General features: G+C 68.8%; 51 protein-coding genes and 3 pseudogenes (1 of these 54 running past the window's edge). 25 read left to right on the forward strand and 29 right to left on the reverse strand.

The genetic code is table 11. The features are described 5' to 3' along the window. Positions 1-173: 173 nt before the first annotated feature. Positions 174-428, reverse strand: coding sequence for a WhiB family transcriptional regulator (locus tag AB0H49_RS30290; RefSeq protein ID WP_011211115.1), 255 nt, complete (start codon positions 426-428; stop codon positions 174-176). 248 nt (positions 429-676) lie between these two features. Beyond that, the gene (locus AB0H49_RS30295; RefSeq protein WP_357256244.1) at positions 677-1,624 is read right to left on the reverse strand and encodes a diacylglycerol kinase family protein; all 948 of its coding nucleotides are present in this window, start codon (positions 1,622-1,624) and stop codon (positions 677-679) included. Positions 1,625-1,709: 85 nt separating this feature from the next. Between AB0H49_RS30295 and AB0H49_RS30300 the strand changes: the two genes are divergently transcribed. Further along, positions 1,710-2,138: a hypothetical protein gene (locus tag AB0H49_RS30300; RefSeq protein ID WP_355003952.1), complete on the forward strand. Its 429-nt coding sequence runs from the start codon at positions 1,710-1,712 to the stop codon at positions 2,136-2,138. Positions 2,139-2,258: 120 nt separating this feature from the next. Here the strand turns inward: AB0H49_RS30300 and AB0H49_RS30305 are convergent, their stop codons facing one another. The 6 genes and pseudogenes from AB0H49_RS30305 to AB0H49_RS30330 form a co-directional block, all read right to left on the reverse strand. Further along, complete coding sequence (locus AB0H49_RS30305; RefSeq protein ID WP_357256245.1) at positions 2,259-2,948, reverse strand: endonuclease V; 690 nt, start codon at positions 2,946-2,948, stop codon at positions 2,259-2,261. A gap of 15 nt (positions 2,949-2,963) precedes the next feature. Then, positions 2,964-3,449, reverse strand: coding sequence for a GNAT family N-acetyltransferase (locus AB0H49_RS30310; RefSeq protein ID WP_355003950.1), 486 nt, complete (start codon positions 3,447-3,449; stop codon positions 2,964-2,966). After that, on the reverse strand, positions 3,446-4,054 hold the full coding sequence (locus tag AB0H49_RS30315) for an acid phosphatase (protein ID WP_355003949.1): 609 nt from the start codon (positions 4,052-4,054) through the stop codon (positions 3,446-3,448). The genes AB0H49_RS30310 and AB0H49_RS30315 overlap by 4 nt, the downstream gene beginning before the upstream one ends. 55 nt (positions 4,055-4,109) lie before the next feature. Next, positions 4,110-4,616 carry a nitroreductase/quinone reductase family protein gene (locus AB0H49_RS30320; protein ID WP_357256246.1) on the reverse strand — a complete coding sequence of 169 codons (507 nt, stop codon included), beginning with the start codon at positions 4,614-4,616 and terminating at the stop codon, positions 4,110-4,112. Positions 4,617-4,673: 57 nt separating this feature from the next. Beyond that, positions 4,674-5,909: a PQQ-binding-like beta-propeller repeat protein gene (locus tag AB0H49_RS30325; protein ID WP_357256247.1), complete on the reverse strand. Its 1,236-nt coding sequence runs from the start codon at positions 5,907-5,909 to the stop codon at positions 4,674-4,676. 870 nt (positions 5,910-6,779) lie between these two features. Continuing rightward, positions 6,780-8,147 (reverse strand): annotated as a pseudogene (locus AB0H49_RS30330) (DEAD/DEAH box helicase); the annotation flags it as partial. Positions 8,148-8,728: 581 nt separating this feature from the next. On the opposite strand from AB0H49_RS30330, the gene AB0H49_RS30335 reads away from it, so the two are divergent. After that, positions 8,729-9,775, forward strand: a complete 1,047-nt coding sequence (locus AB0H49_RS30335; protein ID WP_357256248.1) for an alpha/beta fold hydrolase — start codon at positions 8,729-8,731, stop codon at positions 9,773-9,775. A 180-nt stretch (positions 9,776-9,955) separates the two neighbouring features. Then, positions 9,956-10,648 (forward strand): ferritin-like fold-containing protein, encoded by a 693-nt coding sequence (locus AB0H49_RS30340; RefSeq protein ID WP_355003945.1) that lies wholly within the window; start codon positions 9,956-9,958, stop codon positions 10,646-10,648. Between the two features lie 102 nt (positions 10,649-10,750). On the opposite strand, the gene AB0H49_RS30345 is transcribed toward AB0H49_RS30340, so the two are convergent. Beyond that, positions 10,751-11,590: a helix-turn-helix transcriptional regulator gene (locus AB0H49_RS30345; RefSeq protein WP_357256249.1), complete on the reverse strand. Its 840-nt coding sequence runs from the start codon at positions 11,588-11,590 to the stop codon at positions 10,751-10,753. A 102-nt stretch (positions 11,591-11,692) separates the two neighbouring features. Between AB0H49_RS30345 and AB0H49_RS30350 the strand changes: the two genes are divergently transcribed. Further along, positions 11,693-12,241 carry a YceI family protein gene (locus AB0H49_RS30350; protein ID WP_357256250.1) on the forward strand — a complete coding sequence of 183 codons (549 nt, stop codon included), beginning with the start codon at positions 11,693-11,695 and terminating at the stop codon, positions 12,239-12,241. A gap of 153 nt (positions 12,242-12,394) precedes the next feature. After that, positions 12,395-12,622 carry a DUF3107 domain-containing protein gene (locus AB0H49_RS30355; protein WP_141809126.1) on the forward strand — a complete coding sequence of 76 codons (228 nt, stop codon included), beginning with the start codon at positions 12,395-12,397 and terminating at the stop codon, positions 12,620-12,622. A gap of 94 nt (positions 12,623-12,716) precedes the next feature. On the opposite strand, the gene AB0H49_RS30360 is transcribed toward AB0H49_RS30355, so the two are convergent. Next, the gene (locus AB0H49_RS30360; RefSeq protein ID WP_355003942.1) at positions 12,717-13,394 is read right to left on the reverse strand and encodes a TetR/AcrR family transcriptional regulator; all 678 of its coding nucleotides are present in this window, start codon (positions 13,392-13,394) and stop codon (positions 12,717-12,719) included. Between the two features lie 306 nt (positions 13,395-13,700). On the opposite strand from AB0H49_RS30360, the pseudogene AB0H49_RS30365 reads away from it, so the two are divergent. From AB0H49_RS30365 to AB0H49_RS30395, 7 genes and pseudogenes are all read left to right on the forward strand, one after another. Continuing rightward, positions 13,701-14,769 (forward strand): annotated as a pseudogene (locus AB0H49_RS30365) (DUF3152 domain-containing protein). 97 nt (positions 14,770-14,866) lie between these two features. Then, positions 14,867-16,051, forward strand: a complete 1,185-nt coding sequence (moeZ, locus tag AB0H49_RS30370) for an adenylyltransferase/sulfurtransferase MoeZ (RefSeq protein ID WP_357256251.1) — start codon at positions 14,867-14,869, stop codon at positions 16,049-16,051. Between the two features lie 174 nt (positions 16,052-16,225). After that, complete coding sequence (locus AB0H49_RS30375) at positions 16,226-17,077, forward strand: TIGR02569 family protein (protein WP_357256252.1); 852 nt, start codon at positions 16,226-16,228, stop codon at positions 17,075-17,077. A gap of 298 nt (positions 17,078-17,375) precedes the next feature. Further along, complete coding sequence (locus AB0H49_RS30380) at positions 17,376-19,220, forward strand: SCO2524 family protein (protein ID WP_355003939.1); 1,845 nt, start codon at positions 17,376-17,378, stop codon at positions 19,218-19,220. 4 nt (positions 19,221-19,224) lie between these two features. Further along, positions 19,225-20,145, forward strand: coding sequence for an SCO2523 family variant P-loop protein (locus AB0H49_RS30385; RefSeq protein ID WP_355003938.1), 921 nt, complete (start codon positions 19,225-19,227; stop codon positions 20,143-20,145). A 44-nt stretch (positions 20,146-20,189) separates the two neighbouring features. Next, positions 20,190-21,203, forward strand: a complete 1,014-nt coding sequence (locus AB0H49_RS30390; protein WP_357256253.1) for an SCO2522 family protein — start codon at positions 20,190-20,192, stop codon at positions 21,201-21,203. Positions 21,204-21,360: 157 nt separating this feature from the next. After that, positions 21,361-22,311, forward strand: a complete 951-nt coding sequence (locus tag AB0H49_RS30395; protein ID WP_355003936.1) for an SCO2521 family protein — start codon at positions 21,361-21,363, stop codon at positions 22,309-22,311. 13 nt (positions 22,312-22,324) lie between these two features. On the opposite strand, the gene AB0H49_RS30400 is transcribed toward AB0H49_RS30395, so the two are convergent. The 4 genes from AB0H49_RS30400 to AB0H49_RS30415 form a co-directional block, all read right to left on the reverse strand. Next, positions 22,325-23,191 (reverse strand): hypothetical protein, encoded by an 867-nt coding sequence (locus AB0H49_RS30400; RefSeq protein ID WP_355003935.1) that lies wholly within the window; start codon positions 23,189-23,191, stop codon positions 22,325-22,327. 68 nt (positions 23,192-23,259) lie between these two features. Next, positions 23,260-23,793 (reverse strand): GNAT family N-acetyltransferase, encoded by a 534-nt coding sequence (locus AB0H49_RS30405; RefSeq protein WP_355003934.1) that lies wholly within the window; start codon positions 23,791-23,793, stop codon positions 23,260-23,262. A 262-nt stretch (positions 23,794-24,055) separates the two neighbouring features. Next, the gene (locus AB0H49_RS30410) at positions 24,056-25,534 is read right to left on the reverse strand and encodes an MFS transporter (RefSeq protein WP_355003933.1); all 1,479 of its coding nucleotides are present in this window, start codon (positions 25,532-25,534) and stop codon (positions 24,056-24,058) included. A gap of 260 nt (positions 25,535-25,794) precedes the next feature. Then, positions 25,795-26,466, reverse strand: a complete 672-nt coding sequence (locus tag AB0H49_RS30415) for an FCD domain-containing protein (RefSeq protein ID WP_355003932.1) — start codon at positions 26,464-26,466, stop codon at positions 25,795-25,797. Between the two features lie 173 nt (positions 26,467-26,639). Between AB0H49_RS30415 and AB0H49_RS30420 the strand changes: the two genes are divergently transcribed. The 6 genes from AB0H49_RS30420 (at position 26,640) to AB0H49_RS30445 (ending at position 34,566) form a co-directional block, all read left to right on the forward strand. After that, entirely contained in the window at positions 26,640-27,791 is a 1,152-nt protein-coding gene (locus AB0H49_RS30420; protein ID WP_357256300.1) for an MFS transporter, read from the forward strand. Positions 27,792-28,052: 261 nt separating this feature from the next. Continuing rightward, complete coding sequence (locus AB0H49_RS30425) at positions 28,053-29,510, forward strand: nitrate/nitrite transporter (RefSeq protein WP_355003931.1); 1,458 nt, start codon at positions 28,053-28,055, stop codon at positions 29,508-29,510. 28 nt (positions 29,511-29,538) lie between these two features. Further along, positions 29,539-32,079, forward strand: a complete 2,541-nt coding sequence (gene nirB / locus AB0H49_RS30430) for a nitrite reductase large subunit NirB (protein ID WP_357256254.1) — start codon at positions 29,539-29,541, stop codon at positions 32,077-32,079. 64 nt (positions 32,080-32,143) lie between these two features. Next, positions 32,144-32,539 carry a nitrite reductase small subunit NirD gene (gene nirD, locus AB0H49_RS30435; RefSeq protein WP_357256255.1) on the forward strand — a complete coding sequence of 132 codons (396 nt, stop codon included), beginning with the start codon at positions 32,144-32,146 and terminating at the stop codon, positions 32,537-32,539. Between the two features lie 6 nt (positions 32,540-32,545). Further along, entirely contained in the window at positions 32,546-33,790 is a 1,245-nt protein-coding gene (locus tag AB0H49_RS30440) for a uroporphyrinogen-III synthase (RefSeq protein ID WP_355003929.1), read from the forward strand. Then, the gene (locus tag AB0H49_RS30445) at positions 33,787-34,566 is read left to right on the forward strand and encodes a sirohydrochlorin chelatase (RefSeq protein ID WP_357256256.1); all 780 of its coding nucleotides are present in this window, start codon (positions 33,787-33,789) and stop codon (positions 34,564-34,566) included. Before AB0H49_RS30440 ends, AB0H49_RS30445 begins: the two co-directional genes overlap by 4 nt. Before the next feature lie 82 nt (positions 34,567-34,648). Here AB0H49_RS30445 and AB0H49_RS30450 read toward each other — a convergent pair whose 3' ends face one another. Further along, positions 34,649-35,278, reverse strand: a complete 630-nt coding sequence (locus tag AB0H49_RS30450) for a TetR/AcrR family transcriptional regulator (protein WP_355003927.1) — start codon at positions 35,276-35,278, stop codon at positions 34,649-34,651. A 201-nt stretch (positions 35,279-35,479) separates the two neighbouring features. Between AB0H49_RS30450 and AB0H49_RS30455 the strand changes: the two genes are divergently transcribed. The 3 genes from AB0H49_RS30455 (at position 35,480) to AB0H49_RS30465 (ending at position 38,358) form a co-directional block, all read left to right on the forward strand. Continuing rightward, positions 35,480-37,219, forward strand: coding sequence for an amidohydrolase family protein (locus tag AB0H49_RS30455; RefSeq protein WP_357256257.1), 1,740 nt, complete (start codon positions 35,480-35,482; stop codon positions 37,217-37,219). A 132-nt stretch (positions 37,220-37,351) separates the two neighbouring features. Then, entirely contained in the window at positions 37,352-37,687 is a 336-nt protein-coding gene (locus AB0H49_RS30460; protein ID WP_357256258.1) for a TfoX/Sxy family protein, read from the forward strand. Positions 37,688-37,911: 224 nt separating this feature from the next. Further along, the gene (locus AB0H49_RS30465) at positions 37,912-38,358 is read left to right on the forward strand and encodes a cupin domain-containing protein (protein ID WP_357256259.1); all 447 of its coding nucleotides are present in this window, start codon (positions 37,912-37,914) and stop codon (positions 38,356-38,358) included. Between the two features lie 47 nt (positions 38,359-38,405). Here AB0H49_RS30465 and AB0H49_RS30470 read toward each other — a convergent pair whose 3' ends face one another. From AB0H49_RS30470 to AB0H49_RS30495, 6 genes are all read right to left on the reverse strand, one after another. After that, complete coding sequence (locus tag AB0H49_RS30470) at positions 38,406-38,804, reverse strand: hypothetical protein (RefSeq protein ID WP_357256260.1); 399 nt, start codon at positions 38,802-38,804, stop codon at positions 38,406-38,408. Next, a complete protein-coding gene (locus tag AB0H49_RS30475) occupies positions 38,801-39,025 on the reverse strand; it encodes a type II toxin-antitoxin system HicA family toxin (protein WP_355003920.1) in 225 nt (74 codons plus the stop codon). Before AB0H49_RS30475 ends, AB0H49_RS30470 begins: the two co-directional genes overlap by 4 nt. Before the next feature lie 130 nt (positions 39,026-39,155). Beyond that, entirely contained in the window at positions 39,156-39,914 is a 759-nt protein-coding gene (gene narI / locus AB0H49_RS30480) for a respiratory nitrate reductase subunit gamma (protein ID WP_355003919.1), read from the reverse strand. Beyond that, positions 39,911-40,591, reverse strand: a complete 681-nt coding sequence (gene narJ, locus AB0H49_RS30485; protein WP_355003918.1) for a nitrate reductase molybdenum cofactor assembly chaperone — start codon at positions 40,589-40,591, stop codon at positions 39,911-39,913. The genes narI and narJ overlap by 4 nt, the downstream gene beginning before the upstream one ends. Continuing rightward, positions 40,588-42,375 carry a nitrate reductase subunit beta gene (gene narH / locus AB0H49_RS30490; RefSeq protein WP_357256301.1) on the reverse strand — a complete coding sequence of 596 codons (1,788 nt, stop codon included), beginning with the start codon at positions 42,373-42,375 and terminating at the stop codon, positions 40,588-40,590. The genes narJ and narH overlap by 4 nt, the downstream gene beginning before the upstream one ends. A 71-nt stretch (positions 42,376-42,446) precedes the next feature. Next, the gene (locus AB0H49_RS30495; RefSeq protein ID WP_355003964.1) at positions 42,447-46,127 is read right to left on the reverse strand and encodes a nitrate reductase subunit alpha; all 3,681 of its coding nucleotides are present in this window, start codon (positions 46,125-46,127) and stop codon (positions 42,447-42,449) included. A 554-nt stretch (positions 46,128-46,681) separates the two neighbouring features. Between AB0H49_RS30495 and AB0H49_RS30500 the strand changes: the two are divergent. The 4 genes and pseudogenes from AB0H49_RS30500 to AB0H49_RS30515 form a co-directional block, all read left to right on the forward strand. After that, positions 46,682-46,780 (forward strand): annotated as a pseudogene (locus tag AB0H49_RS30500) (DUF1905 domain-containing protein); the annotation flags it as partial. 110 nt (positions 46,781-46,890) lie between these two features. Next, the gene (locus tag AB0H49_RS30505; protein ID WP_357256302.1) at positions 46,891-47,043 is read left to right on the forward strand and encodes a YdeI/OmpD-associated family protein; all 153 of its coding nucleotides are present in this window, start codon (positions 46,891-46,893) and stop codon (positions 47,041-47,043) included. 427 nt (positions 47,044-47,470) lie between these two features. Continuing rightward, complete coding sequence (locus tag AB0H49_RS30510) at positions 47,471-48,316, forward strand: helix-turn-helix transcriptional regulator (protein ID WP_355003916.1); 846 nt, start codon at positions 47,471-47,473, stop codon at positions 48,314-48,316. A gap of 429 nt (positions 48,317-48,745) precedes the next feature. Beyond that, positions 48,746-49,687 carry a hypothetical protein gene (locus AB0H49_RS30515; RefSeq protein WP_355003915.1) on the forward strand — a complete coding sequence of 314 codons (942 nt, stop codon included), beginning with the start codon at positions 48,746-48,748 and terminating at the stop codon, positions 49,685-49,687. A gap of 60 nt (positions 49,688-49,747) precedes the next feature. Here the strand turns inward: AB0H49_RS30515 and mtnC are convergent, their stop codons facing one another. From mtnC to AB0H49_RS30555, 8 genes are all read right to left on the reverse strand, one after another. Next, positions 49,748-50,431 carry an acireductone synthase gene (gene mtnC, locus AB0H49_RS30520; RefSeq protein ID WP_355003914.1) on the reverse strand — a complete coding sequence of 228 codons (684 nt, stop codon included), beginning with the start codon at positions 50,429-50,431 and terminating at the stop codon, positions 49,748-49,750. After that, complete coding sequence (locus tag AB0H49_RS30525) at positions 50,428-51,003, reverse strand: cupin (RefSeq protein WP_355003913.1); 576 nt, start codon at positions 51,001-51,003, stop codon at positions 50,428-50,430. Before AB0H49_RS30525 ends, mtnC begins: the two co-directional genes overlap by 4 nt. Beyond that, on the reverse strand, positions 51,000-52,667 hold the full coding sequence (gene mtnA / locus AB0H49_RS30530; protein WP_357256261.1) for an S-methyl-5-thioribose-1-phosphate isomerase: 1,668 nt from the start codon (positions 52,665-52,667) through the stop codon (positions 51,000-51,002). Before mtnA ends, AB0H49_RS30525 begins: the two co-directional genes overlap by 4 nt. A gap of 79 nt (positions 52,668-52,746) precedes the next feature. Continuing rightward, complete coding sequence (locus AB0H49_RS30535) at positions 52,747-53,094, reverse strand: DUF1330 domain-containing protein (RefSeq protein ID WP_357256262.1); 348 nt, start codon at positions 53,092-53,094, stop codon at positions 52,747-52,749. Between the two features lie 129 nt (positions 53,095-53,223). Beyond that, positions 53,224-55,149: a sulfatase-like hydrolase/transferase gene (locus AB0H49_RS30540; protein ID WP_357256263.1), complete on the reverse strand. Its 1,926-nt coding sequence runs from the start codon at positions 55,147-55,149 to the stop codon at positions 53,224-53,226. A 157-nt stretch (positions 55,150-55,306) separates the two neighbouring features. Continuing rightward, complete coding sequence (locus tag AB0H49_RS30545; protein ID WP_157107903.1) at positions 55,307-55,471, reverse strand: hypothetical protein; 165 nt, start codon at positions 55,469-55,471, stop codon at positions 55,307-55,309. 122 nt (positions 55,472-55,593) lie between these two features. After that, the gene (locus tag AB0H49_RS30550) at positions 55,594-57,333 is read right to left on the reverse strand and encodes an NTP transferase domain-containing protein (protein WP_357256264.1); all 1,740 of its coding nucleotides are present in this window, start codon (positions 57,331-57,333) and stop codon (positions 55,594-55,596) included. A 101-nt stretch (positions 57,334-57,434) separates the two neighbouring features. Further along, positions 57,435-57,671, reverse strand: partial view of a VOC family protein gene (locus tag AB0H49_RS30555; protein ID WP_357256265.1) — the 3' portion only. It continues 513 nt past the right edge of the window; only the last 237 of its 750 coding nucleotides appear in the window; its start codon lies off the right edge, out of view; the stop codon is at positions 57,435-57,437.

Consider the following 57,671-nt stretch of genomic DNA (forward strand, 5'->3'; position numbering starts at 1 on the left):
ACCGCCCCCCCCCAAGACCCAATTCCCCACGCCTGGCGCCCGAGACATAAGGGGCCGCGAACCGCCGCGACGAAGTCGCGGCAAAAAATAACTGAGCCCGGCACCTTGGTAGGTGCCGGGCTGAATGCTTTACCGGGCCGGGCTGAGAGGGTCCGGTAAGGCCGGTCGTCTTGTCAGACGACGGTGCGGGTGCGGGTGCGCGCGTTGCGACGCTTGAGCGCCCTGCGCTCGTCCTCACTCATACCACCCCACACGCCGGCGTCTTGTCCGGACTTCAGGGCCCAGGACAGGCAGTCGGCAGTAACGGGGCAGCGAGCGCAGACCAGCTTGGCATCGGCAATCTGCGCGAGCGCAGGACCACTGTTACCCACCGGGAAGAACAGTTCGGGGTCCTCGTCGCGACAGATGGCCTTGTGGCGCCAGTCCATTCCTCTGCTCCTTCGCTGGGCGCCGCAAAGGGCGCCGGTCGTTTGTGGATCGTTCACTTGTGCGACTCGAATGTTTCCGCACGGTTGCTTGTGAATGCTTTCACGAACACCGTAGATGTCAATAGGTATCCGGTGCACCGTGGGGAAGCTCACGCAATCGAGGTGCCCCCATGGGGGACCTGCCCGGTCCTTTGTACTCGCTCGAGGAGGTTTTCGCAGCGCAACCGCGAGTTTTTCGCGGCGTTTCGTCACCGACGGGGTTGCGGCGCCACCACTTCGAGCACGTCGGGCACCGCCGTGAAATCCACCACGTTGCGTTTCCCGATAAAGTCGCCATCGATTTGCAGGCCGATGGGCTCCTTCGTCTCGATATGCACCGACGGAACGTCGTCGTCACGAAACAAATTGCGGGACTTGGGATTTCCGTTCGGGGCGAGGAGCTGACCGGCGAGCCGCAGCGTCGGTAGCACCGCCATGGACCGCACGGCAAACACTCCGAGGCCCGTTTCGAAGCTCGTGCCGGGGTTGGTGTGCACCGGCGTGGCGTTCAGGTAGGTCCACGGACTGGCGTTCGTGACGAACGCGTAGTGCACCTCGTCGACCGCTTCCAGGCCCGGAATTTCGATTCGGATCTGCGGTTCGCGACGCTTCGCGCGGAAGAATTGTCGCACAGTTGTTCGAACATAGCGACCGGGTGTGGCCGCGCGGCCCTTGGCACGGCTCGCGTCTATGGCCTCGCACACGTCGGCGTCCAATCCGACGCCCGCGCTGAAGGTGAACCAGCGGTCGTCGGCCAAGCCGAGGCCGATCGTGCGGTCGTGATCGAGGGTCAGCAGGTCGATGAGCTGATTGGTCGCGGTCACTGGGTCGGGGGAGATGCCGAGCGCCCTGGCGAACACGTTGGCCGAGCCGCCGGGGATCACGCCGAGCCGGGGTATCCAGGCCTGTCCATCGTTCAGCTCGGGCAGCGGGAGGAAACCGTTGATGGTCTCGTTGACCGTCCCATCGCCGCCGTGCACGACGATCAGATCCATCTCGTTGGTCGAGGCCCACTGAGCCAGTTCGGCCGCGTGGCCGCGATGCTGGGTGTGCGCAACGGTCAGCTGAGTGCGGCTCTCCAGAGCATGGGCCAGTAGGTCTCGGGTCGCCGGTGTGGTCGAGGTGGCATTCGGGTTCACGATCAGCAACGTCCGCACGTTCGCAGCTTAGTGCGGCGGCGAAGGGCCCCCGGCCGCGCGGCCGTGACCGGGCGCACCCTACGCCGCGTCGTAGGCTTGGCGCGTGGCGGAAAGCGGCAAGGCAGAGGTTTCGGCGGACGCGGTTCCCGCGACGGTGCGCGGCGCGGGCGGGCTGGTCGCGCTGGAGGGCGCTGTCGCGGTGACGGTCGCGATCGTGCTCGTGGTGCGCGGGCTGCTCGGCCACGACCAATCGCAGGCCAGCGGCTACGGCACCGCGGCATGGTTCGGCATCCTCGGCGGCGCGGTGCTCGCCGCGGGCATCGGACTGCTGCTCGGCCACCGCTGGGGTCGCGCCATCGCGGTCATCGCCCAGGTGCTGCTGCTGCCCGTGGTGTGGTCGCTGCTCACCGATTCGCACCAGCCGGTCTACGGCGGGCTGCTCGGCGTGGTCGTGGTCGCCGCGCTGATCCTGCTCTTCGTACCGTCCTCGACCCGCTGGATGGCCAGGGAGTACGGGGCGGAGCCGGAGTAGGACCTCGCACGCAGCCGGACGTTGTCCGCCGCGTGGAGGGCAGGAGTGGAGGCGGCGTACGCCCTGACCGGACCCAGTGCTTCGAAATCCGCGTATGCCGGAGCGGAGGCGGAGGTACGACTACCGCGCGGACGCGGTCGCCGCGCGCAGGGCCTGTCGGCACAGGGCGTCGGCTCGGCGCGTCGTCTCCGGCTGGCGGTAGTGCGGAGTGAGCGCGAGTACTTGCGCGCACGCCGTGTCGAGATCGATCAGGTGTCCCACCGACACGAACACCGGCTTCACGCCCGTCCTGGTGCGCAGCGCCCTGCCGACCACCTCGCCGTCGAGGACCAGATCCGTCGCGTCGCCACGCGCGGGCCCCGGTTCGCTGTAGTCGCCCCACGCGTTCTTGGCGACCCCGATCGTCGGCACCCCGGCCAGCACGCCGACGTGACAGGCCAGCCCGAAGCGGCGCGGATGGGCCAGGCCCTGGCCGTCGCAGATCAGCAGATCCGGTGCGGCGCCGAGCCGTTCGAGCACGCCGAGGGTGGTGGGCAGCTCGCGGAAGGCGAGCAGGCCAGGCACGTACGGGAAGCTCACCGCGCCGTGCGCGACCGCGGTGTCGACCGTCGTGAGTGTCGACGCGTCGAGCACCACGACGGCCGCGGCGACCACACCGCTCGCGTCGTCGTAGGCCGAGTCCAGCCCGGCCACCGTCCGGAACCGCGGCGGACGCGGATTCGCCGCGACGACGCGCGGCCGCAGCTCGTCCTGGATCGCCATCGCCGCCGCGGCGTCGGCGGGCCAGCGATCGGGTGTGTCGATCAGCAACCGATCCTCCGCGGCTCAGGACGCTTCGGCGGCCAGCTTCACCAGCTCGCCGCCCGCCAGCCGATACCCGACCCACTCGTCCTGCTCGACGGCGCCGATCGAGCGGTAGAAGTCGATGGAGGGCGTGTTCCAGGTGAGCACGGACCAGGAGACGCGGCTGTAGCCCTTCTCCAGCGCCTCCTTGGCCAGTGCCGCGATGAGCGCCTTGCCGTAGCCCTTGCCGCGCGTCTCCGGCTTGACGTACAGGTCCTCCAGGTAGATGCCGTGCACCCCGTCCCAGGTGGAGAAGTTCAGGAACCAGATCGCGCAGCCGACCACGCCGGTCTCGTCCTCGGCCACGTGCGCGAACAGCGCGGGCGACGGACCGAACAGCGCGGCCCGCAGCTGCTCCAGTGTCAGCGCGCACTCGTGGCGCGCCTTCTCGTACTCCGCGAGGTCGTAGACGAGGTCGACGAGCGCGGGGACGTCGGCGGGGGTGGCACGGCGGATCGCGGCGGTCACTTGGCTCCCTCGTTGGTCGAAACGATGTTGTGCGCGTGGATGGTTCGCGCGTCGTGCTCGTAGCCCAGCAGGCTCACGGCGGCGGTGGACATCGCGAAGCGGCGGCCCTCGACCACCTCGAACTCGGCCCACCGGGCGATCAGTACGCGGGAGAAGTGCCCGTGTCCGACCAGCACCACGTCCCGCTCCGGCAGGACGGGTTCGACGGCGGCGAGCAGCCGATCGGCGCGCGCGCGTACCTGGGCGGCCGTCTCGCCGCCGGGCGCCGTGCCGGTCCAGATGGTCCACCCCGGCGTGGTCTCACGAATCTCGGGGGTGGTCAGGCCCTCGTAGTCGCCGTAGTCCCATTCGGCGAGATCGTCGTCGACAGTGGTCTCGGTGCAGCCCGCCAGCTCCGCCGTGCGCACCGCGCGCTGCCGCGGGCTGGTGAGGACGAGCGGATCCCGCAGCTTCAGCTCCGCGAGCAACCGCCCCGCGGCCTCCGCCTGCCGCTCGCCGCGCTCGGTGAGCGGCAGATCGGTGTGGCTCGTGTGCCGCCGCTCGCGCGACCAGGACGTCTCGCCGTGCCGGAGTAGAACCAGCCGGGCGTCTTCGTGTGCGGACATGCCCTCCATCATGGTCAGAAACGCGCCGCGCCGCCCGGACCGGGTTCGTTCCGCCTCAGATCGGCTCGCCCAGCTCGAGCACCACCAGCGGCAACGGGCGCGTGACCTTTGCCTGGTACTCGGTGAGCAACGGATTGTTCGCGAAGACCCACGCCGCGAATTCGTCGTACTCGGCGCCCGAGAGCGCTCGCGCGGTGCCGCGGTAGGTGGTGGACCCCCATTCGATGGTGACGTCGCGATTCGCCTTCACGTTGTAGAACCAGGCCGGGTACTTGTCCTCGATGAAGGAGCTCACGTACATGGTCTCGTCGCGTCGCAGCAGGCCGAGCGGGACCACGTGCGGTTCACCGCTCTTGGCTCCGGTGGTGGTGAGCAGCACCAGATCACTGCCCTCGTACGCGCCGCCGACCTTGCCGCTGTTCGCGCGGAACTCCTCGATCACGCCGTCGTTCCAGTGCGCGATCTCGGTGTCGGTGTATTCCTGGTTCCACGGCGCGTCGGGATCGTCGTAGGACGTGATGGCGGGCTTCGATTCCGGTGCGGTGGATTCGGTTTCGGACATGCGGCCAGTGTGACGCAAGGCACCGACAAGTTCGGGCGCCGACGAGACCGGCGGCCGTCAGCCTAGGGCGTGCAGTTCTCCGTCGCGGTGTTCGAGCACGATGTTTCCGACTACGGCGAGGGAGATCGGGCCGCCCGTGTAGCCCGGGCGCTGGAACGGGACGCGGCCGACTTCCGCGCCGGAGGGGGGATCGAGGACGGCGAGGCCGTCGGCAACCGGCAGCAGCAGGCGTCCGGCCATCATCGCGGGGGAGCCGAGGGCGCTCGGCGCGGCCCAGAGCGGATCGAAAGTGCTCGCGTTCAAGGCGATCACGCTGTTGCCGGTGAACACGAGATACGCCGAGCCGATGCGGGTGGTCGTCGCGTTCTCCGCGAGCGGAGCGGAAAGTTGATGCGCCACAACGGGATTGCCGGTGCTGTCGTACACGCCGAGGCGCGGCGGCGTGGATTCGCCTGCGCCGGAGACGGTTCCGCCCGGGAGGTAGAGCACGATCCGGCTGTCCGACACCGCGATCACCCGGGCGCCTGGCACATCGGTGCCGGGACCGGAGAGCACGTGCGAGCCGTACTCCTCGGGCACCGTGTTGTCCTTCGGCGCCGGATTGAGCACCGTCAGCCGGGGCGCCGGGTCGTCGGGGCAGCGTTCCAGCACGGCGAGCCGGGACGAGCTGGAACCGGCCGAGAGCAGCGTGCAGCCTTTGCGTGGTTGGGTTTTCACGTTCACCGGCGCGTCGACGTAGCCGTACTCCAGCGTGCGCACCAGATCCGAGCGCCACATCTCCAGTCGCCGTTCGCCGTACGCGAGCACGTAGGTGCCGTCGACCGAGAGCCGCACGCTCGGATCCATGTAACTGCTGCGCGCGGTGCGGCGTTCCCCGGTGTCACCGGCCAGCAGGGTGGCCTGGCTGCACCCGCGCTGATCCCGGTACACCGCGATCACCATGCCGAACTGCGCTTCCACACCGCACAGCGGCATATCCCGCCGGTAGCGCCACAATTCGGCGCCGGTGGCGGGATCACGCCCGGTGACGGTGCCGCCCGAACCGGTGATCACCGCGCCGCCGGAGGCCAGCGCCCGCGCGCTGGCGTCGTCCGGCGCGTGCCACAACTCCCGCAGGTTCGCGGGGATCTTGTCGGCCGTCGGCGGGGTGGTCGCGGGCGTCGCCGCGGTCACCGATTCGGTGCCCGTCGCGTCGCCGCGCGCCCACACCACCAGCCCCGCGACCGCCACGAGCACAGCGATCGCGACTGCGGAGATGATGTCGGCGCGCGTCCGCCGCTCGGGTGCGAGCACGATTGCGAGACTAGCGGATCCGCCGAACTATGCCGAAGCAGCCGTTCCCGCGGTCGCGGCCACGGCCTCGCTCGCCTCGGCCTCGTCGGCCTTGCGACGACGGCGGCGCACCGGCTTCTCGGCGGCCTCCGCGTCGCCGTTCGCGTCGACCGGCGCGTCGGCCGTCTTGCGGGTGCGGCGGCGCTTGACCGGTTCGGCCGGTGCCGCGCCGTTCTCGGCGGTGCCGTTGTCCGTCGACTCGGCCGCGGCGGTCTTGCGGGTCCGTCGCCGAACGGGCTTCGCGGGCGCTTCCTCGGCGGCCGCCGGGGTCTCGTCCGCGACTGCCGCCGCGGTCTCGGGCTGTGCCGGAGCCGCGGTGTCGTTCGCGACCGCCGCCGTCGGCTCAGCCTGGGCCGCCGCGGTCTCGTTCGCGACCGCCGCCGTGGGCTCGGACTGTGCCGGAGCCGTGGCCTCGTTCGCGACTGCCGCCGTGGTCTCGGCCTGGACCTGAGCCGCAGTGTTACCCGCGTCGGCCGCAACCGGAGCCGCGGTGTCGTTCGCGACCGCCGCCGTGCCCTCGGCCTGCGCCGGAGCCGTGGTCTCGGCCACGACGTTCTCGTTCTCGCCGGCACCTTCCGAGGACTTCCGACGACGACGCCTGCGCCGCGCCGGAGCCTCGGTGGTCTCCGCCTCGGCGCCCTCGCCCGCGTTCTCGGTCGACTCGCCCTCGGCGACGACTTCCGCCGCGCCGTTGTCCACGCCCTCGGCGCCGCCGGAGCGACGCCGCCTGCGCCTGCGGCGCGACCGACCCTCTTCCGCGTTCGGCTCTGTGCCGTTCGGCTCGGTGTCGTTCCCGTCGGCGTCGACGGTCGACTCGGCGCCGACCTCGGCCCCGTCGACGGGCTTGCCGCCACGGGTGCGCCTGCGGTTGCGCTTGCGCGGGCTGCGCGCCTCGCGCTCGACCACCACGTCGTCCTCTTCGCGGACCGGCCGCGGCTTGCGGACCGTGCCGGTGACGCCCTCGGGGATGCCGAGATCGGCGAACAGGTGCGGGGAACGCGAGTAGGTCTCCACCGGGTCCGGGATGCCGAGGCCGAGCGCGGTATCGATGGCCGCCCAGCGGTTGAGCTCGTCCCAGTCGATCAGCGTCACCGCGACGCCGGTGCGCCCGGCCCGGCCGGTGCGCCCGATCCGGTGCACGTAGGTCTTCTCGTCCTCGGGGCACTGATAGTTGACGACGTGCGTGACGTCGTCGATGTCGATGCCGCGGGCGGCCACGTCGGTGGCGACCAGCACGTCGATGGTGCCCTTGCGGAACCGGGTCAGCGCCTTCTCACGGGCGATCTGACCGAGGTCGCCGTGCACCGCGCCCACGGCGAAGCCGCGTTCGGCAAGGTCGTCGGCGACCTTCTGCGCGGTGCGCTTGGTGCGGGTGAAGATCATCGTGGCGCCGCGGCTCTCGGCCTGCAGCACCCGCGAGATCAGCTCGCTCTTGTCCAGCGCGTGCGCACGGTAGACGAACTGCGCGGTGCGGTCGTGCACCGCAGAGTCGTGCGGCTCCTCGGCCCTGATGTGGGTCGGGCGGGTGAGGAAGGTGCGGGCCAGCGTGATGATCGGACCCGGCATGGTGGCCGAGAACAGCATGGTCTGGCGCTTCTCGGGCACCATGTTCAAGATGCGCTCGATATCCGGCAGGAAGCCGAGGTCGAGCATCTCGTCGGCCTCGTCGAGGACGAGCACGCCGATCTTGCCGAGGATGAGATGGTTCTGCTTGGCCAAGTCCAGTAGTCGGCCGGGCGTCCCGACCACCACGTCGACGCCGTCGCGCAGCGCGGCGATCTGGGACTCGTAGGGACGGCCGCCGTAGATCGAGGCGACCTGCAGCTTGCCCTTGTGGTTGCGCAGGTGCTTGCTCGCGTTCTCCAGGTCCTCGGTGACCTGGATGCACAGCTCGCGGGTCGGCACGATGACCAGCGCCCGCGGCGTGCCGTCCAGTGGCGTCGTCCCGGAATCGGCGGTGGCGATGCGGTGCAGCAGCGGCACGCCGAAACCGAAGGTCTTGCCCATGCCGGTGCGTGCCTGACCGATGAGATCCTCGCCGGCCAGCGCCAGCGGAAGGGTCAGTTCCTGAATAGCGAATGTTCGTTCGATGCCGATCTCGGCGAGCGCTCGGACGATTTCCTCGCGCACCCCCAATTCGGCGAATGTCGGGGCGGTATGCGTCGCGTCCAGTTCGGCCGTCAACAGCGTGTCCGCCACACCGGGTTCCTGCTCGACAGTGATCTTGCTCAGGTTCGTGCCTTCCTCGTTATCGCGTCACGCGCGCCCGAGGCGTGGGGCGGACCGGTCGGTCCACGACGACCACGTATCCGCCGGTAATGCGCGCCGCAGCCGGATGTCGTCGGGTGCCGTCCGATGACGGCAACTACCTGGGAACATCGGCGCAGCGCAGTCGGATGCGGATCTGGTGCGCGCACATTTTCCTGGACGACGGAAGCCCCGGCGCCACACCTCGTGGCGGACGCATGGGTAACGAAAGTTTCCGTTGTCCGCAGTGATTGTAGCGTGATATTGTGCGCGGCTCGAATTGCCGCCGCCGTTATTCCAGGGCAAAACTCCGGTTTCCGACTCGATCGTCGCCGACCGACGCTGCGCGACTTGACAATTCATCACCGAGCCGGAATCCGCCCGGCGCCGAAAAAGCGGCCGTCCAGTGCTATTCGCGTGCGCCGCGTCCGGCGGGTCGCGCCGGTCCGCGGCACCGGTCTCGGCGCCGCCGCGAACCTCGCAAACCGGACTTGCCTGTTACCGGCGGTACTGGCATGTGAGACATTCTTGTGGTGAGCATCGCAGAGACCGTCACCACCGCCGCCCGCAACGCCTGGGCGCTGACCTTCGGCTCGGGTGTCGAGGCGCCGGACCCCGCGCCGTCGACGGTGCTGTGCGACGAGCCGCACCGGCAGCTGCGCCGCTACGAGGGCGGCGCGACCGACGGCGCTTCCGCAGTGCTCCTCGTGCCACCGCTCGCGGCCCCGGCCACCTGCTTCGACCTGCGCCCCGGCCAGAGTCTGGCGCGCTTCCTGCGTGACAGCGGCCGGGCCACCTACGTCGTCGACTACGGCGACATCACCTTCGCCGACCGCAGGATGGGCTTCGAGGACTGGCTCGACGACATCCTGCCGGAGGCGATCCTGCGCACCTCCTCGGATATCGGCGGCAAGCCGGTCGATCTGGTCGGCTGGTCGATCGGCGGAACGCTGGCGTTGCTCACCGCCGCCGCGCACGCGCACCTGCCGATCCGCTCGATCACCGCCGTCGGCTCGCCGCTGGACTACGACAAGATGACCGGCATCCCGCAGCTGCGCGCGGTCGCGAAGCTCACCGGCGGCATCGCCACCTCGACCGCGGTCAGGGCGGTGGGCGGCATCCCGGCCGGGCTGACCCGCGCCGCCTACCGGGTCACCGCGTGGGACCGCGAGCTCACCAGGCCGTGGTTCGTGGCGAGCAACATCGCGCGCACCGAGACGCTGGCCAAGATGGAGTCCATCGACCGGTTCATGGCGGCGATGCCGGGCTATCCCGGCCGCTTCTACGGCCAGCTGTGGGGCCGCCTGATCCTGAACAACGACATCGGCCGCGGCGTCGTGCGGCTCGGCGAGCGGCGCATCGCGCTCGCCGACGTGACCGCTCCCGTGCTGCTGGTCGGCGGGCCGAGCGACGTCATCACCCCGGCCGCTGCCGTCGAGGCGGGCACCCGCACGCTGACCGGCGCCGCGGACGTCCGCTACGAGACCGCCCCCGGCAGCCACCTCGGCATCCTCACCGGCGAGACAGCCCGCGACACCACATGGGCCTACCTCGACAAGTTCCTCACCGAACTCGGTTGACCGCAGCCTGAGCCGGTCGGGCGCGAGCCAAGGTCCGGCGGATGCCACGGCGCAGCCCTGCCGACCTGATCAGCGGCCGAGCGAAGCTGCGGCGGACACTGCGCCGCGGTCTCGCGACACCGACCTGTGAATGTTCGGGGAGACGAACACTCGCGCCGGGACGCCGCTACGCTAGGGCTCATGGGAGCACAGTCAGCGCTTGGCGTTTCGTTCGATCCGGCAACCTCGCCCATCGCCGCGGACCACTCCGGCGTGACCGACCTGTTCGCCGTGCTCGCCTACGGTGAGATCTCCGCGTTCTACCGGCTGGCCGAGGAGGCCAAGCTGTCGCCGACCCTGCGCGGCAAGGTGGCCGTCGCGAAGATGGCGGCCGCCGAGATGGACCACTTCAAGACGCTCGAGGCGGCGCTCGCCGACCGCGGCGTCGAGGTGTTCGACGCGATGGCGCCGTTCGTCCGCGCCCTCGACGCCTACCACGCCTCCACCGATCCCTCGACCTGGCTCGAGTCGATGGTGAAGTTCTACGTCGGCGACGGCATCGCGGCGGACTTCTACGGCGAGATCGCGGGCGCGCTCGCGCCGGAGGTCGCCACCGTGGTCCACGACGTGCTCGCCGAGACGAGCCACTCCGAGTTCGTGGTCGAAGAGGTGCGCCGCGCGGTGTCGACCAGCCGCTCCGAGCGCGACCGGCTCACGCTCTGGGGCAGGCGGCTGCTCGGCGAGGCGATCACCCAGGCGCAGTACGTCATGGCGCAGCGCGACGAGCTCACCGACCTGGTGCTCACCGCCACCGGCGATCTCAACGGCATCGCCGCGCTGTTCGAGCGCATGCAGACCAGCCACGCCGAACGCATGGCGGTCCTCGGCATCTAGGCCCTGCGTAGCGCGGCCGTTCGCCGCAAAGGGCCTAGTTGTCGGTCCGCGCATGGCGGTTCGTCGACAGCCCGCGCGGTCGCAAGCGGTAACGGGCCGCGTCTACTCGTTCGCGGCTCGGTTGTGCACCAGCCGCAGCCCCGTCGCACGGGCCGCGGCCTGGTCGAGCAGCCAGACGACGACGCTCTGGTCGCGGTCGGTCTCCATCGTCTCGAACGGGACGTCGACCGCGCCGTGCACCGGGTGCTCGAACTTCAGCACGCTCGACACCGGCCCGCCGCTGACCCGGTGCGGCTTCCACCTGACGCGGAACTCGGGCTCGCCTTGTAGCGCGTCGATCATTGCGAGCAGTTCCCCGTCGCCGGGCCAGCGCACCTTCGCGCGCAGCACCGCGTCCGCGAAGGTGTCGGCGGCGGCGGGCCAGTCGCGCAGCGTTCGCCTGGCGCGCGGGTCGGTGAAGACGTACCAGGCCAGGTTCGCTTCGCCGTGCTCGTCCAGCAGACCGAGTGGCGCCGCGAAGTCGGCCCACGCGGTGTTCCAGCCGAGCACGTTCAGCCGCCTGCCGATGACGAAGGCGGGCGTCGGCTGGAGCGCGTCGAGCACCGCCGTGATCGTCTCACCGAGCTGTTCGCGCGGGGATTCGCTCCCCGGACAACGGGACTCGTTGCCGGAGGCCATCGCGAGCAACCCGAAGTGGTGGCGCTGCGCGCCCTCCAGCAACAGCGCGTCGGCGAGCGCGTCGACCACCGCCACCGACGGATTGGTGTCGCGACCTTGCTCCAGCCGGGCCAGGTAGTCGGCGCTGACTCCCGCACGCACCGCGACCTCCTCGCGGCGCAGCCCCGGCGTGCGGCGTCGGCCGCCCTCGGGCATTCCGACGTCGGCGGGCCGGAGCTCACCGCGGCGGGCGACGAGGAATTCGGCGAAACCGTTACGTGCCATGTGTTCCATCGTGCCCGGTCCGCGGACGTTCAGCCTCGCCCTGAGGGGTCCAGGATAACGGCGGTCTGGTTGCCGGACCGCGGTCCGGACAAGGTCGATGGCATGACGAACACTTCCGCAACCACCGCCACCCAGCAGCTGAAGCCCGGATCCTGGGCGCTGGACACCGCCCACTCCTCGGTCGCGTTCACCATCCGCCATCTCGGCATCTCCAAGGTGCGCGGCGGGTTCACCCGCTTCGACACCGAGTTCGTCGTGGACGAGACCGGCGCGGCCACCCTCGGCGCGATCATCTACCTCGACTCCTTCGACACCGGCAACGCCGACCGCGACGCCCACGTCCGCAACGCCGACTTCCTCGACGTGGCCAACCGCCCGACGCTCACCTTCCGCGCCCCGCGGCCGGTGGCGATCGCCGAGACCTTCACCGTCGAGGGCGAAGCCACCCTCGGCGCGATCACCAAGCCTGTCACCCTCGAGGTCGAATGGGGCGGCGTCCAGGACTTCGGCCCGACCGGCGACCGGCACGCCGGATTCTCGGCCACCGGCACCATCAAGCGCACCGATTTCGGCGTCGGCGGCCCCATGCCCGGCATGCTCAGCGACGCGGTGAAGATCGAGCTGGATATCGAGCTGATCGAACCCCAGTGACCAGCGCTGGGTCGGACCGCTGTTCGCGGTCAGCGTAGGCAGTGCGGTGCCGCGCGGCCGTTGCCCTGCACTAGCCTTGGACCGGACAGCAAGAGCGCTCGGGCGGACGCGACGTCCGACCGCCGCACAGGACTCTAGGTTCGGAGGTTGGCCGTGGAGGTCAAGATCGGTATTTCGGATAGCCCGCGCGAACTCGTGATCAACAGCGGGCAGACCCCGGAAGAGGTCGAGGCGATGGTGTCCGAGGCGCTGAGCGGCACCGGCGGCGTCGTGGCGCTCACCGACGAGAAGGGCCGCAAGTTCCTGATCCAGGCTTCGAAGGTCGCCTACGTGGAGATCGGCACCGCCGCCAGCGGCCGGGTCGGTTTCGCCGCGGTCTGACGACCCAAAGCAACGAGCCCTCGGGTTCCGGTTGATTACCGAGAACCCAAGGGCTCGTTCGCGTTCGGGGGGCGCCGCGCAACCGCGGCGCGAATCAGAGGCGAGTGGGGTCGATCGGGTGCAACGGGACGTGCGACAGACCGCCCCAGGCCAGCGCGACCGTGGTGTCGACGGCCTCGTCCTTGGGGATCGGACGGTCGGCCTCCAGCCAGTAGCGCGCGGTGAACTGACTCGTGCCGACCAGGCCGACGGCGAGGATGCGCGCGCGATAGGGATCGAGGCCGGAGTCGTGCGCGACCAGGTCGAAGACCGCGTCCACGCACGCCTCGGTGGCCTGCTCCACCCGGCGCTGCACCTGCGGCTCGCTGGTCAGGTCGGATTCGAAGACGAGCCGGAAGCCCTGCATCTCGTTGTCGACGAAGTCGAAGTAGGCCTGCACGGCGGCCCGCACGCGCTGGCGGTTGTCGGTGGTGGAGCGCAGCGCCTGGCGCACGCTCGACACCAGCATGTCGACGTAGTTCTGCAGCACCGCGAGGTACAGCTCCAGCTTGCTGGTGAAGTGCTGGTACAGCACCGGCTTGCTGACGCCCGCGACCTGCGAGATCTCGTCCATGCCCGCCGCGTGATACCCGCGGAGCACGAACACCTCGCTCGCCGCCTGGAGTAGCTGCTGCCGCCGTTCGTCGCGCGGCAACCGGGTACCGCGCTTGGTCGGCACCATGGCCTCGGACGACATTCTGCGGGACGTCATCCGGTCCACGAGGTCAGTCATTTCGGCTCTCCCAGTCGAGTCCCCGGCAAAAGGGGTTGTGCACCGGGTATCCAATGAACGATACCCGGTTGTAGCTCACATGCCGATCGGGGTTGTCGATCTCGTCCCGCGGGTGAGATGTGGCGCACAGTGGAGTTCGGTCCCCATTGGCTCTCAGTCGTCCGGTTCCGTAGGCTCAGAACTCGTGGCAAGGTCCGGTCCCGAAACTCGTTCGGGTGCGGCTGCCCGATCGGGCGCTGTACCGCGGTCCGGGACCCCAGATCGGCCCGGCCGATCCAGACCCGAGCGCGGGGCTCGCACCGACCCGTGGCCGCGGAAACCCGACGGCGACGACGCGGCACCCGCGCCCACACCCCCGACGGCACGCGACGCCAACGGCGTCGAGATCTACGACCCTCTCGGTCTCTACCCGGCCGCCGACCGCTCCCATCAGCCGCTTCGGGCGCGCTGGGATCCCACGGCGCCGGATCCGAATCGCTCCCGCGGCCCGCGGCCCGATCGCAACGCCAAGAAACAGAGCGCGCTCGGCCGTTTCGTGTCCACCTACGGTTGGCGCGCGTACGCCCTCCCCGTGCTGTTCGTGGTCACCGTGCTCGTGGTCGCCGACGCGGTGCGCGGCGGCGGGGGCGGCGCCGGGTCGATCGTCGAGCCGAGTTTCGGTCGGCTCAGCCCGCGCGCCACGAACACCGGCGTCATCGGCGCACCGCCCGGCGACGGACAGTTCCCCGCCGACCTGCCCGCGGGCGCGCTGCCCGAAGGCGGTCCCTTCACCGAGAACGGCGCGGGTACCTGGCGGGTCGTCCCCGGCGTCACCGCCGAGATCGGCGCGGGTACGGAGTACCACTTCAGCTACACCGTCGAGGTCGAGAACGGCGTCGATACCTCCGGCTTCGGCGGCGACGAGTCGGTGGCCAAGATGATCGACAGCACGCTGGCCAATCCGAAGAGCTGGGCACAGGACAAGCGGTTCGCCTTCCGCCGCGTCGATCAGGGCAAACCGGATTTCCGCATCTCGCTGACCTCGCGCCAAACCACCCGCACAGCTTGCGGTTTCGACATTCCCATCGATTCCTCGTGCTTCAACGCGGGCCTGGACCGGGTGGTGCTCTCCGAGGTGCGCTGGGTGCGCGGCGCGCTCGCCTTCGAAGGCGACATCGGCTCCTACCGTCAGTACCAGATCAACCACGAGGTCGGTCACGCCATCGGCTACCACCAGCACCAGCCGTGCGAGACCGACGGCGGACTCGCGCCGATCATGATGCAGCAGACCTTCGGCACCGAGAACAACGACATCGCCGCGCTCGATCCCGACGGCGTGGTCCCGATGGACGGCAAACGCTGTCGCTTCAACCCCTGGCCGTACCCGCGCGGCTGATCGCGGACGCGGTACGCGACGATACTGGGGAAGAACGGTTCGGTCGCCCGCGTTGCACATCGTGCGATCGGCCAATTCGATTCGAGGAGTCCTGGACGTGTCATCACCGAAGTCCCTGCCGCCGCTGGTCGAGCCGGCCGCGGAACTGAGCAAGGACGAAATCGCCCGCTACAGCCGTCACCTGATCATTCCCGACGTCGGTGTGGACGGGCAGAAGCGTCTGAAAAACGCCAAGGTGCTGGTGATCGGCGCGGGCGGACTCGGCTCGCCCGCCCTGCTCTACCTGGCCGCGGCGGGCGTCGGCACGCTCGGCATCGTGGAGTTCGACGAGGTCGACTCCTCGAACCTGCAGCGCCAGATCATCCACGGCGAGTCCGACATCGGCCGGCCGAAGGCCGACAGCGCGCGCGACTCCATTCTGGAGATCAACTCCGGCATCGACGTGCGCCTGCACAAGCTGCGCCTGGAGCCGGAGAACGCGGTCGAGCTGTTCCGCGACTACGACCTGATCCTCGACGGCACCGACAACTTCGCGACCCGCTACCTGGTGAACGACGCCGCGGTGCTGGCGGGCAAGCCGTACGTGTGGGGTTCGATCTACCGCTTCGAAGGCCAGATCTCGGTCTTCTGGGAGGACGCCCCCGACGGCCGCGGCCTGAACTACCGCGACCTGTACCCGGAGGCCCCGCCGCCCGGCATGGTCCCGTCCTGCGCCGAGGGCGGCGTGCTCGGCGTGCTCTGCGCGTCCATCGGCTCGATCATGGTGACCGAGGCGATCAAGCTGATCACCGGCATCGGCGACCCGCTGCTCGGCCGTCTGATGGTCTACGACGCACTGGACATGAGCTACCGGACCATCAAGCTGCGCCGCGACCCGGAACGTCAGCCGATCACCGAACTGATCGACTACGAGGCGTTCTGCGGTGTGGTGTCCGAGGAAGGCCAGGCCGCCGCGGCCGGGTCGACCATCACCGCGCGCGAGCTGAAGGAGCTGCTGGACGCGGGCAAGGAGATCGAGCTCATCGACGTGCGCGAGCCCGTCGAATGGGACATCGTGCACATCGAGGGCGCGCGGCTCATCCCCAAGGACCGCATCCTCTCCGGTGAGGCGCTGTCCGAGCTGCCGCAGAACCGCCCGATCGTGCTGCACTGCAAGACCGGCATCCGTTCCGCCGAGGCGCTCGCGGTGCTGAAGAACGCGGGCTTCTCCGACGCCACGCACGTGCAGGGCGGCATCGTCGCCTGGGCCAACCAGGTCGACACCAGCCTGCCGGTCTACTGAGCGACGACGGGTTCGGCCCCGCGCCCGCCGTGGCGCGGGTTCGCCCGGCGGACGCGCACGCCCGGACTACGCCGGATCCGCGCCGTACAGGGCCATGATCCGCGCGATAGCCGAGCGCGTGACCGGACGGCGCGGCGTCCGAATCCGGCCCCGCACCGGCGGTACCGTACGGCCGTGACTTCTGTGGAACCCCCCGAGCACGTGCGCGCCACGTTCGGTCTGCGCGAAGTGACTCCGGTCCCGCTCGGCGACTGGGACGGCGGTTGGCGCTGCGGCGACGTGGTGCTCAGCCCGGTCGCCGATCACGCGCGGGCGGCGTGGTCGGCCAAGATCCGCGAGACGCTGAAGGTCGACGGGCTACGCGTGGCCCGTCCGGTGCGCGCCACCGACGGTCGCTACGTGGTCTCCGGCTGGCGCGCCGACACCTACCTGGACGGTTGCCCCGAGCCGCGCCACGACGAGGTCGTCTCGATTTCCCTGCGGCTACACCAGGCGACCACGAGGTTGGAGCGCCCGCGCTTCCTCGTGCAGCCGCCGGCCACGCCGTGGGTCGACGTGGACGTCTTCGTGGCCGCCGATCGCGCGGCGTGGGAGGCGGTGCCGCTGCGCAGCCTGCGCGCGGGCGGCGCGGTCCCGACCACCTCGCCCGACGGGCAGCGCAGCATGGAACTCATCGGCCAACTCGCCACGCTGCGCAAGCCGGTGCGGACCCCGGCCCAGCTGGTGCACGGCGACTTGTTCGGCACCATCCTCTTCGCGGGCGCGGACGGCCCTGGCCTCACCGACATCACCCCATACTGGCGCCCCGCCGCCTGGGCCGCGGGCGTCATCGTCATCGACGCGCTTTCTTGGGGCGGAGCCGACGAAGGCCTGCTCGACCGCTGGTCCGATCTGCCGGAGTGGCCCCAAATGCTCTTGCGCGCCGTCATGTTCCGCCTCGCCGTACACGCGCTGCACCCCCGCTCCACCCCCGAAGCCTTTCCCGGGCTGGCGCGGACCGCCGATATGGTCCGGCTGATGCTGTGATTTTCCGATAGCGGTTCGCTCTGATAGCGCCTCTTCGGTGCGTTAAGCTCTCTGCGCCGCGCACATGGGTCGACTCGTGTCGCGGCGTTCGATCCGGTTTCGTTCGGCTCATGGCCAGACCCGGTTGCCCGCCCGTGCGATGGGCTCGCCCGGTAGCTCTAAACCTTTGTAAACAAAAAGGATTCGCGGCGCGATGTCCAATCGGCGCCCGTATCATGTTGTGCGCGAGATCGCCGCCGGGCTCCTTCGGATTCCGGGAATCCGTGCGATCGGCGACGAGGGGTGAGGACTTCGGCAGGTGAGAATTCAACCGAGACAACAGATCCTGAATGTGTGGAAGGCGCTCGTCGCCACCTGCTGGGACGGTAGTTCCTGGAAGTGGGACGGCCAAGTGGCTTCCAATTCCATCAGCGACTCCGAGCAGCTGCTGTGCCTGCTCTATCCGGCGACGGAGATCGACACGTTCGCGCTGGACAATCCGGACAGCATGGCCGACGACGTGCTCGCCGCGCTCGCGCCGATCGGTGACTCCACGCAGATCCGTGGTTTCGTGCTGTGGCTGCTCGAACAGTACGTCGAGAAGAACACCAAGGATTCCGGCGAGCCCGACTTCGCCGCGGGCAGCTATCTGCGTGCGGCGGACGGCGAGCCGACGCCGGAGCAGTACCGGATCGAAGTGGTCGACGCCTATTCCATGTCGCTGACCGTGTGTATGGCCGGGCTGCGCTTCCTGCGCGCCTATTCCGAGCGGACGCGATCGGAGGATCTGAAGGCGCGGATCAAGCTGCTCTCCGATCAGCTCAGTGTCCGGCTGACGGCGGCCATGACCGGCCTGGTGCGCAGCTTCGTCGTCAACACCGTGCGGCAGAAATCGCCTGAGGGCCAAGCGATCCTGAGCATGCTCGATCAGAGTGGGCCCGGTGAGGACGCCGGACTCGTCGAGGGCGTGCGCCGTGCGCTCGCGCGCGTGCGGGCCCGGCTGCGCAGCGATGTCGTGCTCGGGCAGGAAGAATCGGTCAAGGCGCTCGAGGACGAGAACCTGCTGTTCGAGTGCGGCTGGAGCTGGGGCGTGGTGCGCAACGCCACCGAAGTCGACTTCGTCGAAGCGCGGATCGGCGATCAGCCCGGCATCGCCGATCCTCGGCCCTACCTGTACTTCACCATCGTCGCCCTGGACGGCATCAACGACCTCGTCGCCCCGAGAACCGGCGAGCTCGGTCTGCTCAACGAACAGCAGCACCGGCTGGCGCAGGCGCTGCGCACGCGATGGGAACTCACCCAGCGTTATTGGTCCACCGTCGCTCGCTTCGGCACGGGATCCTGGCCGCTGGAAGACATTCCGTGGCGGACGTCGGACAACGAGCAGTCCGACTACTTCAGTCTCACCGTGTCCGCGGTGCTGATCCAGGACCTGGTCGCCCGCACCGCCACCGACGACGACTTGACAAGGGCCGTGGCCATTTTCGACGAGCTGGCCGGGCGCGGCAGGATCATCCGCAGGCCGACTGTCGGCGATCCCGCCATCGCGCTGCACAATCCCGGTGTCCGTCTTCGCCTGCGCGGCAGCGAGCAGGTGGACAACGGAGCGATCCTGCAGTGGGAAGTATCGGACTTCGCCGCCGTGCTGCTCAAGCGCATGTTGCAGGCTGCGCGCCTGTCCAACAACGTCGCGGCGCGGGACAAGCTGATGGAACTGTCCAAGGCGGCGATGGACCATTTGCACCGGCGCATGCTGCGGGTCGGCGCCGTCGGGTTGTGGGACGACCCCACAAGGATTTTCGGCGGCAACGGCGCCGCGCCGGTGTCCGAACCGTCGTGGTACATGACCGAACGCATCATCGAATGCATGGTGGCCGCGGAGCAGACCTATCGGCAGTCGCCGCCCAATTGGCCCGAGTTGCAGGCGGTGGCGCGAGTCATGTTGAACACCGCCGAGCACCGCTTCGATCAGGAATTGCTCGGCGCCAGCGTCCTCGACGCCTCGTCCAACCGCGAGACGTTGGAGGAGGTCGAGCGCAACATCGACGAAGCACGGCAACAGATCCGGGAGGACGCCGCGACGACGCTGGTGCACACGCTCGACGCGCTGCGCGAACTCTACAAACTCGCCGCCGCGCGCAACGACGCGACAAGGAGCCCCTGATCGCATGATCGTCTTCGCGACCTCCGACAAAGGGGGCACCGGCCGGTCGGTGACCAGCTGCAACCTCGGCTACCGACTGTGCTCGAAGATGGGCAAGAACGTCGCCTATCTCGACTTCGATTTCGGATCGCCCACCGCGGGAGCGCTTTTCGAGATCGGCGGCATGGAGCGCGGCATCCCGAGCGGCTCCGGACTGCATTCGTATCTGCTCGGCAAGATCGATGTCGCGAGCCGAGTCGACGTGCGGGACAACACCGATCGGACCGATCTGCGCAAGCTGCCCGGTCGCACCGGCAAACTCGTCCTGCTGCCCGGCGATCTCGGCGGCGGCGAGTTCGACAAGAAGGCGAACGACGACGTCGTCGAGCGCTGCGCGCGTCTGCTGCTCGAGCTGGACCAGGCGTTCGACGTCTGTCTCGTCGACCTCAGCTCGGGACGTTCGGTCGCGATGGACATCGCGCTGAAGGCGACCGCGCTGCCGCAATTGGCGACGCGAACCGTTCGCTGGCTCGTCTTCCATCGGTGGACCCGGCAGCACATTCTCGCCGCCAATGGTCTGGTGCACGGCGAGCACGGGCTGCTGGAATGCGGTGCCCGCGTCGGACACGACCGAGAGACATTGTTGGACAACCTGAGATACGTGCGGACCGCGGTGCCACAATTGAACATGGCCACGGGCGGTTCCGGGCCGCAGGCTGCCTGGCTGCACCAGCAGGACGCGATGTTGAAGCATTTGGCGTCGACCAAGGAGGTCGGAGCGAGTTTGCTGCTCGGCGAGACCCCGGTCGAACCGGTTCTGCAATACCGCGAGCAGCTGATCCTGGATATCGATGTGAAGAAGGAAATCGCGAACAGGCCTACCGTCGTCGCGTTCGACCTGCTCGCCAAGCGCTTGATCGACGAGGCGACCTGGATTCGGTTCTGACCTGACCCGCATGAATGCCAACCCGGAAAGGGCCGTTGAACACGGTGGAGAACGCCACAGGCTACAGCGAGGCGACCGAGAGCGCTCGGCTCGCCAGGGTGCCGCTGTCCCATATGTCCATCGAGGTGGGGCATTTCTACATGAACGATCTCACCAACGGTGAGGATCGTATTCGCACCCAATTTCGCCGTATCGTTCCGCTGGTCGGCGCCTATACCGAGATCGCGAAGGACGAGTACGGTCCGCGCGCCAGGGTCAGCACCTGTTTTCTCATCGATGACTATTTCCGCTCGGATACCAATCCCGGAGAGATTCTGCGCAAGCTGCTCGGCATCGCCGACGAATGCGGTTTGCGTATCGACTATCTGGCCAGGGAAGCCGGCTGCTTCGAGGTCCCGGTCGCGGGTCCCGAGGGGGTGAGCGTGACGCGCATTCCGCTCGCCGACATGGTGCGCAGCCGCATCGTTCCGGAACCGTACGAGGGCACCAACGGGCGACGACCGCCGACGCTGGAATCCGGCTGGCTGTGCAACGGAAAGCGCGCGAACGAAGGCGATTCCGGCCAGGCGATGCACGAGGAGTCCTACACGCCGCCGGAAGAGCTCGGGCGGCGCGAGCATTCGATCTTCCTCGACGTGGAGATGTGGAGCAGGCGAACGAAAGTGAACGGGCGCGCCGACGGCCACACCAAATGGTCGTGCCCCTATCTCGCCTCGATCTGGCAGCTGCTGCGCTTGGGAATGCTGCGCATGCAGGGGGCGCCGGTCGTGGAACCGCAGCCGTGGGGACCGGGGGACGAGTGGCCGGAGAACTGGTGGGACATGCCCGCGGTGCTCCAGCTTCAGCCGAAGGCCAAGCCGTTCGCGGCGTATCGGTCGATCTCGCTGCTGCCGAAGCGCTATCTGAAAATCGAAGCCGCCGTACAACTGATCCTCGACCACATCCAGCTCGACGACGACGTGGTCGACCAGATCGTGAGCCGGGGCCGGGAAGAGGGAATCATCCTGCCGCGCAAGGTGACCGATCGCATCGGTCACGTACTGCTGGACGGGGTCTGAGTTGACCGAGCCGACGAGTTCCGACGGTGCGCCCGCGCGGCGCGGGGTTCGAGCGAACCGCTCGTCGGCCCCCGCGCGTGGCCGGGGGCGCCCGGCGCGACTGGTCGCGCGCGGCGCGCGGGCGCAACCGCGGACGCCGCCGCCCGAACTGCCCGTCGTGTTGGGGGAAGTCGAGACCTGTCTGCTGCCGACCGGTACCGCGTTGCGCCGCGACGAGACGATCGATCTGCTCGGTCAGCTGATGCCCGATAGCACGATCTTCTGGCGGGAGCGCCCGATCTCACTGGCCATCTCGCCGCCGACGGTCGAAGGCGTCGACTGCCAGCTGAAGGTGCCGACGCGGCCGAGCGTGCGAGCCATCGGGACGGTCGCGACGCGCTCGCTCGTGTTCGGCGGCCGCGTGCTGCAGAGTTCGTCGATGACCAGGGTGGAGGCGGGCGCGAACGGGCAACGCCAGACCTGGTCGCACTACCTGAGCCGGGCAGGCGTGCTCGAAACGGTCACCAAGATCGCGAAGGACACCGGAACCGGCCTGGCCGAAGGCTTTCTGGTGCCGGGGTCGGCCTCCGACAGCACGCTGGATCTGACGTCGATCGCGAATCGGCTGCTCGGCCGGATCCGGATGGACGGCCGGCTCGATCAGCGGGTCCCGTTGCCGTCGGAGGCCACCCGGCTGCGCTGGTCGGCGCGGGTCGACCGGAAGAATCCGCCGTCCGTGCGATTTCGGCTCCAAGACGACCGCGTGCGCGCGGTCCTGGTGACCGTCGGCAGCGCACCGGAGCTGGACGACGTTCAGCGCTTCTGTGAGGATCTCGCGGTGCACGACTGGCTGTTGACGGCCACGTCCGCGGCGATCGACCAGTCCGACCTCTTCCCGCCGGGGAGTACGGAGTCGGTCGCGGTGTTGGTGCCCGTGCTGCGGCACCTGGCCCACGTCTGGATGCCGCGCGCGCATACCCCGCCCGGCTTGCGCGCACTGTGGGACGAGCTGGAGGAGGCGCCCGGCTTGACGGCGGGGAGGCGGGGGCTGGTCGACCAGGTGCGCGACCGAGTGCTCGTCGCGGCCCTGGACGCGTTGCGGCACAGCAGAACAATGCCGCAGGACTGAGGCCCTGTCTGGTTCACAGCCGGAACCAGCGCCGCACGAGCAGCGCGAAGAACACGGACGTGAACACGATTCCGGTGTAGGACTCGACGATCAGTAGCACCCGGCCCGCCCGCCCGATGTCGGTGAGATCGCCGATCCCGACCGGATTGAGGTAGTTGACCAGGCACAGGTGGAAGGTCGTCGAGATCGGCTCGCGGTCGGTCAGCCACAGCACCGCGGTGAAGGCGAGCAACTGAAGCGCGATCCAGCCGAGCAGCTGGAAAGGGCGAAAGCCGTATCCGCACAACAGATCCGAGATCACGCCCGGGATGCGCTTCCACACCGGATAGGTCGCGCGCCGCCGGGCCCTGGCCAGCGCGAGACGGCAGCGGTCTTGCTTGCCGAAATCCTCCTCCAACGCGTGCAACGCGGTGGCGCGCTTGAACGCCAGCGCGGCGTGCGACGGCAGGTCGGCGTCGGTGAGGCGCTGCCCGAGCTGTTCGTAGATCTCGGCCAGCCGCATGTTCTGGGTGCGGCTCAGGCGCCGCGGTCCGCGGAACTCCACCTCGGCCGCCAGCAGCGCGGTCAGGATCGTCAGCGGCGTCCAGCCGGGTTGCCCGCGGTGGCCGATCGGCAGTTCGGCCGCCTCGTAGATGTGCCGGAAGATCAGGGTGTCTCCGCCCGGCGCGATGGGCGCCGAATCGTAGTCCAGGACGAGATTCTCGACGTGGTTGTGAAACGCCCTGAGCATCAGCTTCTCCGGCGTTCGCGCCGGATCGTCGTGATCCTGGTTCAGGTACTTCAGGATGTCGGTGGCGTACCGGTCGGCGTGTCGGTCGATCAAGGTGGTCATCGACAGCACCGCGTGCGGCAGCTGGGACTGTCCCAGGTATTCGGTCATGTGTGTGGTGCCCCCCGGCATCGTCCGCGTCGTCTCGACGTGACATCCACCATAGCAATGTGATTCGGCTATCGGCCGGGCCGCTGTTTGAGCCAGTGCGGGTCGGCCGGCTCGGGTACCCGGCCGGCGGTGGGCTTCGGGGTGAGCCGATAGCGCAGCACGTCGCGTGGCTCGCCGGGGCCGAAATACTGGTCCTCGTGACCGGTCACCTCGAAACCGGCGGTCTTGTACAGGTTGGTGGCGAGTTGATCGCTCGGGCGCACGGTGATGTAGACCGAATCCGCCGCGGCGGTGCGGCAGCTGTGCACCGCTCGTTCCAGCAGTCCTCGGCCGATCCGGCGTCCCCGATACTGCGTGGCGACGGCCAGCCCCATCACCCAGCCTCGGCTGCGTGAACCCAGGCCGACCAGTGCGTATCCGCAGACGCGGTCGTCGAGTTCGGCCACCACCCAGTGCGATCCGTGCAAATCGAACAGTTGTCGCAGTGCGGTGTACGGGTAGGCGTGGTCCGCGAACTGTTCCAGCTCGAGCGCGGCGATGTCCGTGAGGTCGTGCACTGTCGCGGCCCGGTAGACAGCCCCCGGCCTTGCCCCGATATCCAACGGCTCACCTCTGTCTCCCCTGCGTGAGTCTGAACTCCAGCGTAAAGGCGTGTGCCGCTGCGAGGTTCGGAATCGGTGGGGCTGATCAATCCGGGCGAGGTTGCTCGACGGTGACCCACAGACGCCGAATGCCGCTGGGAGGACACTCTTCCCAGCGGCATTCGGGTCGAACGGAGGCGTGGCGGTCACGGAGGGGAATCGGAACCGCCCGGCCCCGACCGGCGTTCGGGGTTCGGTCCGAACGCCGGAAGGTGGTGCGGGTTTACACCTTCGCGTAGGCCAGCGAGGGGACGCGGCCGATGGCGAACGAGGAACGCAGGTAGAAGAACCAGGTGACCCCCGCCATCACGATGAACGTCGCCGCGTAGGCCCAGAAGGCGGGCGCCATGCTGCCGAAGTTGATGTTGGACAGGCGAAGTGCCTGCTGCAGCAGGTAGCCGCCGGAGGCGCCGATCGCGCCGATGACACCGATCGCCGCGCCCGCCTGACGCTTGGCCGACGCTGCGGCTTCGGCGATGTCCATGCCGTGCTCGGAGGCGTACTTCTTGGCCTCCGCGTTGAAGATGGACGGGATCATGCGGTAGGTGGAGCCGTTGCCGATACCGGCGAGGACGAACAACGCGAGGAAGGCGACCAGATAGAGCGGGAAGCTCTTCAGCTCCAGCCCCGCCATGATCGCGGCGACCGCGACGGCCATGCCGCCGAAGACGTACACGGTGATCTTCGCGCCGCCGACCTTGTCGGAGACCCAGCCGCCGAACGGGCGGCTGAACGAGCCGACCAGCGCGCCGAGGAAGGCCAGGTTGCCGAGCGTGGTGATCCAGCCGATCTTGGCCAGATCCGGGAAGTTGGCCTTGATCAGCGTGGGGAAGGCGAAGGAGAACCCGATGAAGGAACCGAACGTGCCGATGTACAGGAACGACATCACCCAGGTGTGCCGGTTGGTGAGCGCGAGCTTGTAGGACTTGCCGTCGGACTTGGCGGTGCCGATGCTGTCCATGTAGCGCAGCGCGCCGAAGGTGGCGATCAGGATGAACGGCACCCAGACCAGCACCGAGAGCGTGATGCCGAAGCGATAGCCCGCCGGATCCTTGGCCATCAGGTGGGTACCGAAGGTGATCAGCAGCGGCAGTATCAGCTGGGTCTGCGCGACGCCGAGATTGCCGCCCGCCGCGTTGATGCCGAGGGCCGCGCCCTTTTTCCCTTCCGGGAAGAAGAACGAGATGTTGGCCATGGACGAGGAGAAGTTGCCGCCGCCGAAGCCGGCCAGCGCCGCGAGGACCATGAACACCCACATGGGCGTGCCCGGCTGGTTCACGAAGTAGGCAAGACCGAGTGTCGGGATCAGCAGCATCGCCGCGCTGAACGCGGTGAACGCGCGCCCGCCGAATTTCGGTATGGCGAAGGTGTACGGAATGCGCAGTGCCGCACCGACGAGCGTCGGGGTGGAGGTGAGCAGCAGGGCGTTGCTCACCGCGGTGGGGTTGCCCTTGCCGAGTCCGGCCAGGAAGTCGAAGCCCGCGGCGCCCATGCTGGTGACCACGGTGCCCCAGATGACCCACACGCTGAAGCCGAGGTTCTCCGCGAATACGGAGAAGATCAGGTTCTTTCGCGCGGTGAGCTTTCCGCCCGACTCCCAGAATTTCGCGTTGTCCGGTTCCCAGTGGTCCAGCCAGCGTCCACGCTTCTGGTGGGTGAACGATTCCGACTGCTGGCCGGTGGCAGCAACTGTGGCAGTCATCGGCTTCCTCTCGATTAGGCTCGACCGACCCTCATCGCGGCAATCGTCGCGCCGTTGCGACGTTGATTCGTCTCGGGACGCCCATCCAAGTCGGGGGAGGGGCCGTCGAGTTGCCTTTGTACGGTCGAGACAAAGGTAGAAGCCGGTTGTTGCGGGCCCGTGGCCTTCGGTGACGTTCCCGGCAAATCCGACTCACATGGGGGAAGCGCCCTCGGTGACCAGTTGGTTACCTGGCGATCTGGCCACGGGACCGGTCGGAACTATCGGGCGTCCGGGTATTCCGCGATGAGCGAACCGAGGAAGCAACGCGCGGCCTGCGCGGCGCGATCGGCGTCGCCGTCGACGACGGCCTGCACCAGTTCATTGTGCTCGGCGTCGTAGGAATCGTCGGATTTCGAAGTCCGCGAGCGGATCACCTGTTCGATGGTGGGCAGCAGCGAGTCGTAGAACTCGAGGTACACCGCGTTGTGGCTGGCGACCACGATCGCCCGGTGCAGCGCCACATCGGCGGCGATCGCGCTGTGGGTGTCCGCGTCCCAGTGGTGGCTGCGTTCTTCCAGCAACCTGTGCAGGTTCGCGATGTCGGCGTCGTCGCGGCGGCGCGCGGCGAGCGCGGCGGCGGTGGTGTCCAGCGCGAGGCGTAGCTCGAGGACATCGCGTTCCTCGGCGTCGGCGAAGTACTTGCCGAGGGTGCCGCCGACTTCCGAGGCGGCGATCACATAGGTGCCCGAGCCCTGGCGCCGTTCCAGCATGCCCGCGTGCACGAGCGCCTGGACGGCCTCGCGCACGGTGTTTCGGCCGGTGCCGGTGAGCTCGGTGAGCTCCGGTTCGGTCGGGATGCGGGAGCCGATAGCCCAACGGCCGGAACGGATTTCGGCACGCAGCTGTTCGGTTACCTGGGCGATGAGGCTGGTGCGCCGGACGGGTTGCACCGAAACAGAGTACCGCCCGTCACAAATTGTTGCCGACGATCATGGGGTCATCCTATGATTTCTCGGTGACAGCGACCCTTCCGGACACCGCGACCCGCCAGGATTCCGCCGCCCTCCAGCAGCGCAAGCGCGCGCTCGTCGAGGGTCGACTGCTGGTACTCACCGCGATCGTGATGTCCGCACTGGTCCTACGCGTCGCCGTCACCGCGTTCAGCCCGCTCGCCGAGCAGATCGGCGCGGATATCGGCTACTCGACCGCGGTCGTCGGCGTCTTCGGCATGATCCCGACCGCGATGTTCGCCCTCTCGGGCCTGCTCACCCCGATCCTGGTGCGCCGCCTCGGCCTGGAGCGGACCGCGCTCACCGCGATGCTGATGGCCGGTCTCGGCATGCTGATCCGGGCCACGACGCACGGCACCGCCGAACTGCTGATCTTCTCCGCGCTCGCGCTCGGCGGCATGGGCATCGGCAACGTGGTGATCCCGCCGTTGGTCAAGCGGTACTTCCCGGACCGGCTGGCGGTCATCAGCTCGCTCTACATCACCATGGTGCAGCTCGGCACCGTGGTGCCCGCGATGATCGCCGTGCCGGTCGCCGAGGCGCACGGCTGGCGGATCTCGATCGGTCTGTGGGCGCTGCTCGGCTTCGCCGCCGCGCTGCCATGGCTGAAGGTGCTGCGCGATCGGCGCGGTCGCGACATGGCCGACACCACGGGTTTGCCCGCCGAAGGCGCCGAGTCCACGGGCCGGGTCTGGCGTTCGCCGGTCGCCTGGGGCATGGCGGGCATGTTCGGCATGACCTCGCTGACCACCTACGCGATCTTCGCCTGGCTGCCCAAGATCTTGAGCGAAGCGGGCGCGAGCGCGGCGTTCGGCGGCACCATGGTCGGACTGTTCGCCCTGGTCGGTCTGGTGGCCGCGCTCTCGGCACCGACGATCGTCGCACGCTTCCGCAATCCGTTCCCCGTGGTCGTCGGCTGCGCGGCCTTGTTCTTCATCGCCTTCGCGGGCTTGCTGATCGCGCCGATGAGCGCGCCCGTGCTGTGGGTGGTGATCCTCGGACTCGGCCCGAGCACCTTCCCGATGGCGCTGACCCTGATCAATCTGCGCACCAAGACCCCGCGCGGTTCGGCGGCCCTGTCCGGCTTCACCCAGGGCGTCGGTTACGCGGTGGCGTGCGCGGGCCCGTTGCTGTTCGGCATGCTGCACACCGCCACGGGCGGCTGGCTCGCGCCGTTCGCGATGCTGAGCGTCGCGGTGCTGGTGTTGCTCGCCGGTGCGTGGCAGGCGTGCAAGCCGCGCATGCTCGAGGACACCTGGAACTGATCGGAACCGATCGCGCCGTTCGGGTTGCGGCGCGGTGCGGCGCGGCGCATGCTGTGCGCGTCACACCTCACCGGCCGCTGTGCGCGAGATCGGCTGTTTGTCACCCGTGGAAACGCTTGTGTCACACGGGTGAAACATAACGTTGAAACTCACCCCGGAATCCGGGGAATCGTGAGCAACCGTTGATTTGGCGGTCATTTCCCGCATCATTTCGGCAATACCTGTTTCCTACCGTGGGGGCCAACCGATTTTGGGAGGCCCTTGTTGAGCACGCTGACGCGTAACCACAACATCGAGCACTGGGATGCCGAGGACGTCGCGGCCTGGGAGGCGGGCGGCAAAGACATCGCCAAGCGCAACCTGATCTGGTCGGTCTTCGCCGAGCACGTCGGGTTCTCGGTCTGGTCGATCTGGTCGGTGATGGTGCTGTTCATGCCCGCCGACAAGTTCGGCATCGATCCGGCGGGCAAGTTCTTCTTGGCCGCGGTGCCGACGCTGGTCGGCGGCTTGCTGCGCATTCCATACACCGTGGCCACCGCCCGGTTCGGCGGACGCAACTGGACCATCTTCAGCGCGTTCCTGCTGGTCATCCCGACGCTGCTGACGCTGTACTTCGTCAACCAGCCGGGCACCTCCTACACCACCTTCCTGATCGTGGCCGCGTTCGCGGGCTTCGGCGGCGGCAACTTCGCCTCCTCGATGACCAACATCAACGCCTTCTACCCGCAGCGACTCAAGGGCTGGGCCCTCGGTCTGAACGCCGCGGGCGGCAACATCGGCGTTCCGGTCATCCAGCTGCTCGGCCTGCTGGTCCTCGCGACCCTCGGCGACGGCTACGGCGCCCTGATCTGCGCCATCTACCTGGTGCTCGTCGCGCTGACCGCTGTCGGCGCCGCGCTCTACATGGACAACCTGAAGAACCAGAAGGCCGACCTGTCCTACATGGTGACGGCGCTGAAGGTGCCGCAGTCCTGGGCCATCGCCTTCCTCTACATCGGCACCTTCGGTTCGTTCATCGGCTACAGCTTCGCCTTCGCCCAGATCTTGCAGATCAGTTTCAAGGCCGGCGGCGACACCGCAGCACAGGCCGCCGTGCACGCCGCGTCGATCGCGTTCATCGGCCCGCTGCTCGGTTCGCTGGCCCGCCCGTACGGCGGCAAGTGGGCCGACCGGATCGGCGGAAGCCGGGTCACCTTGGTCGTCTTCGGCGCGATGATGGCCGCCACCCTCGTGGTCGGGATCGCCAGCACCGTGGCCGACGGCAACGGCGGCGTCGCCAGCGGCGCCGTGATGACCGTGATGGTCATCGGCTTCATCGCCCTGTTCGTGCTCTCCGGCTTCGGCAACGGCGCGGTCACCAAGATCATCCCGTCGGTGTTCGACGCCAAGTCCAAGAGCCTGGACGCGAGTCCCGCCGAGCAGGCCGCCTGGTCGCAGAACACCTCCGGCGCGCTCATCGGCGTCGTCGGCGCCATCGGTGCGCTCGGCGGCGTCGGCATCAACCTGGTGCTGCGCTCCTCCTACGCCTCGACCAACTCGGCCACCACCGCCTTCTGGGTGTTCCTGGCCTTCTACGTCGCCTGCGCCGCGGTGACCTGGTTGGTCTTCCTCCGCCGTCCCACCATGGCCGTCGACAGCGATGTCGTGCACGAGGCCGAGGCGCTGGTCCTCGAGGCCGAGGCCGCCGCAACCAAGTCCAACTCGTCGGCTCGCGCCTGACGCCCGAACCATCCCCAGGGAGGTCACCATGAACCCCACAGTCGATCCCGCCCAGCGCAAGACCGCGGTGGTCGTCGGCCACGGCATGGTCGGGCACCGTTTCGTCGAGGCACTGCGCTCGCGTGACGAAGCCGACCAGTGGCAGATCGTCATCCTCAGCGAGGAGCAGCTGCCCGCCTACGACCGCGTCGGACTCTCGTCCTACGTCGGCACCTGGGACCCGAGCCTGCTCGCGCTGCCCGGCAACGAGTACGCCGGTGACGCACTCGTCGAGCTGCGCCTCGGCCAGCGCGCCGAGAGCATCGACCGCGCCGCGCGCAAGGTCGTCACCTCCGCGGGCGACACCATCGGCTACGACGCGCTGGTGCTGGCCACCGGCTCCTATGCTTTCGTGCCGCCGGTGCCCGGCCACGACCTGGACGGGTGCTACGTCTACCGCACCATCGAGGACCTGGACGGCATCCGCGCCACCGCGGAGGCGGCCGGTCCCGGCGCGGTCGGCGTGGTGATCGGCGGCGGTCTGCTCGGCCTGGAGGCGGCCAACGCGCTGCGCCTGCTCGGCATGACCCCGCACGTCATCGAATTCAACGACCGGCTGATGCCCGCGCAGGTCGACGCGGGCGGCGGCGCGATCCTGGAGCGCCTGGTCAGCGACCTCGGCCTGAACGTGCACACCGGCGTCGGCACCCAGGCGATCGAGGCCGCGGGTAACGGCAAGCTGAAGCTGACCCTCTCCGACGAGTCGACCATCGATGACGCCTCGCTCGTGGTGTTCTCCGCGGGCATCCGTCCGCGCGACCAGATCGCCCGCGACGCGGGCATCGAGGTCGGCCCGCGCGGCGGCATCATCACCGACCTGGGACTACAGACCTCGGACCCGAACATCTGGGCCATCGGCGAGTGCGCCGCGGTCGAGGGCGTCTGCTACGGCCTGGTCGCCCCCGGTTACAGCACCGCCGAGGTGGTGGCGGACCGGCTGCTCGGTGGCGCGGGCGAATTCCCCGGCGCCGACATGTCCACCAAGCTGAAGCTGCTCGGCGTCGACGTGGCCAGCTTCGGTGACGCGCACGGCACCACCGAAGGCGCGCTGTCGGTCGTGCTGCACGACGCGGCCAAGGGCACCTACGCCAAGCTCGTCGTCTCCGACGACGCGCAGATCCTGCTCGGCGGCATCCTGGTCGGCGACGCGTCCGCGTACTCCGCGCTGCGCCCGCTGGTCGGTCGTCCGCTGCCCGCCGATCCCGCCTCGCTGATCTCCCCGGCGGGCGCGGAACTCGGCGCGGACGCGCTGCCCGACGACGCCCAGATCTGCTCCTGCAACAACGTCAGCAAGGGCTCGATCTGCGGCGCCATCGCGGAGGGCGCCTGCGACGTGCCCGCCATCAAGAGCTGCACCAACGCGGGCACCTCCTGCGGTGGCTGCGTGCCGATGCTCAAGAAGCTGCTCGAGCAGTCCGGCGTCGAGGTCTCCAAGTCGCTGTGCGAGCACTTCAGCCAGTCGCGCGCCGAGCTGTTCCAGATCGTCCAGGTCACCGGCATCCGCACCTTCTCGGGCCTGATCGCCAAGTACGGCAAGGGAACCGGCTGCGACATCTGCAAGCCGACCGTCGCCTCCATCCTGGCCTCCACCTCGAGCGACCACATCCTCGATGGCGAGCAGGCCGCGCTGCAGGACACCAACGACCACTTCCTGGCCAACCTGCAGAAGAACGGCACCTACTCGGTGGTGCCGCGGATGCCCGGCGGTGAGGTGACCGCCGAGCAGCTGATCACCATCGGCGAGGTGGCCAAGGAATTCGGCCTCTACGTCAAGGTCACCGGTGGTCAGCGCATCGACCTGTTCGGCGCGCGCGTCGAGCAGCTGCCGCAGATCTGGCAGCGCCTGGTGGACGCGGGCATGGAATCCGGTCACGCGTACGGCAAGTCGCTGCGCACCGTCAAGAGCTGCGTCGGCTCCACCTGGTGCCGCTACGGTCAGCAGGACTCGGTCGGCATGGCCGTCCTGCTCGAAAAGCGTTACCGCGGACTGCGTTCCCCGCACAAGCTGAAGCTGGCGGTGTCCGGCTGCGCCCGCGAGTGCGCCGAGGCGCGCGGCAAGGACGTCGGCGTGATCGCCACCGAGAACGGCTGGAACCTCTACGTCGGCGGCAACGGCGGTCTCACGCCGAAGCACGCGGTGCTGCTGGCCGGTGAGCTCGACGACGAGACGCTGATCAAGTACATCGACCGCTACCTGATGTTCTACATCCGCACCGCCGACCGGCTGCAGCGCACGGCGCCGTGGCAGGAGGCGCTCGAGGGCGGCATGGACTACCTCAAGGCGGTCGTCTGCGAGGACAGCCTCGGCATCGCCGACGAGCTCGAGGCCGCCATGGCCAAGCACGTCGACGGTTACAAGGACGAGTGGGCCGCGGTGCTCGAGGACGAGGAGAAGCTCTCGCGCTTCGTGTCGTTCGTCAACGCGCCGGAAGAGGCCGACCCGACGATCTCGTTCGACGACAGCGGCGAGCGGAAGGTGCCGGTGCTGTTGGGTGTGCCACAAATGCCGGCCGCCACGCACGGGAAATAACGACTTAACCGTGCGGAAACAGGACGCCGGTACCAATGAGTAAGGCGTTCGGAGGAGGAACCCGATGACCGTGATCGATACACCCAGCATCTCGCCAGCTACGGCCACCGGTTGGACGCAAGCGTGCCGACTCGACTATTTGATCCCAGGCCGCGGCGTTGCGGTATTGCTGAAGGGTGGCCAGCAGGCCGCTCTGTTCCGACTGACCGACGGCAGCGTGTACGCCGTCGGCAATATCGATCCGTTCGGTCGCGCGGCCGTCATGTCGCGCGGGATCGTCGGTGACCGCAGCGGCGTCCCCGTCGTCGCCTCGCCGCTGCTGAAGCAGGCGTTCTCGTTGCTCGATGGGCGTTGCCTGGACGATGAATCGGCGGCGCTGCCGGTGTACGCGGTGCGGGTCGACGACGGCATCGTTTCGGTTTCCAACGAGCCGGTCGCGCTCGATTCCTCGGACGGATGAACCTCTATGACGACAACTGAAGCGGGCGCCTGTCTCGCTGGATTCACGGTCGGCGTCACGGCGGCTCGGCGAGCCGAGGAGTTCTCCACCCTGCTCAAAAGGCGGGGCGCCACCATCGTCACGGCGCCCGCCATCCGGATCATTCCGTTGGCCGACGACACCGAACTGGAGCGTGTCACAAGGACTTTGGTCGCCGAGCCGCCGCAGATCACCGTCGCCACCACCGGCATCGGTTTCCGCGGCTGGATGGAAGCGGCCGAAGGCTGGGGCCTGGCCGAGGAACTGCGCAGCACGCTGGCCGCCACCCGCATGCTGGCGCGCGGCCCGAAAGCCAAGGGCGCCATCCGCGCCGCGGAACTGCGCGAGGAGTGGTCGCCCGCCTCCGAGTCGTCGGCCGAGGTGCTCGATCACCTGCTGGCCGAGGGCGTGGAGGGCGTGCGCATCGCGGTGCAGCTGCACGGCGCCACCACCGAATGGGAGCCCGTCCCGGACTTCTGTGAAGTATTGCGTTGCGCCGGAGCGGATGTCGTTCCGGTGCCGGTGTACCGCTGGACTCCGCCCGCCGATCAGGGCCCGATGGACCAGCTGATCGAGGCCATCGTCACCGCGAGCCTGGACTGCGTGACCTTCACCAGCGCGCCCGCCGTGGCGTCGATGTTGATGCGCGCCAAGGAAACCGGTCTGCTGGAGGGCGTGCTGCACGCCCTGCGCGGTCGGGTGCTCGCGGCCTGCGTCGGTCCGATCACCGCCGCGCCGCTGGAAGAGCTCGGCGTGCCGACCTCGATGCCGGGGCGCGCGCGTCTCGGCGCGCTGGCCAGGCACGTGGCCGAGGAATTGCCCAGGCGCGCCAACCGGATTCAGGCCGCCGGACACAACATCAGCGTGCGCGGCGCGTGTGTTGTCGTGGACGGCGAGGTGCGTCAGCTGGCGCCCGCGCCGATGGCGCTGATGCGTTCGCTGGCCCGCCAGCCCGGTCGGGTGGTCTCCCGCGAGGACCTGCTCTCCGCGCTGCCCGGCGGCGGTGACGACACGCACGCCGTGGAGACCGCGATCGCCAGGCTGCGCGCCGGACTCGGCACGCCGAAGGCGATCCAGACCGTGGTCAAGCGCGGCTACCGGCTCGCTTTGGACGCCGCCGAGTGCACCGACAACAATCCGCGCCAGGTGCCGCAAGCGCGGCCGCAGGTGCCCGGTATCGGGTCGCCCGTGCGTGCTCCCAAGTACGCTCCGCAACCGATGGGGAGCTGGTGAGCACCCCCGCCCTGGTGCTGGTGGCGCACGGCACCCGAAGCACCAAGGGCGTGGAGATGATCGCCGCTCTTGCCGAAGCGGTCTCCCGTGAACTCGGTGCGGCGCAGGCTCTTTCGGAAACGGACGCCGCGATTTCGGGGCGCGGCGACCGTACCGACGCGCCCGCGGTCCGCACCGCCTTCGTCGACGTGCTCGGCCCGTCGCCGTCGGAGGTGCTGCGCGATCTGACCGGAACGACGGAATCTGTTCCCGCCGTGCTGGTTCCGGCGTTCCTCGCCTCCGGCTACCACGTCTACCAAGACGTGCCGCGCGAGGTCGCCGAGAGCGGGCACGACGCGGTGGCCGTCACCCCGGCCATGGGGCCGGATCCGGCGCTGGCCAGGATCATGGCGGTGCGGTTGCGCGCGGCGGGCTGGCGGCGTGGTGACGCGGTCGTGTTCGCGGCGGCGGGGTCCTCGGATGCCCGTGCGCGGCAAGACGTTCGGCGCGCGGCCGCGATGCTGGCCGAGCACCTGGGTGCACCGGTGCGCATCGGCTACGTCGCCACGGGCGCGCCGCGCGTTCCGGAAGTCGTCGCCGACCTGCGTGCCTCCGGTGCGCGGCGGGTGTTCGTCGCGTCCTATCTGCTGGCGCACGGGCTGTTCCAGCAGCGGCTGCACGACGCGGGCGCGGACGGCGTGGCGGAACCCATCGGCGTGCATCCCGCGGTCGTCCGGCTCATCGCGGACCGTTATCGCGCGGCCGTGCGGGAAATGGTCGATACTCGCGTGCGCTGAGTGTCGCACGCCCCCGAGGCTCGCGGCGGCGCCGTCGGTGGCCTAGGAGTAAGGAGTCGGCGCGCCGCTGCCGTGGTGGGCATCAATCGCCCCCCGGCGCCACGAGTGCGGGGAACCAGATGTCGGTGAGCACCTCGGCCGCCTGGCTCGCGGAGACGTCGATCGTGCCCTGCATGGCCCAGCGGGTGAAGAACCGTTCCAGTTGCGCGACAAGTAGTTCGATGCGCAGTCGCGCTTCGTCCCTGCGTTCGGCGGGCCAGCGGGACAGGTAGGCGGGCATGCTGTCGGCGAGCGTCATGATGCCCTCGCGCGCGACCTCGCGGAATTCCGGCTCGAGTGCGGTCGCCTCGTCCCATGCGGGCAGCATGTCCTTGTTCGCGAAGAACCAGTCGATGGCCCGGGTCATCCAGTCCGCGAACTCTTCTCGTGATCCGGTGGTGAGCACCCGGTCCAGGTCGGCGTAGAAGAGGCGAACGCTGGCGAGGGTGCCCGCCTCGGCGATGGCACGCAGCACCTCCGGTTTGCCGGTGAAGTGCAGGTAGAAGGTGGCCCGGCTACAGCCGACCGCGGCGGCGATGTCGTCGACGCGGACCGAGGAGTAGCCCTGCGTTTCGAACAGGTGGCGCGCGGTGTCGACGATCCGCGCTCGGGTCAGGCGTTTCTGTTCCTCGCGCAACAAGCCGCGGCGGGCCTCGGTCGGTTCGGTCGGCATGAACTCATCCTAGACGATGCGCAAAGTCACTAGACATGGTGTCTAGCCAGTGCTACGTTGTGGTGCAGGTCACGTCGGCTGGGTTCGCCGACGACCGCGGCTCGAGGTTCTCGCCCCGTGGCCGGATCACCGCGGAACCGTTGCCGCGCACTGCGACCGGCGCGGTCGTGCGGTGCGAGATCGCTTTGTAGGGAGTCAGCGATGTTCGACAGCATCATCAAGGGCGGCCGGTGGTTCGACGGCACGGGCGCCCCGTCAGCGGTTCGCCATCTCGGCATCCGCGCCGGCAGGGTGGCCGAGGTGTCGGCCGTGCCGCTCGACGAGACCGGCTGCGGCCGGGTCGTCGACGCCGCCGGGCACTGGGTGATTCCCGGCATGATCGACATCCACACCCACTACGACGTGGAGGTATTGCTCGATCCAGCGCTGCCGGAATCGGTGCGCCACGGCGTGACGACCGTGCTGCTCGGTTCGTGTTCGCTGTCGACAGTGCACGCCGACGCGGAGACGGCGGGCGATCTGTTCGGCCGGGTCGAAGCCATTCCGCGCGGACACGTCGTCGCCGCGATCGGCGACCTGAAGTCCTGGCGCACCGCCGAGGAGTACGCCGCGGCGCTCGACGCGCTGCCGCTCGGGCCGAATGTGGCCGGCTTCCTCGGGCATTCCGACGTTCGCGCGGCCGTGATGGGGCTCGATCGCGCCACCAGGCGCGAGGTGAAGGCGACTCCCGACGAGCTCGCCACGATGCGGCGCGCACTCACCGAAGCCCTCGACGCGGGCTTCGTCGGCATGTCCTCCCAGCAGCTGCTGTTCGACAAGCTCGACGGGCAGCGTTGCCGCTCGCGCACCCTGCCCTCCACGTACGCGACGAGCCGGGAACGCAGCGTGCTCAACACGATTCTGCGCCGCCGCGGGCGCGCCTTGCAGGGCGGACCCGACGTGGCACGGCCGCAGAGCCTGGTCGCGATGGCCGCGAGCAGCATCGGGCTGTGGCGGGAACCGCTCAAGGTGAGCCTGCTCTCGGCCGCGGACGTGAAGGCGATTCCCGGTGTGGCGCGGGCGTTTCCGGCGCTCGCCCGCGCCGTCAACGCGCTCGGCGGCGATTTCCGCTGGCAGCATTTACCGGTGCCGTTCGAGGTGTATTCCGACGGGATCGACCTGCCGGTGTTCGAGGAATTCGGATCGGGCGCCGCGGCATTGCATCTCGCCGACCAGCTCGAAGAGCGTGCGGACCTGCTGAGCGATGAAGGCTATCGCCGCTGGTTCCGCAAGGACTACGACAAGAAGTTCGGTCCCCGCGTCTGGCATCGCGACTTCTTCGACGCCGAGATCGTCGAATGCCCCGACGAATCCGTGCTCGGCAAGACCTTCGGTCAGGTCGGTCTCGACCGCGGCGGCCTGCATCCGGTCGACGCGTTCCTCGATCTCGTCGTGGAACACGGCACCAAAGTGCGTTGGCGCACAACCATTTCCAACCACCGCCCCGCTGTGCTCGACCGTTTCGCGGCGGATCCCGGCATCCAGCTCGGCTTCTCGGACGCGGGCGCGCACCTGCGCAACATGGCCTTCTACAACTTCGGCCTGCGACTGCTGCGTCGCGTCCACGACGCCGAACGAGCGCGCCGGCCGTTCATGACGCTCGAGCACGCGGTCCACCGCCTGACCGGTGAACTCGCCGAGTGGTACGGCTTGGACGCGGGCCGCCTGCGCGTCGGCGACCGTGCCGACGCCGTCGTGATCGACCCGGCCCATCTCGACGCCACCCTCGACACCTACGCCGAACACCCGGCTCCGCACTACGACAACTTGTCCCGCATGGTCAATCGCAACGACGCGACCGTCACCGCGGTGTTCATCGGTGGGAAGTACGTGTTCGGCTCCGGCGCCGCCGGACCCGGGCTCGGCACGGAACAGGCGGGGCGGTTCCTGCGCGCCGGATGACGACGTGACGTTCGCGCCGCCCGCGCGAAGGGGTTGTGGCGTTCGCGCCGCCCGCGCGAAGGGGCGGCACACGGGTTGCGCACCGCGTAAAGGGGCAGCGATCTGTCGGTGCCCAGGTCCACACTGTGACCTATGGCATACGACGAGGAACTGGCCGAGCGGATCCGCGACCTGATCGATCCCGGCCTCGACATGACCGAGAAGAAGATGTTCGGCGGTCTCGCCTTCATGATCAGCGGCAACATGGCGGTGGCTGCCAGCGGCCAGGGCGGCCTGCTCGTCCGCGTCGACCCGGCCCAGGGCGCCACCATGATCGACGACGAAACCGTCACGCCGATGACCATGGGCGGCCGAGAAATGGTCGGCTGGCTCCGAGTGACCGGCACACCGATCCGCGACGACACAACCCTGCGCGAGTGGGTCGACCGCGGCGTCGACTACGCCCGCTCCCTCCCGGCCAAGGGGTAGATGCCCGCGCCGCGCTTGCAACCGCAACTATGGCTGCCGCGCCGCGAGCCGCAGGACTCGCAAGCCACTGACGTCGGGCGCATCCGCATCACCGCGCCCAGCTGGACGCCCGCGCGGCATCACCTGACGAACTATGCCGCGCCGACCGATTAGTGAATCGGACAGTTTGGACGGATTCGCTGTCGACCCTTTCCCGGCCGTCCCGCGCTCGATACGCTGCGCCGATGACGCCCATTGTGCGTGTAGCCGTGGTTGTGGCGGTGCTCGGCGGGTCGCTGGTTGGCGCGATACGTGCCGAGGCAACACCCGGCTCGGATATCACGGCGACCACCCTGGGGCATGCGCAGATTCCGGCAGGGTTGCTGCCGTTCGTGGCGGGGACCGATCTGGTGGTTCGGGAGATCACCATCGGGCCGGGCGGGTCGACCGGGTGGCACTATCACGACGGCCCGGTCTTCGGCTTCGTTCGCTCCGGCACCCTCACCCATCCCGGGCCGGACTGTGTCGCGCCGGTGTATCGCACGGGCGACTTCATCTACGAGCCGGCCGGGGAGTGGAACGTCCACATCGGCCAGAACCTCGGCACCGAGCCCCTGGTCCTCGATGTCGTCTACGCCCCACCGACGGGCGACCCCCTCTTCCGCGACGCCCCAGCCCCGGCCTGCGCCTGAACCCGTCGCAACGGTTCTCGAGACCTGCGATGGCCCGGGATCCGAGCCTATTTCGCCAGTTGGCCGATCCGCTGCCGCGCCACATTGAGCAACGTGGCGACATCGACGTCGGGGACGTCTTCGCGTCGAAGCTCTTTGACGAGCGAGCGCTGCTCGGCATTCAGTTCCTCGGTCAGCCGTTCGATCGTCGAGCGGAGTTGTGCGATGTGCTCCACCCGCTCGTTGACGTCGTGCGCGTCCCCGAAATCGTCGACGATCAACCGTGATTCCACCCGGGACAGTGGCACGTCGAGCTTGGCGGCGATGATGGTGCGCGCTTCGTATCCGACGTCGGTGAGATGGCGCGCTTGACCGCAGGGATCGGCTCCGTACACATCGGGGATGGTGATTTCCCACCATCGTCCGACACGGCTCGCGTGCACGTCGTAGGTGATTGCCTTGCTCACTGCTTCTCTTCCTCCTCCGGGCAGTCGCAGGACCCTACGGCCTTGTAGATCGACCTGGCCACGCCCGGCGAGATGGTGGTGTGCCCGTCCGGGACGCTCACGTCATGCTTGCCGGTTCGGCAACCGTAGATCGTGTGGCTGCCCGCTCCGTCGCGGAGCTTCGACCAGCCCGCGGCTTTGAGGGCCTTCAGGACCTTCCTGGTCGGTTGCTCCGCAATCATGACAGCATGCTAGCGCGCTAGGCGCAAGCATGACTAGCAAACTAGCAGAAAATGTAGCTAGTCAGATTGCAAGTCCGCATCCGCTCAATACGAAGTCGCCCCCACCGGGTTGCGGTGGGGGCGAAGGAGATCAGCGCCAGCGTTCCGGGGTGACCGGGGCGTCCCAGGCGCGGGCGTAGCGGCGGGAGTCGGTGGCGTTGGGTTGTTTGTGGCGGTAGACGATGTAGGGGCGGGTGAGGTAGCCGATGGGGGCGCTGAACATGTGGACCAGGCGGGTGTAGGGCCACAGGGCGACCAGGACGAGGACGACCAGCCCGTGCAGCTGGAACGGCCACGGGGTGTCGACCATCAGTTCCGGTTGCGGGTTCAGGGTGAACAGGCTGCGGAACCAGGGGGAGACGGTCTCGCGGTAGTTGTAGGTGCCGAACAGCAGGTTGGCGCCCCAGGTGTTGGTCAGGCCGGTGACCAGCGCGGCGGTGAGCAGGGCGTACATCAGCTTGTCGTTGGCGGTGGTCGCTTTGCGTACCGCGGTCACCGTGAACCGGCGGTACAGCAGAATGCCCACACCGGCCAGCACAGAGAGACCGGCCACCGAACCGGCGCCGACCGCGATCAGGTGATAGGTGTGGTCGTTGATGCCGACGGCTTCGGTCCACGACTCGGGAATCAGCACGCCGAGAACGTGCCCGAAGAACACCCCGAGCATGCCGAAGTGGAACAGCGGGCTGCCCAGCCGCAGCAACCTGCTCTCGTAGATCTGCGAGGACCGGGTGGTCCAGCCGAACTGGTCGTTGCGGTAGCGCCAGATGTGGCCGAGTACGAACGAGGTGAACGCGACGTACGGCAGGATCAGCCACAACTCGACGGGCAGGTGCGGGACGGCGTTCATCGACGGCCTTCCGATTGAGCGAACATCGTGGGGTCCATGGCGAAGGGTTCCAGCCCGACCTCTTCCTCCGGGGGACCTTCGGCCGCGAGCTCGGCGATGCGCCGCCGATCGGCCGTGGTGAGCGGCGGCAGCGTGGCCACCACCGCGGCGAGCGCCCCCGCGTAGGGAGAACCGCTGTCGGACAACGAGAGTCGCAGCAGCTCGATGACCGGCAGGTGCTCGCCGAGCAGGCGCTCGCCGCCGATCGGGTCCACCGTCGCGGCGAATTCGAGCAACACGGGCAGGTGATCGGGCAGTTCCTGATCACCCAGTTCCACCCCGGCGTGCCGGTAGGCGTGCTTGAAACGCAGCAACGCCATGCCGCGCTTGCGGGTGTCGCCGTAGGCGTAGAAGGTCAGGTGCAGGCTGGCACGGCGCCGCATGTCGAAGGTCGCGACGTAGTCGGCGGCCAGGTCGATCGGCGGCGTCGTGCGCAGGTGGGTCAGCAGACCGGCCAGCTGCGGGCGCACCTCGTCGGGCAATTGATCTGCCGCACTGGATAATTCGTCCAGCATGGCCAGCGTTGCCTGGCCGGGGTAGTCCAGCAGCAGCGCGGCGAGCCGCCACACCAGGCGACGGTCGCGCTCGGCCATCCGCACGGCGGGCTCGGGCCGCCGGCGCAGTTTCAGCAGACTCATCTGGTGACCCCGCTCGACGTCGCGGTCACATCCTCGGCGGACGAACCGTTCCCGGCAGCGCCGTTGCTGCCGTTCGCGGCCCCTACTCCGGCAGCGCCGTTGCTGCCGTTTGCCTTCGAGTCGCCGGACTCTGCGCCGTTGTGCCCCGCGCCGTTCTGCGCAGCCGAGCCGTTGGAGCCAGCACCGTTGGACCCAGCACCGTTGGTCGGAATCAAACCCTTGGTGCTCTTCCCATCCCAGTTGAGCAAATTGATCCGGGTCGACTTCTCCTCCGGCGCAGCCCCATTGGAGTCCGTTAGATGGAACTTCTCCACCATCTGGTCGAACGCGGTCATACCCGGCCCACCATCGGTGTCCAGACTGCACCCGGTCGCCAGCGAATCCAGTTCGTGCGCCTGCGAAGTCGCGCCCTGCGGGATCACATACCGGTGCTCGTACTTCGCGATGGCGAGCAGCCGGTACAGCGCCTCGATCTCCTCGGGCTCCAGCCGCACCGACGGCGCGATCGAGGGATCGGGCTCCTCGCCGAGGTTCACCGACCGCATGAAAGACCGCATGGCGGCGAGCCTCTGCAGCGACGCCCGCACTGGACCGAGTTCACCCGCGGTGAACAGCTCCGCCAGGTATTCCACCGGAATGCGCAGCGCGTCGATGGCGCCGAACAGGTTCGCGTGGTTCTCCCCGTCGTGCCCGGTCTCGGTGAGCACGTCCACCACCGGCGAGAGCGGCGGCACGTACCAGACCATCGGCATGGTCCGGTATTCCGGGTGCAGCGGCAGCGCGATCTGGTAGTCCACGATCAGCTTGTAGACCGGCGAATCCTGGGCCGCCTGAATCCATTCCGGCGAGATGCCGGCGCGCTCGGCCTCCGCGACGACCCGCGGGTCGTGCGGGTTGAGGAAGACGCCGAGTTGCGAGGGGTACAGGTCCTTGGTGTCGGTGACCGACGCCGCCTCCTGCACCTTGTCCGCGTCGTAGAGCATGACGCCGATGTAGCGCAGCCGTCCCACGCAGGTCTCCGAACACACCGTCGGAATGCCGACCTCCACGCGCGGGTAGCAGAAGGTGCACTTCTCCGCCTTGCCCGTCTTGTGGTTGAAGTAGATCTTCTTGTACGGGCATCCGGTGATGCACTGCCGCCAGCCGCGGCACTTGTCCTGGTCGACGAGCACGATGCCGTCCTCGGCCCGCTTGTAGATCGCGCCGGAGGGACAGGACGCCGCGCACGACGGGTTCAGGCAGTGCTCGCAGATGCGCGGCAGGTAGAACATGAAGGTCTCTTCGAACTCCAGTTTCACCTTGTCCGAGAGCTTGTTCAGCAGCGGGTCCTTGCCGACCTGCTCCGGGCCGGAGCCGAGGTCGTCGTCCCAGTTGGCGCCCCAGGTGACCTTCGTGTCCTCGCCGGTGATCAGCGATTTCGGTCGCGCCACCGGCGTGGTGTCGATGGCGGGGGAGGACAGCAGGTTGTCGTAGTCGTAGCTCCACGGGTCGTAGTAGTCCGACACCGTGGGCAGGTCCGGGTTGGCGAAGATGTTGAGCAGCCGCTTCATTCGCGAACCGGACTTCAGGGTCAGCTTGCCGCGCTTGGTGAGCGTCCAGCCGCCCTTCCACTTCTCCTGATCCTGGTACTGACGCGGATAGCCCTGTCCGGGCCGGGTTTCCACGTTGTTGAACCAGACGTACTCGGTGCCGCCGCGGTTGGTCCACGCCTGCTTGCAGGTGACGCTGCAGGTGTGGCAGCCGATGCACTTGTCCAGGTTCATCACCATGGCGAGCTGTGCCATGACACGCATATCAGTACTCCACCTTCTGCGACCGCAATCGGACAGAGCGTCGGCACCTCGTCGGGCTCATGTCAGTACTCCACTTTCTGGGACCGCTTGCGAATAGTCGTCACTTCGTCGCGCTGGTTACCCGTGGGGCCGTGGTAGTTCAGCGCGAAGGACTGCTGCGCGTACCCGCCGATGAGATGCGAGGGCTTGATCATGATCCGGGTGAGCGCGTTGTGGATACCGCCGCGTTTGCCGCGCGCGTCGTTCACCTCGGGGGTGCCCTCGATGCGCGGCACGTCCACCGCGCGGTCCTGCGCGTGGTACATGAACACGGTGCCCTCCGGCATGCGGTGCGAGACGATGGCGCGCGCGACCACGATGCCGTTGCGGTTGATCGCCTCGATCCAATCGTTGTCGGCCACACCGATCTTCGCGGCGTCCTTGTCCGACATCCAGATCGACTGACCGCCGCGCGAGAGCGTCAGCATGTGCAGGTTGTCCTGGTAGGCGGAGTGGATCGACCACTTCGAGTGCGGCGTCAGATATCTGACCGTGACGCCCTTCTCGGTCACCGAACCCACGCCGGGCTCGCTGAACAGTGCGGTCATGTCCAGCGGCGGCCGGAAGATCGGCAGCTGTTCGCCGAGCTCGATCATCCAGTCGTGGTCGAGGTAGAAGTGCTGGCGTCCGGTCAGGGTGTGCCAGGGCTTGAGCCGTTCGGTGTTGATGGTGAACGGCGAGTACCTGCGTCCGCCGGTCTCGCTGCCCGACCACTCCGGCGAGGTGATCACCGGCACCGGCCGAGCCTGAGTGTCGGCGAAGGTGATTCGCTTGCCCTCGTGCTCGGCGGCCAGGTCGGCGAGCTTCGTGCCGGTGCGATGCTCCAGCTCCTCGAAGCCCTCCACGGCGAGGCGGCCGTTGGTGGTGCCCGACAGCGCGAGGATGGCCTCGGCCGCGTGGGTGTCCTTGGCCAGCGACGGACGGCCCTGCGCCACACCGGAAACCACGGTGCCGTTCATGCCCGCGAGGTACTCGACCTCGACGTTCGGGTGGGTGGTCACGCCCTTGGTGGTGACGCCGAGGGTGTCGACCAGCGGCCCGAGCGCGGCCATCTTCTCGGCCACCTTCGGGTAGTCGCGTTCGACCACCACCAGCTTCGGCATGGTCTTGCCCGGAATCGGTTCGCAGTCACCGGCTTTCCAGTCCAGCACGCGGCCGCCCGCCTGCGCCATGGCGTCCGCCGAGTCGTGTTGCAGCGGCACCGCGACGATGTCCTTGCGCTTGCCGAGGTGCTTCTCGGCCATCCAGGAGAAGCCGCGGGCGATCCGGTGGAACGCGTCGAAGTCGGTCTTGGCCTCCCATGGCGGCGAGATGGCCGGGGAGAACGCGTGCACGAACGGGTGCATGTCGGTGGAGGAGAGATCGTGCTTCTCGTACCAGGTGGCCGCGGGCAGCACGATGTCGGAGAACAGCGTGGTACTCGTCATCCGGAAGTCCAGGGAGAGCAGCAGATCCAGCTTTCCGGTCGCCGCCTCGTCCCGCCAGACCAGCTCCTGCGGCCGCACCCCGGTCGCCTCGCCCGCCTGGAGGTTGGAGTCCGCGCCGAGCAGGTGCTTGTGGAAGTACTCGTTGCCCTTGCCGGAGGAGCCGAGCAGGTTGGCGCGCCAGACCGTCAGGCAGCGCGGGAAATTCTCCGGCGCGTCGGGGTCCTCGCAGGCGAAGCGCAGGTCGTCGGACTTCAGGCCCGCGACGACGTGCTCGGCGGGCGTCGTGCCCGCGGCCTCGGCCTCGTCCACGAGATCGAGCGGGTTGCGGTTGAAGGTCGGGTAGCTCGGCATCCAGCCCAGCCTGCTGGCCAGGGCGATGTTGTCGGCCGCGGTGCGGCCCTCGAACACGCCCTTGCCGAGCGGCGAGGAGAACGACTCGGCGGTGAACGGGTCGTAGCGCCACTGGTCGTTGGTCAGATACCAGAACACGGTGCCCTGCATCTGGCGCGGCGGACGCTGCCAGTCCAGCCCGAAAGCCAAAGTGGCCCAGCCGGTCACCGGACGACACTTCTCCTGGCCGACGTAATGCGCCCAGCCGCCGCCGTTCACGCCCTGGCAGCCGGTGAGCAGTGTCAGGGTGAAGAAGGCGCGGTAGATCTGGTCGGAGTGGAACCAGTGGTTGGTGCCAGCGCCCATCAGGATCATCGAGCGACCGCCGGAACGGTCGGCGTTGTCGGCGAATTCGCGCGCGATGCGCTCGGCCTGCTTGGCCGGGACGCCGGTGATGGTCTCCTGCCAGGCAGGCGTGTAGGGGGTGGAGGCGTCGTCGTAACCGGTCGGCCATTCACCGGGCAGTCCGTCGCGCCCGACGCCGTACTGCGCGAGCAGCAGGTCGAACACGGTGGTCACGCGCTTGCCCGCGACGGTCACCGTCGGCACGCCGCGCAGCAGCACGCCCGCCTTGTCGGTGTCGAAGCGCGGCAGTCGCACCGCGACCGGCTGATTGCCCTCCGCGCCGTACAGACTCAGCAGCGGATCGACGTCGCCGAGGTCCAGGTTCCACTTGCCCGCGTCGCCCTCGGTGAAGCGGTGGCCGAGAGAACCGTTGGGCACCACGGGGTTTCCGGAGTTGTCGAGCAGCACGGGCTTGTGCTCCGCGGCTTCGACGGACTCGCCGAGATCGGCGGCGGTGAGGAACTTGCCCGCCAGCGCGCCGTCGTGGTGGTACACGCCCTCGGCGTCCCAGCCCTCAGGGTCGTCCAGGCAGACCAGGTACGGCAGGTCGGTGTAGCGCTTGACGTAGTCGAGGAACCGCGGGGTGTCGCGCTGGAGGAAGAACTCCTTCAGGATCACGTGCCCCATCGACATGGCAAGCGCCGCATCGGTTCCCGGGCGCGCGGGCACCCACTCGTCGGCGAACTTGGTGTTGTCGGCGTAGTCGGGGGAGACCACGACCACCTTCTGACCGCGGTAGCGGGCCTCGGTCATGTAGTGCGCGTCCGGCGTCCTGGTGACGGGCACGTTGGAGCCCCACATGATCAGATAGCCCGCGTCGAACCAGTCGGCCGATTCCGGCACGTCGGTCTGGTCGCCGAACACCTGCGGCGAGGCGACGGGCAGGTCGGCGTACCAGTCGTAGAACGACAGCATCGACCCGCCGAGCAGCGAGATGAACCGGGCGCCGACGGCGTGGCTGACCATCGACATGGCCGGAATGGGCGAGAAGCCCGCGACCCGGTCGGGCCCGTAGCGCTTGATGGTGTGCACGTGCGCGGCGGCGGCGATCTCGGCGGCCTCCCACCATTCGGCGCGCACGAAACCGCCCTTGCCGCGGGCGGATTTGTACTTCTTGGCCTTCGCCGGGTCCTCCACAATGGATTCCCAGGCCAGCACGGGATCCTTGAGCTGGGCCTTGGCCTCGCGGTACAGCTCCAGCAGCGCGCCGCGCACGTATGGGTAACGCACCCGCGCGGGCGAGTAGGTATACCAGGAGAAGGACGCGCCGCGCGGGCAGCCGCGCGGTTCGTACTCGGGCTTGTCCGCGCCGACCGAGGGGTAGTCGGTCTGCTGCGACTCCCAGGTGATCACGCCGTCCTTGACGTAGATCTTCCACGAGCACGAGCCCGTGCAGTTCACGCCGTGCGTGGAGCGCACCACCTTGTCGTGCGCCCAGCGGTCGCGATAGAAGTCGTCGGCGCCGCGGCCGCCGACTTTGTGCAGGCTGCGTTGGTCCGAGGAGACCTCGCCGCGCTGAAAGTATTTGCCCAGCCGGAGCAATGCGTCACCGGCGTCGGAGGAAAGCGGGCCCGCCTGATCGGAGGGTGCCGAAACATGAGTGCGTGAGTTAACCACGACGCCCCCTTCGAGCTGTGAAATCGGGCTGTTGCACCGACTGTAAGGAGGTGAAGACGCGCGGCCAAACGATTCTCTCACAGCGCGCGGAGGCGGTCTGTGAGTTGTGAGGTCGCGGCAACGTGCCGGTCACTGGACGGTTGCAACCGACCTTCGGTGACATTCACGTGACCTGGGCCGATGCGGGCTGACCGGCCGAAATGCGGCATCGGGCAGGCGTTTCGGGGCCTTGCCGGTGAAGCTTTCGAAACCGGGGGTTCTCGGGCGGTTTACAATCGTTAACACAACCCGCAGGGGTGTTCGAGGCCGAATTGTGGCGCCGCCCACTGCCCACGTGGCTACCATGCCGGACCCCGATTCGTCCAGACCCGTGTGATTCGCCATTCGTTTGCCGCGAATCGGCGGCCGTCCGGCGCCTCGCGATTGCCCTGCGCGTAGGCGGCGATTCGAGGCCGAAATCGAGGGGCGCCTACATCGCGGTGCCCGCCGAGGTCGTCGCCGCGCTCGGCGGCGGAGGACGGATCCCGGTCGAGGCCGGCTTCGACGGCATCGCCTACACCGGCTCCCTCGTCTCGATGGGCGGCGGCCCGTGCCCCGGCATGCTGAAGGCGATCCGCGAGCGGCTCGGCAAGGCGCCCGCGACGCCGTATCGGTCACCGTGCGTCGCGACACCGAACGGACGGTCGAGGTGCCCGAGGATCTCGCGGCGGCGTTGGCCGCGGCGGGCGCGCGTCCCGCCTCCTGTTCGCGACGCCGTCAGCTCGTCGGTGCGATCGAATCGGCAAAGCGCCCGGAGACACGCGCGAAGCGAATCGATGCGGCGGTCGCCGCGGCGGGGTGAGGCGCGTCGTCGGGCGTCGGCGATTCGCGAATCCGATTCGCCAATTATTTTGGGCAACAGCGGGCATGGCGAATAGGAACCGACCGGTCGGATAGAGCGACGTACGTGCGCGCATTCGAATAGTCGGTCGTGCGTCTACGTGTCAGACGGTCGGGCGCGCGGCATTGCGAATGGCTCTGGCGGAGGTTGCTTTTCGCCTCTCGAGAGATTGCCGAAATGTAACCATGACACATGCGTGGTGTGGAATATAAAGAAGGTATATCAGTTAATATCGTCCGCTATGAGCAACCGCTCGGATCGTCGACGATTGGGGCCGTGCGCAACGGCATCGCGGCCTCGGCGCCGCGAACGCGAGAGATTCGGCAGCGCTGCCACTTGGAAGTAGCCAACTGGTTGATACATCTACGGTTCATAGGAGCGAATAGCTGTGTCACGCAAGTCGACCGAAGCCGGGCCGGGTGATCTCCTGCGACCGCCGACCTTCGGCGGGTTGTTGCGGAGGTTCCGCGACGACCGGCGGGTCTCCCGGGAAAAGCTGGCATTCGCAGCGGGGGTGAGTTCCAGCTACATCACGCACTTGGAGGGTGGCGACCGCGCCCACCCGACGAAAGTGGTGGTCGAAGCGCTCATCGGATACCTGCACCAGATCGCGCCGCTCTCCGACGCCGAGCGCAGACACCTGTTCGACCTGGCCGGGCTGGCCGACGCCTCGGCCCCGACGGTCGCGGAGTTGCGTGCCCAGATCACCCAGGACATGCGCGACGGCCTCGCGGTGCACGAGCCGAACGCGGCGGGCTATCTCGACACCCGGTGGAACGTTTTGTCCTGCAACGACGCCTACACCGCGGTCTTTCCCGGCTTGGTCGAGGACGTGAACATCCTGCGGTGGTTCTTCGGCAACGAGGTGTCCAAGCGGGTGATGGTCGAGTGGGAGCGGGAGGCCGCGCTCACCGTGGACTGGCTGCGCGGACTCATCGGGCAGTCCGCTGGCGCCGACTGGTCCACCGAATTGCTCGCCGAACTCGGCCGATATCCGGAATTCCGCCGGATGTGGGCGGCCGGGGGAACCGCATACGGCCGGGAAAGTCCGCGAATGCTGCTCCGCGATATCGAAACAGGGAAGCCCTTCAGTCTGGACGTGCAGCTGTTCCGGGTCGATTCGGGAAGTCACCCGGGCCGGATCCAATTCTTCCTCGGTATCCGCACTACCGACCGTCCGGCGCGGTCCGGTCTCGCCGACCGGGCCGCGGTCAACGGATCCCTCCGCAGGTAGACCGACGTAAAACTTAGCGGCAGAGCGGTTTTCGTTGCGGAACGCACCGCGTGGCATCGCCCTGCGCGCGCATGTCGGCCCGTCGAGGCGGCGGCCGCCGGTGCGGCGCCGTGCTCGCTCGTGCGCGAAAACCCCTGGGGTAGCGCCTTTTCGGACGAAAGCCATGGGTAGACGGTACCGTGCGGGCTACGCTGTCGAAATGCGTTGCGGGGGATATGCCGATGCCCCATTGCGGGTACCGACTCCGCGGTACTTTCACTGGTCGGTGTGGGTACCTCACAGGGTGCGCGGGAAGTTCTACTTCGTCTGGACAACGGTTGGGGAAACGTATTTGATCCGTTTATCGGCACGGTCGGGCAATTAGTTGCGACACTGTGCCTCGATCTCGGAAGACAACGGATTGCGTGAACATTGCGGGAGTGAGTGCTCATGGTCGACGTCATCGGTTTGATACCGCATATCTCGCTGGCGGCCGCCGCGAACTGCGCGAACGGGACGTTCGCGGTCTGCGGAGACGAGGGTCGCGCGCTGTGGTACGGACCGTTCATCGACGGCGACGCCGATCATCCACACGGCGATCGGTGCGCGGGCGCGATGGCCGCCGCGAACCGGGCGGTGTGGCTGGCCGGACGTGCTCGCGCCGACGCGGGCCACGCCGAGGCCACCCTGCATCTCACCGTGACCGAACCGGACATCGACATCGTCACCCTCGCCTGCACCGCGTCCATCTCCGGTCTCGTGCTCGATCTGATCTGCTCGGAAGACAATCCGGCGCTGGACTGGTGCCAGGTCTTCGGCAGCCTGGACTGGAATCCGGGCGCGCTTGTCAGCCTGGTCGACAGCGAATCCCAGGACCAGGCGCCCGGCCGACATCTACGCGCCGTCGACACCCCTACGAACAACGACATCGAGGAAGGGTTGCCCATGATCCGCGACGCAGGAGACATCGGTTCGATCGGTGGGAAGCAGGCGGTCGATCCCGGCGTGGAGTTGCGCGCCGCGCTCGAGGCGCTGCTGCTGCACGACGCCGTCGGACTCGATGCCAAGATGCGCCACGCGATCGCCGCGACGGTGCATCTCGCGGTGGACACCCCGCACGGCCCGCCGGAGGACGCCGAGGAGTTCCTCGGCAGGCTGGACGCGGGCTGGCTGCTCGCCGCGTGGGCCGGGCACGACACCGAGATGTCGCTCATCGCCACCCTGGCCGCGGGTGACGTGCCCGCGCTGTCCTGGTGCGAACTGATGTTCACCACCGCGCTCGCGCCGTGGTCGACCAGTCCCGTCGCGGTGCACGCGCGGCGGATCTTCGCGACGGTCCAGCACGGCCGCATCGGCGCCGTGCGTCCGCAGGTGCGCGTGTCCGGAGCCTGACACTCGGCGCACGACCGAAGCGGCGGGCTCGGATCCGGGCGGTATAGCCCGGTCCGGGGCTCAGGCGAGATCGATCTCGGCGAAAGAGCCGATCCACCGGTGCGGCGGGCGCGGCGGATTGGGTTCGCCGGGCCGGTGCACGCCGATGGCCGACCAGCCCGCCGCGACGGCCGCGTCGAGTTCGTCCGGGTGGTCCGAGAGGAACAGGATCTCGGCCGCGGGCACGCCGATCGCCCCGGCGATCTTGTCGTAGGACGCGGCTTCGCGCTTCGGGCCCGCGGTGGACAGGTCGAAGTATCCGCTGATCAGCGAGCCGAGCTCGCCGCCGCGCGCGAAGTCGAACCAATCACGCTGGTTGCGCACCGAACCCGAGGAGTACACGTACAGCGTCAGCCCGGCGGCCTTCCAGTCCGTCAGCGCGGGCGCGACATCGGGGAAGAACTCGCCGTGCAGCGCCCCGCTGCGGAAACCCTCGTGGCAGATCAAGCCCTGCGCGGTCTTCAGCGGCTCGGCCTTGACGTCCGAGCCGAGCCAGCCGCGCAAGATCTCGGCCACCTCGGCGATATCCGCGTCCGGACGTCCGGCCAGTTCCCTGGCGCCCGCGAGGACCGGCGCCGCCGCGTCGGCGCTGTTGTCGGCGAGCCACTGCGGCAGCCGGTCCCTGGTGTAGCCGTACAGGTCCTCCCGCACGGAACTGGTCGGGCTCGTGGTGCCCTCGATGTCGAGGACGATCGCGCTGGTCACGAGGCGGTGAGCAGCTCGTCGAGGGTGGGGAAGCCCTCGCTGATCCGGTCGCCGGTGAAGTCGCCGATCCAGCCGTCCTCCTCCTCGAAGAAGCGGATCGCGATGAAATCGGGGCGGGTACCCATGTCGAACCAGTGCAGCGTGCCCGCCGGGACCGAGAGCAGATCGCCGCCCTCGCAGACCACCGCGAGCACCTCCTCGCCCAGGTGCAGATAGAAGCAGCCGCGGCCGGCGGCGAAGTAGCGCACCTCGTCCTCGGCGTGCCGGTGCTCGTTCAGGAACTTCTCCCTGGCGCCCTTGGCGATGGCGGGCCACTCGGGGTTCGCGTCGTCGGGGTGGATACGCGCGATATCGATGTGCTTGTAGCGGCCGGCGGCGTTCAGCTCGGCGACCCGGTCGGCGTAGTGGGCGAGCAGGTCCTCCGAGGAGGTCGCGGCGGCCTCCGCGAGCGCGGGCCAGCGCTCGAACGCGATGCCGTGCGCGGCGAGTTCGGCGGCGATCACGGTGTCGTCGGTGGTCCGCACCCGCACGTCGGCGGCGTTGTCGGCGGCCATCACCTGGAGCAGGGTCATGTCAGTCCAATCTCGAGTGACTCGGCGGGCGTGGCGAAGGCGTGCCTGCGGCCGGTGCGAATCACCAGCTCGCACAGCGCCTCCAGGCATTCGGCGCGATCGCGCGCCCGGGAGAGATTCTCCCCCCAGGTGGTGATGCCGTGCCCGGCGATGCACAACACGGGTGGGGCGGCGGGGTTGTCGCGCAGATAGCGTTCGATGTCGGCGCCGATGCGCGAGACGTCGCGCCAATTGGGGAACACCGGGATATCGATCGCCGACGGGTCGGCGGAACCGAGCCCCTTGATGAGTTCGAAATCGGTGATGCGCAGGGTGGTTTCGCGCTCGGCCGCGCCCGCTTCGGTCGCCAGCGCGGTCGCGTACGGCGAGTGCACGTGCACGACGGCTCCGGCGTCGGTGGTGCGGTACACCGCGGTGTGAATGGTGGTCTCGGCGGACGGTTTCCGCCGCTGACCGGGCAGCGGCGCGGAATCCTCGACGGCGACGGTCACCATGTCCCCTGGGGTCAGCTCGCCCTTCGACAGCCCGCTGCCGGTGACCACGGCGGTCGCGCCGTCGCGCACCGAGAGGTTGCCCGCGGTGCCCGGCATCCAGCCGCGGCCGTAGAGTTCCCTCGCGATGTCGGCGAGCTCGGCGCGCGACGCCGAAACAGGCTCTGTCGCAGCATTGTTCGTACCGTGCACCACTCCGTGCTCGGTGACGACCGCCGTGACCAGCTCGCTCGGCGTGACGTCGAAGGCCGGGTTGAACACCTCGGTGTCCGCGGGAGCCGTCGCGACGCCGCCGAATCCGGTGACCTCGGCCGCGGCTCGCTCCTCCACGACGATGTCGCGGCCGGTGGCGGTGTTCGGGTCTCGCGTCGATTCCGGCGCCACCACGATGAACGGGATGCCGTGCCGGTGCGCGGCGAGGGCGACGGCGTAGGTGCCGATCTTGTTGGCCACGTCGCCGTTGGCGGTGACCCGGTCCGCGCCGACCAGTACGCAGTCGACCTGGCCGGTGGCCATCGCCCACGCGGCGGCCGAATCGATGGTCAGCCGGTGCGGAATGCCCGCCTCGGCCAGCTCCCACGCCGTCAGCCGCGCGCCCTGCAGCAGTGGCCGGGTCTCGTCGACCAGCACGTTCTCGATCGCGCCGCGCTCGGCGAGCACCCGTAGCGTGCCGATCGCGGTGCCGAACGCGCTGGTCGCCAGGCGGCCGGTGTTGCAGTGGGTGAGCACCCGCAGCGGGCGGTCCGCGCAGAGACGCTGGACCAGGTCGGCCGCGTGCGTGGCGGCGGCCCGGTTGACGCGGCCGTCCTCGGCGAGCATGTCCAGGGTTTCGGCGAGCACCGCGTCGGCTCCGGCCGGAATCCGGGTGCGGACCCGTTCGACGGCCCACGCCAGATTCACCGCGGTCGGTCGCGCGGCGGCGATGCGGTCGGCCTCGGCCCGCACCCGCGCCTCGTCCACCACACCGTCGACGGTGTGCGCGGCGGTCGCGATGACCACGCCGAACGCTCCCGCGATCCCGATCGCGGGAGCGCCGCGGATGGCCAGCGTCTTGATGGCCTCGATGATCTCGTCCACCGTGCCGAGGCGCAGCTCGCGCACCTCGTGCGGCAGCCCACGCTGGTCGATGGTGACCAGCGCACCGTCGTCCCAGACCAGGGAACTGTCGTCCATCAGGCGCATCCTTTGTCGCGAAGAGCTGCATTCTGCCTGGTAAACGGTATCCGACCGGGCCTGGCCGGCGACAATCGGCTCAGCGCTCGGCGGACTCGGCGCGCAGCTTCGCGGCCCGTTCGCGCGGGTCGTAGTCCGGCCCGACGCCCTCGACGAGCACCAGGTCGCCGTCGATGTGATCGGCTCGCAGGCGCAGGATAGCCTGGTATCCGGGCGAGTGGTACCAAGCCCGCGCCCGCGCCAGATCCGGGAACTCGATCAGCACCATGCTGCCGGGCCACTCGCCTTCCACCACCTCGGCCGGTGGTCCGTGAATCACGAACCGGCCTTCGAACGGGTCCAGGGTGGCCTGGATGCGTTCCAGGTATTCCAAGATCTCCGGGTGTGGACGGCGGCTGCGCAGGTGGGCGAAGCCATACGCGGACATGAACGGTCCCTTCGACGCGGCGGGCCGCTGCGTGGCGAGCGGTGCGCCGAACGTATCGCCGCCCGCGTCGCGCGTCGATTACCCGCGAGGTAATGGCCGGGCCCGGAAGGCGCTGTGCTGCCGCGCTTCTCATTCGGCGGCGAACTCCGCCTCGCGCTCCACCGCGTCGATGGTTTGTCGCGGTACCTGGATCGGGCCGGGTGTGTACGTGACCGCGCGCAGGTCGCCGGTGTAGCGGAACGGGCCGCGGCGCTCGCGCAGATCCCAGGACACCGGGCCGCGCGCGTCCACGCCGACGGAAATGCCGGTCCACGGCGACATGCCCACCAGCTGCACCCGGTCGCGCAGTTCGGCGCTCGGGCCGCCCGCGACCTCGACGCGGAAATCCCAGCGCAGCCTGGGCCGCACGGCGGCGGTGACGGTGATTCGCCGCACGCCGGGCGGGAGCGGTTCGGTGGCGGCCTCGGCGTAATCGCCATAGCTGTCGACGCCGAGCACGACCCGTCCGTCCTCGAGGTAGACCAGGTACCCGCCGAGCGGATCGCCGTGCGCGACCAGCACGCCCTCGTCTCCGGGCCGGTAGCCGCCCAGCTCCGCGGTGATCGCGAAGTCGCGGTAGGCGATCAACCTTTGCGAGCGGTAGCGCTCCAGCGTCGGAGTGCCCGGCAGCACACGCACCGGCGCGGCGAAGCGGGCCTCCTCGGGCCGCCGGATCGCGAGATCCTGACGGGTGAACAACGGGAAAACCGTGTTGGCCCAGGCCGATTCGTCCCACGCGGCGGCGAGCTCGGCCGCCTTCTCCGGATACAGCCCCGAAAGATCGTGCAGCTCGGTGGGATCCGCGCGGACGTCGAACAGCTGCCAGTTCGGCGCGTCGATGTCGGCGCCGGGTTCGTATAGCGACAGCAGCTTCCAGCCGTCCCGGTAGAAGCCGCGATGCCCGGTCATCTCCGAGTACTGCTCGGTGTGGCGGGTCCGCGCCGACGGGTCGCGCAGCAGCTCGGCGGCCGAGACGCCGTCGAAATCCTTGGCGGGCAGGCCGTTGCGCACGCTGGGCCGCACCAGCCCTGCCAGCTCCAGCAGAGTCGGAGCCAGGTCGGTGACGTAGGCGTACTCGTGACGGATGCCGTTGTCCGTCGCGGCGCGCGGCAGTCCCTCGGGCCACGACACGAGCAGCGGCACCCGGACGCCGCCCGCGAAGGTCTGGCCTTTGTAGAAGCGGAACGGTGTGTTGGAGGCCTGACCCCAGCCGCGCGGGTAGTGCACCCCGAGCCGTTCGGTGCCGATCAGCTCCTCGTCGTGCGGGACGTCGCCGATCCAGTCGGGGTCGTCGATGTGCGCGAACTCGGCGAAATAGCTGCGGGTGCCCTCTGGACCGCCCTCGGCGGTGCCGCCGTTGTCGGAGGTGAACACCACGATCGTGTTGTCCAGCTCGCCGAGCTGTTCGAGGGTGTCGAGGATGCGGCCGACGCTCTGGTCGATGCTGTCGACCATCGCGGCGTAGACCTCCATGTACCTGGCGAAGCGGCGGCGCTCGTCGTCGGTGAGCGAATTCCATTCGGCGGCTTCGTAACCCGGCTCGCGATGTGCCGCTGGGTTCATCGTGGCGTCGCGTACCAGATGCCACTTGCCCACCGCGTAGGTGGCATACCCGTTGTGGCGCAGGATCTCCGGCAGGGTAAGCACATCGTCGGCCAGCTCGAGCCGCAGTCCCGGGTAGCCGGGGTCGGCGTTGGCGACGAAGCCGAAACCGGCTCGATGAGCGTTGATTCCGGTCAGCAGCGAGGCGCGGGAGGGCGAGCAGAGCGGCGTGGTGTGGTAGTTGGTGAAGCGGATGCCATTGGCGGCCAGCCGATCCAGCGTCGGCGTCTCGATCTCGGAGCCGAACGGTCCGATGTCGCTGTACCCCATGTCGTCGACCAGCACCACGACGATGTTGGGCGCGTCCTGCGGCGCCGCGGGCGGGTAGGTCCACTCGGGGGTCGAGTCGGCAGTGGTGCGACCGACGGTGCCGCCGAAGGATTCGTAACCGCGCGCCGCGGGGTGAACAGCCATTTGCACAGTAGACGGCCGTAAAGCCGGAGCTGACCAGGGTTTGGCGCGACGTGCGCGGAACTCGTGCGCGGTAACACCCGAATGAATTAGTGAGCACTACGAAAAGAAAACCGCGTCTGCCGGTTCCGCAGAAACCGGCAGACGCAGTTCAAAGCATTCAGTTCTGGCCGTGACGCCGGTCCTGCTCCCGCTGGTCCTCGGGCATCCGGTCCCGCCCGGCTCGGTTCATGCCCCTCTGGTCCTGCTCCTGGCGCTGCTGTTGCTGCTGCCGCGGCATCTGCTTGGGCATTTTCTTAGGCGTTTTCTTCGACTTTTCAGCCATCTCCACTCGGTCCTTTCCGAAGTGATTTGATTTCGCCTAACGACAACACCATAGCGATCGCACATCACTCGAGGAAGGGGAAAGTGAAAATATGTCGAGACCCCCCGGTAGGTGGCCGATTTTCAGAACGGCAGAAGTAGGAATTCCACGGAAATGCCGTCGGATGCCTCGGCGGGGACGACGACGAGCCCGTCGCGGTCGACGAGACCGCCCAGATGGGCCGTGCGCACCGTCGGATCGCCGATCCAGCCCCCGGTCGGCGCGATGCGGGCGGGCACGATGCGGGTGACCGGTCCGGACACGTCGGCGGCATTGTGCAGCGGGCCGGTCAGCGGGCGGTCCTGGTGTGCGCCAGTGCGTCCCGCCACGATGGCGGGCACGAGCGCGAGCAGCGTGGCGACGGCCGCGAACGGATTCCCGGGCAGTCCGAGAATTGTTGTTCCGCTGGGAGTTTCGGCGACGATGGTGGACCCGCCCGGCCGTAGTCGCAAGCGCGGCACCAGCACTCGGGCCTCGGCGCGCGCGATCGCGCCGCGCAGTTGATCGGCCGCGCCGCCGCCCGTCGCGCCGACGATGACGAGCAGGTCGCAGTCGGTGGACGCGGCGAGGACCTCGTCGAAGCCGTTGGGTGTGTCGCGCAGGTGCACCCGGTCCACCGTCCGAATGCCCGACCCGGCAAGCAGATCCGGCAGGATCGGTCCGATCGAGTCTCTGGTCTGGCCGGCGCGCAGCGGGCCATCGCTCCGGATCTCGTCGCCGGTCATCACGACGCGTGCGCGGACGGGCCCGCGCACCACGGCCTCGGTGACCTCCACACTGGCGGCCGCCGAGATCAGCGCGGCGGTCACCCGTGTGCCCTCCGGCGCGACCAGGTCGCCCGGACCGCGGTCCTCGCCGCGGCGGCGGATGTCGTCGCGAATCGGCGTCTCCGGTATGCGGTGCAGGGTTTCGTCGGAGCCCACTCGGACGAACTCGTCACGGACCACGGTGGTGGTGCCGTCGGGCACGTGCGCGCCGGTGGCGATGCGCACCGCCTCACCCGGCAGCAGCCCGACCGGGCGCTGCCCGCCCGCGAAGCCGATGTCGCGGCGCAACCGCCACGGCCCGTCCCCGGCGACGGCGTACCCGTCCATCGCGGAGACGTCGAAGCGCGGCAGCGCCTCGGCCGCGGTGAGCGGCGCGGCCAGTGCGGCGCCGCGCACGCTCGGCAGGTCCGTCCGGTAGGGGGTGAGCCGGGTGAGGCCGTCGCGCAGCGTGTTTCGCGCCTCGTCGAGCGTCAGCGGTGTGGTGTCCGCGGCCCGCGCCCTGGCCCGGCGCACCTCGTCCTCGGTGTCGCAGTCGGCGATGCCGGACAGCCCGACGATCGCGGTGTCGGCGGGCACCAGCGCCTTCATCGGCTGGTTGATCAGCGAATCAAGCTCGGCGAGTGCGGCATTGAGCGCGGAGCGGCGCCAGACGCCGATCAGATACTGCGGGCGGCCGGACTCGTCCGCGGCGAACACCGCCTCGGCGCCGGATTCCGCTTCGTGCCTGAGCAATTCGGTGATCGTTCCCGGCGTCACGAAGGGCATGTCGGCGGCGAGCACCACCACCAGCGGCGCCCTGGAACCGGCGAGCGCGCGCAATCCGGCGTCGACCGCGGCCACCGGACCCGAGCCCGGCGGCACCTCGCGCACCTGCCGGATCTCCGGGTTCAGCTCCGGCCGGTGCGGCCCGACGACGACGGTGCGGCCGCGGCCCGCGACCGCGGCGAGCGCCGCGTCCAGCATCGACCGGCCGCCGATCACGATCGCGGGTTTGTCGACCCCGCCCATGCGGCTGGCCCGCCCGCCCGCGAGCACGATCGCGTCGGCGGCCGTCACCGGACGGGCTCCGCACCGAGGTACACCATGTCCGAAATGCTAATTCGGACGTGCTCCGGCAGGGGAACGCAGGCCGTCGCCGGGGCGATCCCGGCGGTAGCTCAGACGCGCGAGAGGTCCGTCGCTCGGCGCAGCAGGCAGAACTCGTTGGCCTCGGGATCGGCCAGCACGATGCCAGGGACGCCGCCGAACTCGCCCGCGTCGACCGGTGTGGCGCCCGCTTCGCGCAGCCGTGCCAGCTCGGCGGCGGGATCGTCGGTCGGGAACGCCGTCAGATCGAGGTGCAACCGGTTGCGTCCCTGCTTCGCGTCCTGGTTGCGGACGAACTCCAGCCAGGA

The organism is Nocardia sp. NPDC050713 (genome assembly GCF_040654315.1).
Lineage (GTDB): Bacteria > Actinomycetota > Actinomycetes > Mycobacteriales > Mycobacteriaceae > Nocardia.

Bases quoted from the DNA above. Each gene is read 5' to 3' on its own strand.
- AB0H49_RS30290 (WP_011211115.1), bottom strand. From the start codon at position 428: ATGGACTGGCGCCACAAGGCCATCTGTCGCGACGAGGACCCCGAACTG.
- AB0H49_RS30315 (WP_355003949.1), bottom strand. From the start codon at position 4,054: ATGTCCGCACACGAAGACGCCCGGCTGGTTCTACTCCGGCACGGCGAG.
- AB0H49_RS30320 (WP_357256246.1), bottom strand. From the start codon at position 4,616: ATGTCCGAAACCGAATCCACCGCACCGGAATCGAAGCCCGCCATCACG.
- AB0H49_RS30340 (WP_355003945.1), top strand. From the start codon at position 9,956: ATGGGAGCACAGTCAGCGCTTGGCGTTTCGTTCGATCCGGCAACCTCG.
- AB0H49_RS30345 (WP_357256249.1), bottom strand. From the start codon at position 11,590: ATGGCACGTAACGGTTTCGCCGAATTCCTCGTCGCCCGCCGCGGTGAG.
- AB0H49_RS30350 (WP_357256250.1), top strand. From the start codon at position 11,693: ATGACGAACACTTCCGCAACCACCGCCACCCAGCAGCTGAAGCCCGGA.
- AB0H49_RS30360 (WP_355003942.1), bottom strand. From the start codon at position 13,394: ATGACTGACCTCGTGGACCGGATGACGTCCCGCAGAATGTCGTCCGAG.
- AB0H49_RS30385 (WP_355003938.1), top strand. From the start codon at position 19,225: ATGATCGTCTTCGCGACCTCCGACAAAGGGGGCACCGGCCGGTCGGTG.
- AB0H49_RS30400 (WP_355003935.1), bottom strand. From the start codon at position 23,191: ATGACCGAATACCTGGGACAGTCCCAGCTGCCGCACGCGGTGCTGTCG.
- AB0H49_RS30410 (WP_355003933.1), bottom strand. From the start codon at position 25,534: ATGACTGCCACAGTTGCTGCCACCGGCCAGCAGTCGGAATCGTTCACC.
- AB0H49_RS30420 (WP_357256300.1), top strand. From the start codon at position 26,640: ATGTCCGCACTGGTCCTACGCGTCGCCGTCACCGCGTTCAGCCCGCTC.
- nirB (WP_357256254.1), top strand. From the start codon at position 29,539: ATGAACCCCACAGTCGATCCCGCCCAGCGCAAGACCGCGGTGGTCGTC.
- nirD (WP_357256255.1), top strand. From the start codon at position 32,144: ATGACCGTGATCGATACACCCAGCATCTCGCCAGCTACGGCCACCGGT.
- AB0H49_RS30440 (WP_355003929.1), top strand. From the start codon at position 32,546: ATGACGACAACTGAAGCGGGCGCCTGTCTCGCTGGATTCACGGTCGGC.
- AB0H49_RS30450 (WP_355003927.1), bottom strand. From the start codon at position 35,278: ATGCCGACCGAACCGACCGAGGCCCGCCGCGGCTTGTTGCGCGAGGAA.
- AB0H49_RS30455 (WP_357256257.1), top strand. From the start codon at position 35,480: ATGTTCGACAGCATCATCAAGGGCGGCCGGTGGTTCGACGGCACGGGC.
- AB0H49_RS30460 (WP_357256258.1), top strand. From the start codon at position 37,352: ATGGCATACGACGAGGAACTGGCCGAGCGGATCCGCGACCTGATCGAT.
- AB0H49_RS30465 (WP_357256259.1), top strand. From the start codon at position 37,912: ATGACGCCCATTGTGCGTGTAGCCGTGGTTGTGGCGGTGCTCGGCGGG.
- AB0H49_RS30475 (WP_355003920.1), bottom strand. From the start codon at position 39,025: ATGATTGCGGAGCAACCGACCAGGAAGGTCCTGAAGGCCCTCAAAGCC.
- narI (WP_355003919.1), bottom strand. From the start codon at position 39,914: ATGAACGCCGTCCCGCACCTGCCCGTCGAGTTGTGGCTGATCCTGCCG.
- narJ (WP_355003918.1), bottom strand. From the start codon at position 40,591: ATGAGTCTGCTGAAACTGCGCCGGCGGCCCGAGCCCGCCGTGCGGATG.
- narH (WP_357256301.1), bottom strand. From the start codon at position 42,375: ATGGCACAGCTCGCCATGGTGATGAACCTGGACAAGTGCATCGGCTGC.
- AB0H49_RS30515 (WP_355003915.1), top strand. From the start codon at position 48,746: ATGGTCGACGTCATCGGTTTGATACCGCATATCTCGCTGGCGGCCGCC.
- AB0H49_RS30525 (WP_355003913.1), bottom strand. From the start codon at position 51,003: ATGACCCTGCTCCAGGTGATGGCCGCCGACAACGCCGCCGACGTGCGG.
- mtnA (WP_357256261.1), bottom strand. From the start codon at position 52,667: ATGGACGACAGTTCCCTGGTCTGGGACGACGGTGCGCTGGTCACCATC.
- AB0H49_RS30535 (WP_357256262.1), bottom strand. From the start codon at position 53,094: ATGTCCGCGTATGGCTTCGCCCACCTGCGCAGCCGCCGTCCACACCCG.
- AB0H49_RS30540 (WP_357256263.1), bottom strand. From the start codon at position 55,149: ATGGCTGTTCACCCCGCGGCGCGCGGTTACGAATCCTTCGGCGGCACC.
- AB0H49_RS30545 (WP_157107903.1), bottom strand. From the start codon at position 55,471: ATGGCTGAAAAGTCGAAGAAAACGCCTAAGAAAATGCCCAAGCAGATG.